This window comes from Paenibacillus sp. FSL R5-0912 (genome assembly GCF_000758605.1).
In the GTDB taxonomy this organism is placed as follows: Bacteria; Bacillota; Bacilli; order Paenibacillales; family Paenibacillaceae; genus Paenibacillus_AQ.
On the sequence record NZ_CP009282.1, the window covers coordinates 2,825,904 to 2,882,990 of the forward strand.

Annotated in this window: 57 protein-coding genes, 1 tRNA gene and 1 other RNA gene (1 of these 59 cut by a window edge); 37 read left to right on the plus strand and 22 right to left on the minus strand. The window is 51.9% G+C overall.

What is annotated here, in order from left to right; genetic code table 11:
• Positions 1–267 precede the first annotated feature (267 nt).
• Complete coding sequence (locus tag R50912_RS11775; protein ID WP_156123086.1) at positions 268–591, plus strand: hypothetical protein; 324 nt, start codon at positions 268–270, stop codon at positions 589–591.
• A 475-nt stretch (positions 592–1,066) separates the two neighbouring features.
• Here the strand turns inward: R50912_RS11775 and R50912_RS11780 are convergent, their stop codons facing one another.
• The 6 genes from R50912_RS11780 to R50912_RS11805 form a co-directional block, all read right to left on the minus strand.
• On the minus strand, positions 1,067–1,891 hold the full coding sequence (locus R50912_RS11780; protein ID WP_231637831.1) for a hypothetical protein: 825 nt from the start codon (positions 1,889–1,891) through the stop codon (positions 1,067–1,069).
• A gap of 106 nt (positions 1,892–1,997) precedes the next feature.
• Positions 1,998–3,041: a M42 family metallopeptidase gene (locus R50912_RS11785; protein WP_042235019.1), complete on the minus strand. Its 1,044-nt coding sequence runs from the start codon at positions 3,039–3,041 to the stop codon at positions 1,998–2,000.
• Positions 3,042–3,068: 27 nt separating this feature from the next.
• On the minus strand, positions 3,069–3,389 hold the full coding sequence (locus R50912_RS11790) for a LapA family protein (RefSeq protein WP_042235020.1): 321 nt from the start codon (positions 3,387–3,389) through the stop codon (positions 3,069–3,071).
• An 84-nt stretch (positions 3,390–3,473) separates the two neighbouring features.
• The gene (pepF, locus tag R50912_RS11795) at positions 3,474–5,264 is read right to left on the minus strand and encodes an oligoendopeptidase F (protein WP_042242164.1); all 1,791 of its coding nucleotides are present in this window, start codon (positions 5,262–5,264) and stop codon (positions 3,474–3,476) included.
• A gap of 214 nt (positions 5,265–5,478) precedes the next feature.
• Complete coding sequence (locus tag R50912_RS35565; RefSeq protein WP_039299681.1) at positions 5,479–5,649, minus strand: hypothetical protein; 171 nt, start codon at positions 5,647–5,649, stop codon at positions 5,479–5,481.
• 6 nt (positions 5,650–5,655) lie between these two features.
• Positions 5,656–5,889: a hypothetical protein gene (locus tag R50912_RS11805; protein WP_036702226.1), complete on the minus strand. Its 234-nt coding sequence runs from the start codon at positions 5,887–5,889 to the stop codon at positions 5,656–5,658.
• 172 nt (positions 5,890–6,061) lie between these two features.
• Between R50912_RS11805 and R50912_RS11810 the strand changes: the two genes are divergently transcribed.
• Positions 6,062–6,259 (plus strand): cold shock domain-containing protein, encoded by a 198-nt coding sequence (locus R50912_RS11810; protein ID WP_036725228.1) that lies wholly within the window; start codon positions 6,062–6,064, stop codon positions 6,257–6,259.
• Positions 6,260–6,469: 210 nt separating this feature from the next.
• Here R50912_RS11810 and R50912_RS11815 read toward each other — a convergent pair whose 3' ends face one another.
• Positions 6,470–7,714: an MFS transporter gene (locus R50912_RS11815; protein ID WP_042235023.1), complete on the minus strand. Its 1,245-nt coding sequence runs from the start codon at positions 7,712–7,714 to the stop codon at positions 6,470–6,472.
• Positions 7,715–7,939: 225 nt separating this feature from the next.
• Here R50912_RS11815 and R50912_RS11820 point away from each other — a divergent pair, with 225 nt between their 5' ends.
• The 4 genes from R50912_RS11820 to R50912_RS11835 all read left to right on the plus strand — a co-directional run bounded on the left by R50912_RS11820 (position 7,940) and on the right by R50912_RS11835 (position 13,069).
• On the plus strand, positions 7,940–9,022 hold the full coding sequence (locus tag R50912_RS11820) for a tetraprenyl-beta-curcumene synthase family protein (protein ID WP_042242166.1): 1,083 nt from the start codon (positions 7,940–7,942) through the stop codon (positions 9,020–9,022).
• Between the two features lie 73 nt (positions 9,023–9,095).
• On the plus strand, positions 9,096–10,067 hold the full coding sequence (pfkA, locus tag R50912_RS11825) for a 6-phosphofructokinase (RefSeq protein ID WP_042235025.1): 972 nt from the start codon (positions 9,096–9,098) through the stop codon (positions 10,065–10,067).
• A gap of 242 nt (positions 10,068–10,309) precedes the next feature.
• Positions 10,310–12,793 carry an FAD-dependent oxidoreductase gene (locus tag R50912_RS11830; RefSeq protein ID WP_042235027.1) on the plus strand — a complete coding sequence of 828 codons (2,484 nt, stop codon included), beginning with the start codon at positions 10,310–10,312 and terminating at the stop codon, positions 12,791–12,793.
• 15 nt (positions 12,794–12,808) lie between these two features.
• Positions 12,809–13,069 (plus strand): metal-sensitive transcriptional regulator, encoded by a 261-nt coding sequence (locus R50912_RS11835; RefSeq protein WP_042235028.1) that lies wholly within the window; start codon positions 12,809–12,811, stop codon positions 13,067–13,069.
• A gap of 70 nt (positions 13,070–13,139) precedes the next feature.
• Here the strand turns inward: R50912_RS11835 and R50912_RS11840 are convergent, their stop codons facing one another.
• The 4 genes from R50912_RS11840 to R50912_RS11855 form a co-directional block, all read right to left on the minus strand.
• Positions 13,140–14,495: an MATE family efflux transporter gene (locus tag R50912_RS11840; protein ID WP_042235030.1), complete on the minus strand. Its 1,356-nt coding sequence runs from the start codon at positions 14,493–14,495 to the stop codon at positions 13,140–13,142.
• A gap of 131 nt (positions 14,496–14,626) precedes the next feature.
• Positions 14,627–15,862 carry a putative glycoside hydrolase gene (locus tag R50912_RS11845; protein WP_042235032.1) on the minus strand — a complete coding sequence of 412 codons (1,236 nt, stop codon included), beginning with the start codon at positions 15,860–15,862 and terminating at the stop codon, positions 14,627–14,629.
• A 240-nt stretch (positions 15,863–16,102) separates the two neighbouring features.
• Entirely contained in the window at positions 16,103–16,291 is a 189-nt protein-coding gene (locus tag R50912_RS11850; protein WP_171718441.1) for a hypothetical protein, read from the minus strand.
• A 178-nt stretch (positions 16,292–16,469) separates the two neighbouring features.
• The gene (locus R50912_RS11855; RefSeq protein ID WP_039299805.1) at positions 16,470–17,294 is read right to left on the minus strand and encodes a YitT family protein; all 825 of its coding nucleotides are present in this window, start codon (positions 17,292–17,294) and stop codon (positions 16,470–16,472) included.
• A 319-nt stretch (positions 17,295–17,613) separates the two neighbouring features.
• On the opposite strand from R50912_RS11855, the gene R50912_RS11860 reads away from it, so the two are divergent.
• A complete protein-coding gene (locus R50912_RS11860; RefSeq protein WP_042235034.1) occupies positions 17,614–19,272 on the plus strand; it encodes a degradosome RNA helicase CshA in 1,659 nt (552 codons plus the stop codon).
• Positions 19,273–19,389: 117 nt separating this feature from the next.
• Here the strand turns inward: R50912_RS11860 and R50912_RS11865 are convergent, their stop codons facing one another.
• A complete protein-coding gene (locus R50912_RS11865) occupies positions 19,390–19,485 on the minus strand; it encodes a hypothetical protein (protein ID WP_039299719.1) in 96 nt (31 codons plus the stop codon).
• Between the two features lie 177 nt (positions 19,486–19,662).
• On the opposite strand from R50912_RS11865, the gene R50912_RS11870 reads away from it, so the two are divergent.
• The 3 genes from R50912_RS11870 to R50912_RS11875 all read left to right on the plus strand — a co-directional run bounded on the left by R50912_RS11870 (position 19,663) and on the right by R50912_RS11875 (position 21,340).
• Positions 19,663–20,481, plus strand: coding sequence for a YesL family protein (locus R50912_RS11870; RefSeq protein WP_042235036.1), 819 nt, complete (start codon positions 19,663–19,665; stop codon positions 20,479–20,481).
• 104 nt (positions 20,482–20,585) lie between these two features.
• Positions 20,586–20,777: non-coding RNA, 6S RNA (ssrS, locus tag R50912_RS33860), on the plus strand.
• Between the two features lie 173 nt (positions 20,778–20,950).
• Positions 20,951–21,340, plus strand: a complete 390-nt coding sequence (locus R50912_RS11875) for a DUF1499 domain-containing protein (RefSeq protein WP_039299722.1) — start codon at positions 20,951–20,953, stop codon at positions 21,338–21,340.
• Positions 21,341–21,515: 175 nt separating this feature from the next.
• Here the strand turns inward: R50912_RS11875 and tpx are convergent, their stop codons facing one another.
• Positions 21,516–22,034 (minus strand): thiol peroxidase, encoded by a 519-nt coding sequence (gene tpx / locus R50912_RS11880; RefSeq protein ID WP_042235038.1) that lies wholly within the window; start codon positions 22,032–22,034, stop codon positions 21,516–21,518.
• Between the two features lie 112 nt (positions 22,035–22,146).
• Between tpx and R50912_RS11885 the strand changes: the two genes are divergently transcribed.
• Positions 22,147–22,773 (plus strand): rhomboid family intramembrane serine protease, encoded by a 627-nt coding sequence (locus tag R50912_RS11885; RefSeq protein ID WP_042235039.1) that lies wholly within the window; start codon positions 22,147–22,149, stop codon positions 22,771–22,773.
• Between the two features lie 14 nt (positions 22,774–22,787).
• Positions 22,788–23,705, plus strand: a complete 918-nt coding sequence (locus R50912_RS11890) for a glutamate biosynthesis transcriptional regulator GltC (RefSeq protein WP_039299738.1) — start codon at positions 22,788–22,790, stop codon at positions 23,703–23,705.
• A 39-nt stretch (positions 23,706–23,744) separates the two neighbouring features.
• Here R50912_RS11890 and R50912_RS11895 read toward each other — a convergent pair whose 3' ends face one another.
• Complete coding sequence (locus tag R50912_RS11895; protein ID WP_442950510.1) at positions 23,745–24,422, minus strand: zinc metallopeptidase; 678 nt, start codon at positions 24,420–24,422, stop codon at positions 23,745–23,747.
• Positions 24,423–24,456: 34 nt separating this feature from the next.
• A complete protein-coding gene (locus R50912_RS11900) occupies positions 24,457–24,888 on the minus strand; it encodes a MerR family transcriptional regulator (RefSeq protein WP_042135737.1) in 432 nt (143 codons plus the stop codon).
• A gap of 676 nt (positions 24,889–25,564) precedes the next feature.
• On the opposite strand from R50912_RS11900, the gene R50912_RS11905 reads away from it, so the two are divergent.
• The 3 genes from R50912_RS11905 to R50912_RS11915 are packed head-to-tail and all read left to right on the plus strand — an operon-like array spanning position 25,565 to position 28,815.
• On the plus strand, positions 25,565–26,953 hold the full coding sequence (locus R50912_RS11905) for an ammonium transporter (RefSeq protein WP_042235041.1): 1,389 nt from the start codon (positions 25,565–25,567) through the stop codon (positions 26,951–26,953).
• A 42-nt stretch (positions 26,954–26,995) separates the two neighbouring features.
• Positions 26,996–28,069 (plus strand): DUF294 nucleotidyltransferase-like domain-containing protein, encoded by a 1,074-nt coding sequence (locus R50912_RS11910; protein WP_042242170.1) that lies wholly within the window; start codon positions 26,996–26,998, stop codon positions 28,067–28,069.
• A complete protein-coding gene (locus R50912_RS11915; RefSeq protein ID WP_042135741.1) occupies positions 28,066–28,815 on the plus strand; it encodes an exonuclease domain-containing protein in 750 nt (249 codons plus the stop codon). The genes R50912_RS11910 and R50912_RS11915 overlap by 4 nt, the downstream gene beginning before the upstream one ends.
• On the opposite strand, the gene R50912_RS33245 is transcribed toward R50912_RS11915, so the two are convergent.
• A complete protein-coding gene (locus R50912_RS33245) occupies positions 28,801–29,271 on the minus strand; it encodes a M67 family metallopeptidase (RefSeq protein ID WP_052416237.1) in 471 nt (156 codons plus the stop codon). The two genes, R50912_RS11915 and R50912_RS33245, sit on opposite strands and share 15 nt — an antisense overlap.
• 131 nt (positions 29,272–29,402) lie before the next feature.
• Between R50912_RS33245 and R50912_RS11925 the strand changes: the two genes are divergently transcribed.
• The gene (locus R50912_RS11925; protein ID WP_042235044.1) at positions 29,403–29,963 is read left to right on the plus strand and encodes a TlpA family protein disulfide reductase; all 561 of its coding nucleotides are present in this window, start codon (positions 29,403–29,405) and stop codon (positions 29,961–29,963) included.
• 95 nt (positions 29,964–30,058) lie between these two features.
• Here R50912_RS11925 and cimA read toward each other — a convergent pair whose 3' ends face one another.
• Positions 30,059–31,678 (minus strand): citramalate synthase, encoded by a 1,620-nt coding sequence (gene cimA, locus R50912_RS11930; protein ID WP_042235045.1) that lies wholly within the window; start codon positions 31,676–31,678, stop codon positions 30,059–30,061.
• A gap of 270 nt (positions 31,679–31,948) precedes the next feature.
• On the opposite strand from cimA, the gene R50912_RS11935 reads away from it, so the two are divergent.
• The 3 genes from R50912_RS11935 to R50912_RS11945 all read left to right on the plus strand — a co-directional run bounded on the left by R50912_RS11935 (position 31,949) and on the right by R50912_RS11945 (position 35,274).
• Positions 31,949–33,241 (plus strand): DNA polymerase IV, encoded by a 1,293-nt coding sequence (locus R50912_RS11935; protein WP_042235047.1) that lies wholly within the window; start codon positions 31,949–31,951, stop codon positions 33,239–33,241.
• Positions 33,242–33,401: 160 nt separating this feature from the next.
• Complete coding sequence (locus tag R50912_RS11940; protein ID WP_036702186.1) at positions 33,402–33,644, plus strand: ferredoxin; 243 nt, start codon at positions 33,402–33,404, stop codon at positions 33,642–33,644.
• Positions 33,645–33,834: 190 nt separating this feature from the next.
• Entirely contained in the window at positions 33,835–35,274 is a 1,440-nt protein-coding gene (locus R50912_RS11945; RefSeq protein WP_042235050.1) for a L,D-transpeptidase, read from the plus strand.
• Here R50912_RS11945 and R50912_RS35570 read toward each other — a convergent pair.
• On the minus strand, positions 35,271–35,408 hold the full coding sequence (locus tag R50912_RS35570; protein WP_167549535.1) for a hypothetical protein: 138 nt from the start codon (positions 35,406–35,408) through the stop codon (positions 35,271–35,273). The two genes, R50912_RS11945 and R50912_RS35570, sit on opposite strands and share 4 nt — an antisense overlap.
• A 208-nt stretch (positions 35,409–35,616) precedes the next feature.
• On the opposite strand from R50912_RS35570, the gene R50912_RS11950 reads away from it, so the two are divergent.
• From R50912_RS11950 to R50912_RS11975, 6 genes are all read left to right on the plus strand, one after another.
• Positions 35,617–36,711 (plus strand): quinone-dependent dihydroorotate dehydrogenase, encoded by a 1,095-nt coding sequence (locus R50912_RS11950; protein WP_042235052.1) that lies wholly within the window; start codon positions 35,617–35,619, stop codon positions 36,709–36,711.
• A gap of 27 nt (positions 36,712–36,738) precedes the next feature.
• Positions 36,739–37,551: a GTP diphosphokinase gene (locus tag R50912_RS11955; protein WP_039299775.1), complete on the plus strand. Its 813-nt coding sequence runs from the start codon at positions 36,739–36,741 to the stop codon at positions 37,549–37,551.
• The gene (locus R50912_RS11960) at positions 37,517–37,999 is read left to right on the plus strand and encodes a DUF309 domain-containing protein (RefSeq protein ID WP_331281912.1); all 483 of its coding nucleotides are present in this window, start codon (positions 37,517–37,519) and stop codon (positions 37,997–37,999) included. Before R50912_RS11955 ends, R50912_RS11960 begins: the two co-directional genes overlap by 35 nt.
• A gap of 95 nt (positions 38,000–38,094) precedes the next feature.
• Positions 38,095–39,660, plus strand: a complete 1,566-nt coding sequence (locus R50912_RS11965) for an RsmB/NOP family class I SAM-dependent RNA methyltransferase (protein WP_042235056.1) — start codon at positions 38,095–38,097, stop codon at positions 39,658–39,660.
• A gap of 3 nt (positions 39,661–39,663) precedes the next feature.
• A complete protein-coding gene (locus R50912_RS11970) occupies positions 39,664–40,428 on the plus strand; it encodes a pseudouridine synthase (protein ID WP_042235058.1) in 765 nt (254 codons plus the stop codon).
• A gap of 682 nt (positions 40,429–41,110) precedes the next feature.
• Positions 41,111–41,914 carry a Cof-type HAD-IIB family hydrolase gene (locus R50912_RS11975; protein ID WP_042235060.1) on the plus strand — a complete coding sequence of 268 codons (804 nt, stop codon included), beginning with the start codon at positions 41,111–41,113 and terminating at the stop codon, positions 41,912–41,914.
• 543 nt (positions 41,915–42,457) lie between these two features.
• On the opposite strand, the gene R50912_RS35575 is transcribed toward R50912_RS11975, so the two are convergent.
• Complete coding sequence (locus R50912_RS35575; RefSeq protein WP_197073075.1) at positions 42,458–42,547, minus strand: sporulation protein YjcZ; 90 nt, start codon at positions 42,545–42,547, stop codon at positions 42,458–42,460.
• Between the two features lie 115 nt (positions 42,548–42,662).
• Positions 42,663–44,069, minus strand: coding sequence for an RsmF rRNA methyltransferase first C-terminal domain-containing protein (locus tag R50912_RS11985; protein WP_042235064.1), 1,407 nt, complete (start codon positions 44,067–44,069; stop codon positions 42,663–42,665).
• Between the two features lie 190 nt (positions 44,070–44,259).
• On the opposite strand from R50912_RS11985, the gene R50912_RS11990 reads away from it, so the two are divergent.
• The 3 genes from R50912_RS11990 to R50912_RS12000 are packed head-to-tail and all read left to right on the plus strand — an operon-like array spanning position 44,260 to position 50,173.
• A complete protein-coding gene (locus R50912_RS11990) occupies positions 44,260–45,396 on the plus strand; it encodes a glycosyltransferase family 4 protein (protein ID WP_042135763.1) in 1,137 nt (378 codons plus the stop codon).
• 4 nt (positions 45,397–45,400) lie between these two features.
• Positions 45,401–46,870 carry a metallophosphoesterase family protein gene (locus R50912_RS11995; RefSeq protein WP_081956469.1) on the plus strand — a complete coding sequence of 490 codons (1,470 nt, stop codon included), beginning with the start codon at positions 45,401–45,403 and terminating at the stop codon, positions 46,868–46,870.
• Positions 46,871–50,173 carry an AAA family ATPase gene (locus R50912_RS12000; protein ID WP_042235067.1) on the plus strand — a complete coding sequence of 1,101 codons (3,303 nt, stop codon included), beginning with the start codon at positions 46,871–46,873 and terminating at the stop codon, positions 50,171–50,173.
• Here R50912_RS12000 and R50912_RS12005 read toward each other — a convergent pair.
• On the minus strand, positions 50,160–51,287 hold the full coding sequence (locus tag R50912_RS12005) for a YkvI family membrane protein (RefSeq protein ID WP_042235068.1): 1,128 nt from the start codon (positions 51,285–51,287) through the stop codon (positions 50,160–50,162). The two genes, R50912_RS12000 and R50912_RS12005, sit on opposite strands and share 14 nt — an antisense overlap.
• Before the next feature lie 177 nt (positions 51,288–51,464).
• Between R50912_RS12005 and R50912_RS12010 the strand changes: the two genes are divergently transcribed.
• From R50912_RS12010 to R50912_RS12030, 5 genes are all read left to right on the plus strand, one after another.
• Positions 51,465–52,034: a xanthine phosphoribosyltransferase gene (locus R50912_RS12010; RefSeq protein ID WP_042235070.1), complete on the plus strand. Its 570-nt coding sequence runs from the start codon at positions 51,465–51,467 to the stop codon at positions 52,032–52,034.
• A 108-nt stretch (positions 52,035–52,142) separates the two neighbouring features.
• Positions 52,143–52,460: a hypothetical protein gene (locus R50912_RS12015; RefSeq protein ID WP_039309077.1), complete on the plus strand. Its 318-nt coding sequence runs from the start codon at positions 52,143–52,145 to the stop codon at positions 52,458–52,460.
• Positions 52,461–52,591: 131 nt separating this feature from the next.
• Positions 52,592–52,810 carry a hypothetical protein gene (locus tag R50912_RS12020; protein ID WP_042135771.1) on the plus strand — a complete coding sequence of 73 codons (219 nt, stop codon included), beginning with the start codon at positions 52,592–52,594 and terminating at the stop codon, positions 52,808–52,810.
• A gap of 125 nt (positions 52,811–52,935) precedes the next feature.
• A complete protein-coding gene (locus R50912_RS12025; RefSeq protein ID WP_042242178.1) occupies positions 52,936–53,727 on the plus strand; it encodes an SDR family oxidoreductase in 792 nt (263 codons plus the stop codon).
• Entirely contained in the window at positions 53,724–54,401 is a 678-nt protein-coding gene (locus tag R50912_RS12030; RefSeq protein ID WP_042235072.1) for an AlkZ-related protein, read from the plus strand. The genes R50912_RS12025 and R50912_RS12030 overlap by 4 nt, the downstream gene beginning before the upstream one ends.
• A 414-nt stretch (positions 54,402–54,815) precedes the next feature.
• On the opposite strand, the gene R50912_RS12035 is transcribed toward R50912_RS12030, so the two are convergent.
• Positions 54,816–55,274, minus strand: a complete 459-nt coding sequence (locus tag R50912_RS12035; protein WP_042235075.1) for a YhjD family protein — start codon at positions 55,272–55,274, stop codon at positions 54,816–54,818.
• A gap of 187 nt (positions 55,275–55,461) precedes the next feature.
• Between R50912_RS12035 and R50912_RS12040 the strand changes: the two genes are divergently transcribed.
• The 4 genes from R50912_RS12040 to R50912_RS12055 all read left to right on the plus strand — a co-directional run.
• Positions 55,462–55,545, plus strand: a tRNA-Leu gene (locus R50912_RS12040).
• 480 nt (positions 55,546–56,025) lie between these two features.
• Positions 56,026–56,229 carry a helix-turn-helix transcriptional regulator gene (locus R50912_RS12045; RefSeq protein ID WP_042135783.1) on the plus strand — a complete coding sequence of 68 codons (204 nt, stop codon included), beginning with the start codon at positions 56,026–56,028 and terminating at the stop codon, positions 56,227–56,229.
• The gene (locus R50912_RS33250) at positions 56,226–56,648 is read left to right on the plus strand and encodes a hypothetical protein (protein ID WP_052416239.1); all 423 of its coding nucleotides are present in this window, start codon (positions 56,226–56,228) and stop codon (positions 56,646–56,648) included. Before R50912_RS12045 ends, R50912_RS33250 begins: the two co-directional genes overlap by 4 nt.
• Before the next feature lie 54 nt (positions 56,649–56,702).
• Positions 56,703–57,087, plus strand: partial view of a hypothetical protein gene (locus R50912_RS12055; protein ID WP_042235077.1) — the 5' portion only. It continues 266 nt past the right edge of the window; only the first 385 of its 651 coding nucleotides appear in the window; it begins with the start codon at positions 56,703–56,705; its stop codon lies off the right edge, out of view.

Sequence of the window (57,087 nt, forward strand, 5' to 3'; positions counted from 1 at the left end):
GACCGCGCCTGAAAGCTTTCTCCAGGAAAGCAAGCTACGGAAGCATAATCAGCCACCGGATATCTACCGCGAACAGCGGTAATCATCAAGAAATCTGGGGGGGGGGGAGCGGCCGGAAGTCCAAAGGTTCACCGCAGTGACGACTAAGCTTCAAATTCAACTCTTAAGTGCGTCTTATATAGTAAATTTATGGTAGGATGTTCTTATATATATGTGCTTAAATGTAGAAAGATTGTTTCTTCAATCTTACTGTTTGCGGAGGCGTGCATGATGAACATACGACTGAGAGATATAGGCTTAAGTGTCATGTTTGTTGCTGCTGTTTTCTTGTTCGGAAGGCCGGAAGCCCCCGATGAAGCCAATGAACACATTGAACACAATGTAGAGGCGCTCCAATACTACAATTATACCTCTGCACCAGTTATAGCTCACCCTATTTCAGCTGATAACAAGCTGTCCCGGAGGCATAAGGAAACTTCAGAACAGGATCTCACTATAGCTGTAGTTGATTCCGGCAAAAGCCCCGTGCAGCTCATTCCGGTCTATAAGAACGGGGATATACCGCGAATTGAACTTGTGCCATCCCTGTAAATTTTCAAAAACATTACATTCTACTGTTGGATCGGTTGTAAATACTCAAGCCTGAGAGTGAGGCGGACTGACAAGCCGCTTTATCTCCAAAAATACTCTTTGGGAGGGTGAAGCGGACTGAGATTCCGTTATGTTATTGATTAAGCCCGAAATGAGGCATAATCGGTCATATAAGGGCCTCTGAGTCCGCTTGGACAGCGAATCCGCTGAATCTGCTCAAATAGCGGATTTTCTGGTCCTCTTCACCCGGAAAGTATTATTCCATAGTGAAAAATAGGGATACGTCTCCCGCCGATGCTTTCCATAGTTCAGCTTATCTTATACAGTTAACAGAAAGAGTGCTGTGCCAGTTATGAATAGAACTGGCACAGCACTCTTTGGTTATTACGCTATAACATAGCTATAAGCATTGTGATCGGCATAAGCATCGTGGCGAGCAGGAAGGTCCGTGGCCGGGTAAGGCTCCGGGCCCCGGTTATTTCCCGCCCGCCACGGCAATCATCTGCACGACCGGCCGCGAATCGCCGGTCAGCACTACCTCGTCTGCGTTCATCTGCGATGAACCGTCTCCGTCGAGGAAGATCCCTTCCCGTCCCTCGCCGGGGACGGATCTCTGCACGGCGTTGCGGAACTCCGCTGCCGTGCAGAGCGAATTCGTGACGAGCAGCCACAGCTTGCCGGACTGGTCGTAGACCAGCCCGGAGCGCAGGCGCCGCTCGCCCTCAAAGGGAAGATGCTCTGCGGCCGCCGCAGCTGCCCACAGCTCTTCATGCTGCAGGTTCATGCTGATCCCGCCCTGCGCCCAGTAATGCCCGCGGTCACTCACCGCCAGGTCGCCGCCGGAGGCAACGACTTGTACGCTGAACGCTCCCGCGGCTCCATCCCACACCAGGGTTCCCCGCTCGTACTTCGCGTTGAACCAGCCGGAGCCGTAGCCCTGCGGTGCGCCGTTCACCGGCACGTCGTTCATGATGGCGATGGACAGCAGGTCATCGCCATAGAAGAAGCCGCCATTGATTCCATAGGCGGCAATCTGTCGCAGCGGCTGCCCTGCGCGCCGCAGCACCACATCCTCCGGGTTCAGCGACATCATATGCAGCTGAACCTCGCCTGAACTCTCCGCATAGATGTACCTATGAGGGAGGCCGTCAAAGACCTCTTGCTCTTCATCATCTGTCAGCCTAAGCGCAGCCAGGATGATTACAAACACTGTCAGCAACACAGCGGCAGTAACAATCCACCACCTGCGATGCCCCCGCAAACTCTGCAGCCGTCCCCCAAACTCAAATCGCGCCGACACAAGCATCCCTCCGCAAACTCCGCAGCATGGCTAATGGCCTTCATAGTCTCTATGATTCATTCCGCACAGCCTAAGCTCACCGTGAACTCGCAGCCATATCTTTAATTCAGTGCGCCCCAACATAAGCGGCAAGCAGCTTAGCTGTATTCAACACGGCCTGCTTGTGTGTGCGCTCCATGGAGTGGGAGGCATGCACGCCCGGACCGATCAGCGCGGCCCGGATGTTGTTTCCGCCACGCAGCGCCGCTGAAGCATCGGAGCCATACTGCGGATAGATATCTATCGCAAAAGGAATCGCCAGCCCGTTAGCGAGCTCAATCAGCTTGCTGGTCATGGCATAGTCATAAGGTCCGGAGGAGTCTTTGGCACAGATGGAGACATCGGTCTCCTTGCAGCTTAGATCGTCACCCATAGCGCCCATATCCACAGCGATCATCTCGTTAATCCCGCCCGGAATCCAGGCAGCACCGTGTCCGACCTCTTCGTAATTGGAGATCAATAGGGACAGGTTATGGAGCGGCTTCCAGCCTTCGCGCCGGATGCTCTCCAGGAGGCCGAAGATGGCCGCTACGCTGGCTTTGTCGTCGAGATGACGGGACTTAACATAACCGCTCGGCGTCAATACCGCACGGGCGTCAAAAGAAATAAAATCACCCACAGCAATGCCCAGCTTCAGCACATCATCTTTGGTCGAGACCACTTCATCAATACGGATTTCCATGTTCTCTTCCGCACGTTTGAAGTCGCGCGCATCCGCATACACATGCACGGAAGGGTGGCTGGTCAGGATTGTACCGGTATAAGTTAATTCGCTGCGCGTATGAATCGTGCAGTACTCATTCTCGATACTATTCATGGTGAACCCGCCGACAGAGGTCAGGCGCAGGGTACCGTTTGGTTTAATGGAGCGGACCATGGCGCCCAGCGTATCTACATGGGCACTGATGCCGATGGTGCGCGAAGGATCAAGTCCGGGAACAGTCAGGATCGCGCCGCCCTTCTCATTCCAGCTCAGCGGAATATTCAGTGCAGCCGCTTCTTCGGCCACAAGAGTCATCACCTGGGCGGTGAAACCGCTGGGACTGGGGGTGTCGAGCAGTTTTTTGAGCAGGGTAAGGATATATTCTTCATTAGGCTGAATGTTAAGCAAGGGGTGTTCCTCCTATTCGGTGTATGGTTATACTTGGGCTGATCCTTCTGAAGAGAGGACATCATTAGGGACAGACATTGAATCCATGGCATTACCTGCATCACGGAGCTTGGTCAGCTCTGCGTTCAAGCTTTTAATCTGCTTCTGCAGCTTATATTGGCGGAAAATGCCGTAAGAACCGACAACAACGCCACCGATCAGCGCACAGCCGAGAATGACAAGAATGAGCGGGATGCTGACAAAGTCGAACCCGAAATTAACGGGAACCGTATCCACATTCATTACTGCGAATACTGCAGTCAGCAGAGCGAAAAATAAACCTAATATAAGTGACCATTGAAATTTCATATAGCTACCTCCTCAGAATGGTATGACAATACAAATCCCCTGCCCGCAAGGGCAAGGGATTACTGTAATACTAAGCTTTCTGTCTTACTTGGTCAACTGCTCCATCTGTTCGATTACGCTCTCGAATACGCTCATTGCTTCACGGATCGGTTCAGGAGAGGACATGTCAACGCCGGCCTTGGTCAAGATATTGATCGAATAATCACTGCCGCCGCTCTTCAGGAAGCCGAGGTAACGGTCCACCGCCGGTTTGCCTTCCTCCAGAATCTGTTTGGCGAAGCTGGTCGCCGCCGAGAAGCCCGTAGCATACTTATAGACATAGAAGCTGTTGTAGAAATGCGGAATCCGTGCCCATTCCATCTCGATATCCTTATCCACGACCATATCCTTACCGTAATACTTCACATTCAGGTCGTAATAGATAGCAGAGAGGTCCTGAGGAGTAAGCGATTCGCCTTCTTCAGCACGCTGGTGAATGATCTTCTCGAATTCTGCGAACATCGTTTGCCGGAACACGGTAGTGCGGAACTGGTCGGCATAATAGGTGAGCAGGTACATCTTTTCCTTAGGATCGGTCGACTTGTTGAGCAGATAATCCATCAGCAGGGCTTCATTGGTGGTCGAAGCTACCTCTGCCAGGAAAATGGTGTACTGGGCATCCCGGTATTTCAGCGTCGTGTCTGAATAGTAGGAATGCAGTGCATGGCCCATTTCATGCGCCAGTGTGAACATGCTGTTGAGGTTGTCATTATGATTCAGCAGCACGTAAGGGTGGGTGCCGTAAGCTCCCCAGCTGTATGCGCCGGTGCGTTTGTTCTCATTCTCATAAACGTCAATCCAGCTTTTGTCGTAGCCTTCCTGCAGCACGCTTAGGTAGTCCTCGCCGAGCGGCTTAAGCCCTTCCTTAGTGATCTTCTTGGCTTCCTCAAAAGTAATATTCAGCTTGTATTCATCTACGAGCGGAGCGAACAAATCGTACATATGTAACTCATCTACTCCAAGCAGCTTCTGGCGCAGCTTCATATAACGGTGCATAAGCGGCAGGCTTTCATGGATGGTGTCGATCAGATTAGTGTAGACTTCCTTCGGAATATTGTCACCGTAGAGGGACATTTCCAGCACGGAAGGGTATTTGCGCACACGCGAGTAAAATACATTCTTGTTCACATTCGCACTAAGCGTAGCCGCGATGGTGTTCTTTTGCTTGCCGTAGGTCTCATAGACCGCTTTGAAGGCATTCTTGCGCACTTCACGGTCCGGGCTTTCCAGGAACTGAATATAGCTGCCATGGGTGAGCTCCACTTCCTGGCCATCTTCATTCTTGACCTTCGGGAATTTCAGATCCGCATTGTTCAGCATACCGAACACTGTCTGCGGAGCCTGGGCTAGAGTGCCCACCTGAGCGAGCAATGCTTCTTCCGCTTTGGAGAGGACATGCGCTTTCTCACGTTTCATTTCCGTTAAGGTGAAGGTATAGTCAGAGAGAGAAGGATCGGCAATGAACTGGTCCAGGGTTTCGTTTGGCAGGGCCAGAATTTCCGGTGTGACAAAAGAAAGAGCTTCCCCGGCTTCAACGCCCAGCTTCTTGGCCTTTGAGGAGAGCGCCTGATACTTTGGAGCCGCCGTATCTTCATCCTGGCGCATGTGCGCATAGACATAGAGGCGTTCGGTAAGCAGGGACAGCTTGTCGTCCAGCTCGAAGCATTTCTTAAGGGCCTGAGGAGAATCAAGCTTGCCCTGGAAGTCAGAGGCGCTTTTGATTAGCTCCTTCACTTCCTTGTATTCGGCATCCCATTGTTCCTCTGAAGCAAACATATCTTCAAGCTTCCAGCGGTTCTCGGCGGGCACTTCACTTCTTTTGGGTAATTGTTCCATAGATATAATCCTCCTCGGTTGATGGGATGCAGCAGACATAGTCTCGGCTTGCGGCACTGCTGCGGACACATTCCCCGGCAGCAGGCTGAGAACAAGCAGCAGCGGGAGGGATTTGGAAGTAAACGACATGACAGCAGCCTCCTGAATCTTAAAGTAGGCTTAGTATGTCCTGCCAAATCCTGATTATTAATTCTTATAGTTACTTACGGTGAAATTATGCGAGCATGCTGTAAATAATGAAGACAAAAGCGAGTGCAATCATGATGACTGCAGTTAAGGCCATGCCGCGTTTCAAACGCGGCGGCATCTTGTCCTTGCTCATAATGAGCACGGCACCCAGACACAGAACGACAATTACATAGATTACAAGGCTCTCATTGTTCATTCGCGCTTATACCTGTTTGAAGGCAGCGATGATATTCTTGTACTCTTCTTCATTGTCTTTGTAGGACTCTTTGTTGAAGCGGTTGTTGACCCACTGCATCATGGCCGGACGGCTCATGAAGGTATGTGTTTCTTCTCCCCATTGATCGGAAATTTCACGGAGGATAATATAACGTCCCTGAACTTCCACTGTCATCATATTCCATTTGTCTGTTTTGTATATTTCATGTTTTTTGATCATTATCATTACCACCCTGGCGATTTTTGGCTTTTGGCTCAATGATAACGCACCGGAGAAGGGAAAAGCAAATTAAATCACGAATACAGGGAAAAGATGGATTGCTTTACAAGTATAGATGGAGTATAATGTAAGCATACGCCATATATGGCGGTATTTTTAGGAGGTTGTTCATTTGAAAGGTACAGTAAAATGGTTTAACGCAGAAAAGGGTTATGGTTTCCTTCAAGTAGAAGGCGGCGAAGATGTATTCGTTCACTTCTCAGCTATTCAAGGCGACGGTTTCAAGACTTTGGATGAAGGCCAAGCGGTTGAATTCGATGTTACGGATGGTAACCGTGGTCCACAAGCAGCGAACGTAGTTAAATTATAAGATACGGTCAGGCAGAGCTTCTGCCAGCCGCAATATATATATTTGATGCAACACGCATTTGCATGAGTAGCAACAAGCAACTTAAGCAGCACACAGTTCTCTAGGGAACTGTGTTTTTTTATTTCTACTATAGAATGAGAATCCAAACAGCCATGCCACTCCCGGCTCCGGGATGGCATGGCTGTTTGGATAATTCCCACAATACAATACTCAGAGCGGAGTCCCGGCCTTTTTCCGTAACGGCCGGTCGGGGCCTCCCCCCACATCCATCAGGTGCTTGGACAGGAAGCCGATAAAAGCAAGGATTGAGAATCCGGTAGCCACCATATAAAATACAGTGCGTCCCGCATCCTGATAGATCAGGCCGCCGAAGGTGCCGCTGAGCAGACCGGCACCGCTGGACCATACAACCGTGAAGAGTGCCATTCCCGTTGCCCGGAGATGATCCGGGATCATCCGCGTGATATAGCGGACGGCGGTTACATAATAAATGCCGAAGGAGACGCTGTGCATAGCCTGAATGGCAACTACAGCTCCCGGCTCCTGAGCCAGTGACATGAACAGGAACCGCAAGGCAAACATCAGGCTTGCGAAAGCAAGCAGCGGCAGTTCCTTGAATTTGTCGCCGTATTTGCTCAGCAGGAAGAAGATAGGGATCTCACTAAGAGCGGAAGCCAGTAATGCCCAGCCGACAATCTCATCCCCGGCATTCATTCCCTTGAGGCTGATGGTCAGAAAGGCTTCATTCATGCGGTAACCCATAGCGAGCAGGAAGACACAGCTGAAGAACCACAGCACTTCTTTTTGAAATAGAATTTCTTTGAGACCGCCGCCTTTAAGCGGTTTGCTTAAAGCTTCCCCGCTTACGTGTGCGGAAACTGGCTCGCTGACTTTTACATCCTTCAGTCCGAAGGTGATAAGTAGTGCGGTCACGACAATCACAATACAAATGCCTACACTATAGTCAGGACCGAGTGCTCTCAGCACATAACCGATCGTTAGGGCGAAGAATGAATACCCGAGCGAGCCGAATACACGGATGGCAATGAAGTTCCGACCGTGACGCTGGGCTATTTTGATGGCCATGGTGTCCGCAAGCGGAAATACAGGGTAATAGAAGAAATAGAAAACGGACAAAATAAGCATAACACTCGAGAAATCTGCGGCTCTGGCCAGAATGATAGCGGTTACCAGCTGACCTCCGAGCAGGAGGGCCATGATCTTCCGGACAGTGCCCAGACGGTCACTCATCATGCTCCAGAACAGATTGGAGAGGATGGAGATCAGCGGGCCGACAGAGTAGAGCAGACCCATCTGCGGGCTGCTGAAGCCCAAATGTGAATAGAATAAAGGGAAATAGGATACAACCAGCACACTGGTGCCGTATAGGGTGAACATAAAGGATCGCAGCCAGTTTTGATCGCTATATTGGCCGCCGCTCCGTCCTGCATACATGAACCTGCACTCCTCCAGATATGAAATAAAGCCTAATCTCATACATTTAATGTCGAACGGGTAATAGTATAGCATAAAGCTGTTGAGGCATGGGTTTCGTGGAAAAACGTTTTTCTGAATCTTTCAAGGTTTTGCGAAAGTGATTTTGTTGTTTGTACAAATACGCTCTGCATATTATAATAATGATGATTTGGATAAGGAGACAACAATGTGGAGGCACTGTCATTGAATGAATTTGAGCAAGGCCGTTACCTTAGTCCGCGCGGTCCCATTGGACTGATGAACAGGGTCTACAAGTACGTGCTGCCGGAAGTGCGGGCATGCCTCGATTTCTGGCGCCAGGATGCAGAAGGGATTCCCGATCCCGAGCTCCGCAAGCAAGCGCTTGCCAGCATTGAAACGAAGCAGTTTCATTGCGAAGGCGGCGGTATTTATGCCGCCGGCAATTTGTCGATGAGACATATACTGATTCCGCTAATTGTTGCTTATCAGACGATCAGTGATTATTTGGACAACCTATGTGATCGTAGTACTTCACTTGACCCTGCCGATTTCCGGCTGCTGCATCAATCCATGCTTGATGCAATTAACCCTGAGGCAGAGCCGGGGAATTACTACGAGCTGCGCAATGAACAGAATGACGGCGGATATTTGTACAGGCTGGTCCGCAAATGCCAGGAGATGACCTCCCAGCTTCCCGGATACGCCGCCGCCGCCGCCGAGATTCGTGATCTGGCCGTATTATACACCGATCTTCAGGTCTACAAGCACATCCGTCCGGAGCTCAGGGAAGCTGCCCTGAAGGAATGGTGGGAGAGAGAGGGCCATCGTGCACCTCATCTCGGGTGGAATGAGTTTGCAGCCGCAACCGGTTCAACCCTTGGCGTCTTTATGCTTTTTTTGGCCTCATGCGATCCCAAGCTGAGCCTGGACGCATCGGCTTCGATTCGCGCTGCTTACTTTCCGCATGTGTGCGGACTGCACATTATGCTGGATTATCTGATTGACCAGGACGAAGACCGGGCAGGCGGTGACCTCAATTTCTGCAATTATTATGACAACACTGATACCATGCTGAATCGGATCGCTTCCATCGTGGAGTGGGCCCGCAAGGATGTCCGGACTCTTCCCGAGACCTCAATGCATCGTATGGTCATCGAGGGGCTCTTGGCACTTTATTTATCCGATCCGAAAGTCAGCGAACAGCGGGAGGTTCGCTCTGTATCCAAACGGCTGATGAGAAAAAGCCCGCTGACCCGGCTATTCTTCTTCGTTAACAGCCGCTGGATACGCAAACACATGTATTAGTCGCACTAGATGCTGCCGGGGCTCATTCTGATACGGAGGATATCCGGCGCAATTTTAAGGAGGAACAAACACAATGGCAAACGTAAAAAAAATCGCAGTACTAACCAGTGGAGGAGATTCACAGGGCATGAACGCCGCTGTACGTGCGGTTGTCCGCAGCGCGATCTACTTCGGAATTGAAGTGTTCGGCATTCAGCGCGGGTATCAGGGTTTGCTCAACCGTGATATTTTCCCGATGGATCTGCGCAGTGTAGGTGACATTATTCAACGCGGGGGCACCATTCTTCAATCTGCGCGCTGTCTGGAGTTCCTGAATCCGGAAGGCCAGCAAAGAGGTGCTGACATTCTTAATGAAATGGGCATCGACGGCCTAGTAGTCATTGGCGGTGACGGTTCTTACAAAGGGGCGAACAAACTCAGTAAGCTAGGAATTAACACCATGGCTTTGCCGGGAACAATTGATAATGATATTTCATTCACAGATTACACCATTGGCTTCGATACGGCTGTTGGCGTTGTAGTGGATGCGATCAATAAGCTGCGTGACACTATGTCTTCCCATGAGCGTTCTTCGATCGTGGAAGTTATGGGACGCCACTGCGGAGATATCGCGCTGCATGCGGGTCTTGCCTCCGGTGCGGAAACAATCCTTGTACCTGAAATGCCGTATGACCTGAATGAAGTAGCGGACCGGATGAAGGACAATTTTGCCCGCGGCAAACGCCACAGTATTGTAATTGTTGCTGAAGGCGTAGGCAAAGGCGAAGATGTGGCGCAGGCACTCAAGGACCGTCATGCTTCTCTGGATGCCCGCGTAACAGTTTTGGGACATATCCAGCGCGGCGGAACACCTACTCCGGGTGACCGCAACCTGGCCAGCCGTCTGGGTGACTTCGCGGTCCGCAAGCTGATTGAGGGCGAATCGGACAAAGCATGCGGAATTATCAAGGGTGAACTGACTCTTACTGATATCGATAAAGTAGTGAATACTAAGAAAGACTTTGACACGGATCTGTATGAATTGGCTTCCCGTTTGTCCCAATAGTAGGAACAGGGAATTATTATTTTCCTTTAAGACCGCCTGAAGACAGGCGGTCTTTTTCCTGTGATTCTATTTAGAAAGAGGTGCTTAACTCGACATTTCTTTGCTCTGAGCTGTATAGATAAATAGGATTCCGTTATACGGGTGCCATGACCTACAGCAAGAACATCTTTTTACTTGACTATATACCCCCACCCGTATATATTTATACCCATAGGGGTATTATTCATAAGGGGGAATTAGAAGTGGGAAGAACTATTGTCATTATTGGCGGAGTAGCAGGAGGAGCATCAGCTGCTGCACGTTTAAGAAGATTGAGTGAGGAAGACCGGATTATTATTCTGGAACGTGGAGAGCATGTTTCCTTTGCCAACTGCGGGCTGCCCTATTACATCGGAGAAACTATTGATTCCAGAGAAAAGTTGTTTCTGCAGACACCTGAGGGTATACGGGCCCGTTTCAATATCGATGTGAAAATATTCACTGAGGCGACAGAGATTGACCGCGAACACAAGCTGGTACAATGCCGCAACATCAACACTGGAGAGGTTGAAAAGATTCCATACGATATCATAGTGTTATCTCCCGGTGCGCGGCCGATAGTGCCGCCTATTCAGGGTATTTCTGCTGCAGAGAATTTGTTCACATTAAGAAATATCCCCGATACCGACCGCATCAAGGCTTATGTTGATAGCCATCAGCCCAGACATGCCACAGTGATCGGTGCAGGCTTCATCGGCCTTGAAATGGCAGAGAATCTGCGGCAGCGGGGTCTTGAAGTAACTGTAATTGACCGGGGCCAGCAGATTCTGAATCCCCTCGATCCGGAAATGGCCCGGCCTCTGGAAGACCATATGCGACTTCATGGTGTAGAGTTGCGGCTGAATGAGGGTGTAGAGGCTTTTGAACAACAAGGCAGACTGCTTCGCCTCTCCTCCGGTGAAGAGCTTCTAACTGATATGGTGATCATGGCAATTGGAGTCAGTCCTGAGAATGATCTGGCACGCAGCAGTGGCCTTGCACTTGGTATCCGGGGGGCGGTTAAAGTGAATGCCTCCCTGCAGACCAGTGACCCGGCTATCTATGCCGTCGGGGATGTCATTGAAGTGAAGGACCGCATCCAAGGTTTCGATACCATGGTATCTTTGGCCTGGGGGGCGAACCGGCAGGGCCGTCTCGCGGCAGATCATATTAATGGACGCGAAGCAGCATACAGCGGAGCCATGGGCACGGCAATAATTAAGATCTTTGATTTAACAGCTGCGCTTACCGGTAATAACGAGAAGACGCTCAGGTCTCTTGGGGTGCCCTTTGAAGCTGTGCATATACATCCTAATTCTCATGCCGGGTATTACCCCGATGCCGCTCCGATAGCGCTCAAGCTGTTGTTCAATCCGCAGACAGGAGCCGTTTACGGAGCGCAGGCAGTGGGCAGCAGCGGTGTTGATAAAAGGATTGATGTCATTGCCACAGCAATTCGCGGCAATCTTTCAGCCGGTGAGCTGGCAGATATTGAACTGGCTTATGCTCCGCCGTATTCCTCTGCTAAGGACCCGGTAAATATGGCGGGTTACGTAGCCTCTAACCTCATGGAGGGACTCGTAAGAAACCTGCAGTGGCATGAAGTGGATGAATTCTCACGCAGCGGCGGACTTATTATTGATGTCAGGGATGAAGTAGAACAGTTATCTGGCTGTATTCCCGGTTCTATAAACATTCCGCTGCCGGAGCTGAGAGACCGGCTTACAGAGATTCCGCGGGGCAAGGAAATAGCGGTATCCTGCCAGGTGGGGCTGCGCGGCTATATTGCTGCCAGAATGTTAAGCCAATCCGGATACGCTGTAAGAAATGTCGACGGAGGATATAAAACTTATGCCGCTATGGCAGGAGGCGGGTCGCAGAGTATTGAGAAGCACATGACTTCGTCCGGTTTAGCGCTTCCAGATCCATCCGACACAGGGAATAGCCCGAAAGAGGAGAAGACTGAACAGCGCCTTTTACTGGATGCTTGCGGATTGCAATGTCCGGGCCCTATACTCAAAGTATATGAAACTGTAAAGTCAATGGAAGCAGGCCAGCGTGTTGAAATAACCGCGACGGATTTTGGTTTTGCCGCTGACATTAGACAGTGGTGCAGCAAGACTTATAACACCTTGGAATCTCTGGATGTATCTGAAGGCAAAGTGAAGGCGCTGGTGCGCAAAGGATCATGGAATGCAGAAGAGGCTCTCCAGGTACAGAAACAGAACCCCAAAGTTACTGAAGGGACAACTATGGTTGTATTCAGCGGCGATCTGGACAAAACCATTGCCTCCTTCATCATCGCATCAGGTGCCGCTGCGATGGGTAAGCAGGTAACAATATTCTTTACTTTCTGGGGCCTGAATGTTCTGCGCCGTGGGCAGTCTCAGCGGGTGAAGAAGTCGGTTCTCGACAGAATGTTTGGAATGATGATGCCGCAAGGAACGCAAAAGCTGCCCTTATCAAGAATGAATATGGGCGGGCTGGGTGCGAGACTGATCCGCTACACGATGAAGCGTAAGAATGTAGATTCACTGGAGCAGCTTATGCAGGGGGCGCTTAATGCCGGTGTGAAGCTGATGGCCTGTTCTATGAGTATGGACATCATGGGTATCTCACAGGAAGAATTGATTGAAGGGGTAGAGATTGGCGGTGTTGCCAGCTATCTCGGTGCCGCAGAGGATTCGGGTGTTAATCTGTTCATTTAAAGGGGCGAAGAAACTGTGGAATATGACAAAGCAATAATAAACAGATTGAAGCGTATTGAAGGTCAGGTAAGGGGGGTTCTCAGCATGCTGGAGGAGGGCAAGGATTGCCGGGAGATTGTAACCCAGCTGACCGCGATCAGAACCGCTGTAGACCGCACTGCCGGTGCAGTTATCGGAGACAATCTGGAGCACTGCATTCAGGAGGAGCTGGCCAAGGGAAATACTCCGGATCAGGTCATCAAGGAAGCAGTACAGCTGCTTGTGAAAAGCCGCTAAAAAGAGCAGCCGCAGACAGGAGGATTCACCTCTTGCCTGCGGCTGTTTTTCGAATATAAGCTGTAAATACTCAAGCCTTCTGAAGAGCGAATCTTCGTTGCACCCTTATGAGTCGCGACAGCAGCAGAATAGCGCCTATAGCCAGACCAGTGATCAGCCCGATCCAGTAACCGTAAGCGCCCAAATCAGTATAAGTCGCGAGCAGGTATCCGACTGGAAGACCAATCACCCAGTAAGCAATGAAACAAATGATGAAGGCAGGGTTGACATCCTTATACCCCCGCAGTACACCTTGAATTGGAGTTGCGATGGCATCGGAGATTTGGAAAAAGATTGCATAGATCAGGAAATGCTGAATTAGAGATATCACTTCAGGTTCATCCGAATACAGCCCGGCGACATGGCTGCCGGCAAACAACAGCACCAGCGCGGTAAGCAGTGAGAGGACCGCTGCCGTTCCAATACCCATGATCCCGTACTGTCGGGCATCCTTAAGGCGGCCGGAGCCGCTCTCGAAGCCGACAAGTATCGTCAGACTCATACAGATGCTCAGCGGAATCATATACAGGGTAGACGCGAAGTTAATCGCTGCCTGGTGGGCTGCAATAGTAACCGTATCAAATCGGCTCATAAGCAGCGTTACGGCTGAGAAAACCGCAGTTTCAAAAAAGATTGAGAAACCGATAGGTACACCGATCTTCATCAGTTCCTTAAAGCTGCTAAGCGACATGGCATGGAATTTGCGGAAGAGCTGCAGGCCTCTGAAGGGCTCGGCTCGATAGATAAAGACCAGGGCAATCAGGAAGATTACCCAGTATGTAATGGCTGAGGCTACACCAGCACCTGCTCCGCCAAGGCGGGGGAATCCGAAGTTACCAAAGATCAGGAGGTAATTGAGGCCCACGTTAACCGGAAGAGCAATCAGTGTGATGAACATCGAGACACGGGTCTGACCCAGTGCGTCAATGCAGCTGCGGACTACGGTATAACCGAACAATGGAATAATGCCAAAAGAAATCGCCCGCAGGAACCGGAATGCAATATTGCGTACCTCTGGCTCCAGGTTCATGAAATGGAGTACCGGCGATAAGGCCAATCCGCCCAGAATGAGCACCAGCATCGATACGAGCAAGGAGAGCCACATGCCTTGCATGACCTGATAGGCGACATCTTTATTGCGGCGGCTGCCGATCAGATGAGAGACAATCGGCGTGATTCCCATTAGAATCCCGCTGAGTCCGGTCTGGATCGGAATCCACAGGCTTGTTCCTATAGCTACACCGGCGAGATCATTTGTGCCGAATTTACCGGACATATTCGTATCGAAGAAAGTGATGGCCGACAATGCAATTTGTGTAATGAGAATCGGAAGCAGGATATGCAGAAACTGTCCGGCTTTTTGTTTAAGGGAAGATGTCTGTTTCATAATAGTGGATGCCCCGTTATCTTAATAGTAGTTGTAGGATGTACATGCTTAATTCTCAGTAAAAAACCCGGCAATTGCCGGGTTCCGGTTCTTCTTATGGTGATTGGATACATCAGATAATTGCTGTAAGCTTATTGTTCGTAATCCACTTCCGAGGTATAACGGTTATTGGCGTTCCAGAGCAGGAATTCATCCACCTTCTCATCCTTCAAGGCGCGGATCTGGTCTTCAACCTGCTTCTTGCCGTATTTGACATAATGGCCACTGCCGAGCCAGCTGGCGGTGAAATCCTGAATCCATGGACGAATTACCGGCTTGTAGCTGCCGAGCGGATCAAGCTTCTTGTGTGTATCGACCATAGAGCCTTTGATTGTAGCATAAGGGTCCTTATCCGGATCTTTGACATCAAACCAGCCGGTAGAATAATGACTTGGATAGACCATCGGGCTAATGACATCTACATTCTTCGATATTTTGACGAAATCCTGACCAATACCTTCTGCTGCAGGAACTGAGGCTGCATAGCCGAAGATATCAACAGATATACGTACGCCGAGCGGCGCGAGCTCTGCTTTGGCATATTTGACAAAGTCGGCAATGATTTCTACACGCGGTCTGTCACTCTTGGTGTATTTCAGTGTATCTGCACGTTTCTCGAAGCCTTCAGGGAAGCGTACATAGTCAAATTGAATTTCCTTGAATCCGAGCTTCGCAGCTTCTTTGGCAATATCCACATTGTATTTCCACACCGCTTCATTATAAGGATTCACGAAGCTGTCTCCGCCTTTGTTAGCCCAGACTGAGCCGTCGGTATTTACAAAGGATAATTCCTTGTTCTTCTTGGCCAATACAGAGTCCTTGAAAACAACAATCCGGGCAATCGGATATACGTCATGCTCCTTCAGACGTGTCATCAGCTTGTTGATATCTCCAATGAACGGCTGGGGATGTCCCATTTGCTGGAGCTCCGTGTTATCCGTTTTGTATGTGATGTAACCGGCGTCATCCTTGATATCGATGACCATGGAATTCAGTTCCGTCTTGTCGAGCAGGGCGAGCAGGGTTTCCATGCGTTCGCCCCCGGCGCTGTAGGCTGTTACATAAATCCCCTTAACCTTTGGTGCATCCGGCTGCGGATCGGTATTAATTCCTGCTTCTGGTGTTGCACTTGGTGAAGGTTCCGGCGCTGGCGTGCTGCCAGCTCCACCCGGTGTAATCGCTGTTGTCTCTGGATTCGTAGTGTGTTCTGCGACGATGGGGGGATTCATGGCGCTCTGCAGTGCTGCTGCCACATCAGCGTCGTGGCCGTTATTCGGCACACCAACGCCTCCCAGGGCCATCATCAGTAATGCCCAGGTGATGTTCATTCGTTATTCGCTCCCTTTATGTACATTCCCTTAAAGTATAAAGTAACGGATGCACTCAAAAAGAACAGACTTGTAACAATACCCGTAATTTTTGGTGTCATAAAAAACCGCTCTTGTTGTTTATAAACGGGATGTACAGATTTTGAACCGCTGAATTAAAAAGTAAATGCCGCTCGGATCCGGACACGAAGGCCGAATCTGAAGCGGCAACTATAAAAACTTGCTCTTAGGGCAGCTTGCTCAGTGAAGATACGCAGAATTCTGATGCTCGCAAATGCTGTAATGGATGATATCCATGGCATCTGCCGGTTCCAGAATACTCAGACCGTCACGCAGAACGATTACAGAATTGAGTTCGTCCTGCTTCAGAAACGGTATCATATCGGGATACCACCTCATGACGATTGCTGACAGTTTTACCGTTTCCATTTCCACAAAAATCACCCTTTCCTTTTTCGAATCGAACTGAATTTGAATTCAGGGTCCACCCGGAAAAACGAAGTGCCTGGAAAAAAGAGGGGTAAATCACAATCTTCATGAAATTGATAAGGGTCCTGCGTGGTACTAATATATCACAATTTTAAATTATGCGCATTTTTTTCGGAGCCTATCTTTTGCGGAAAGACCCCATAACCCCGACTGTTTCAACGATGTTCACAAAAGCCTGCGGGTCGCTTGTTTTGATGATCCGTTTGAGCTCAGCGAGTTCGTAACGTGTGGTCACTGTCATTAGCATGTCCCGTTCCACATGAGAATAAGCGCCTTCCGTCTTAATCTTTGTAACACCGCGCTGAAGCCCCAACAATTGCTGCAGAAGCTCATCCGTCCGGGTTGTTACTATATAGACGGTGACTTTGATGTGGCTGACATGAATCAGATCGACGACCTTACCGCTCACATAAATGGAGACCATGGAAGCAAGTGCCAGGTTCCAGTTGTTATCGAAATAAGCTGCGGCCAGAATAACGAGCCCGTTAAGGCCGACCAGGACATTGCCAATCGGGAAATCGCGGTAACGTGTAATAATCGAGCCCAGAATATCGAATCCGCCGGACGAGCCGCCCACACGGAAGGACACTCCGGCCCCGACACCTACAAGCACCCCTCCGAAGACGGAAGCCAGCAGCATATCCGAGGAGACCTGATGCACCGGTACCAGGGTCATCAGCCAGGTTGTGGCTCCGACAGAGAGGATACTGAGGATAATGAACCTCCGTCCGAGCTGGAACCAGCCGGCGGCAAGCAGCGGTACATTGAAGAGTAAGTACAGCAGGCTGATATTAAATGGAGTGAAGTAACCGACCAGCATGGCAAGGCCCGATACTCCTCCACTGAGCAGTCTGTGCGGGATCAGGAACAGATTGAAGCCGCAGGCAATCATCGCAGAACCGAAGATTACGGCCAGATAACTCCCGAATAGTCTGAGTTTCAACAAACAAATTCACCTCTATGTTTAATGTAAGTAATGAAAGAAAGGAATGTACTGGTATTCCTGATCCGGTTTGTGATATAATGTATAGGATATTCTTGAGTAGGACGTTACAATGGTATTTTTGCATTGCTTAGAATGCGAAGTTACAGTTGTCAGGTATATGTAGTGGCCTGATCATAGGACATTTTTTTTGTCCCAATACGCGCTAAACCATGCAGGAAATACGGCATGATTGGACAGCCTATAAATGTGTTTACCGCTACTTAAGAATACAGACAAGCATGTGGAATGTCCACTGTATAGAAGGAGCATGAATAATTTGAAAACATTCGCAGAATTCGGCTTGGAGCCAAAAGTGCTACAAGCAATCACTGAACTAGGATTTGAGGAAGCAACACCCATTCAGGAGCAAGCTATTCCGCTTGCAATGGCCGGATCGGATCTGATCGGCCAGGCGCAGACGGGTACAGGTAAGACCGCTGCTTTCGGGATTCCCCTCATTTCCAAGATCGTCCGGGAAGAAGAGAAAATCGTTGCATTGATTATGACGCCTACACGCGAGCTGGCTATCCAAGTAGCGGAAGAAATCGGCAAATTGACCCGCTTCAAGGGACTTCGTTCACTGGCTATCTATGGCGGGCAGGATATCGGCCGTCAAATCCGCGGACTTAAGAAGAAACCACAGATCATTATTGGTACTCCTGGACGTCTCCTGGATCATATCAACCGCAAAACCATCCGTCTTGATGATGTACAGACCATTGTACTTGATGAAGCTGATGAAATGCTGGATATGGGATTCATGGAGGATATCCAGACGATCCTCAAGCTCGTTCCGGAAGAACGTCAGACGATGCTCTTCTCGGCTACTATGCCTCCTAACATTCAACGTCTTGCCCAGCAGTTCCTGAAGAATCCACAGCATGTATCCGTAATACCTAAGCAAATCAGCGCACCGCTAATCGATCAGGCTTATATTGAAGTTCCTGAACGCCAGAAGTTCGAAGCGCTCAGCCGTTTGATTGATATGGAGTCCCCAGATCTGGCTATCGTCTTCGGCCGTACCAAACGCCGGGTAGACGAGCTTGCTGAAGGATTGCAGAAACGCGGATATTCCGCTGATGGCCTGCATGGTGACTTGTCGCAGAATCAGCGCGATGCTGTAATGCGCAAATTCCGTGACGGCAGTATTGATGTACTGGTTGCTACAGACGTTGCAGCCCGCGGTCTGGACGTTTCGGGTGTAACTCATGTAATCAACTTCGACCTTCCACAGGATCCGGAAAGCTATGTACACCGTATCGGCCGTACCGGCCGTGCCGGTAAAGAAGGAACAGCATGGTCCTTCGTGACTCCGCGTGAAATGGATCACCTGCATCTGATCGAACGTGTTACCCGTCACCGTATTACCCGCAAACCGCTTCCTACAATGGCTGAGGCTATTGAAGGCAAACAGCGCATTACAGCTGAACGTCTGCTGGCAATGGTTGAGGATGGCGGGGAACTGAACGAATACAAAGGTATTGCCATTCAATTGCTGGAACAATATGATTCTGTACAGCTGCTATCCGCAGCTATGAAGCTTCTTACCGGCGATAACAAGGATGCTCAAATCGAGCTGACTCCTGAAGATCCGATCCGTGCGAAACGCCGCGGAGGCAAGAACGATATCCGCAGCGGACGCAAGCCTAACGGCGGCGGCTATGGCGGCAACCGTACAGGCTCCGGAACTGGCAGCAGCAGTGGCGGCGGCTATCGCGGTAACCGTGATAATGCCAGCAGCGGCGGAAGCACACGTGGCGGCTACAGCAGCGGCTATGGCAGCAACAGCGGCAGCAGCTACGGCGGCGGCTACAAAGGCAACCGTGATGCGGGAGCAGGACGCGATGGCGGTGCAAGCCGCAGCGCAGACCGTAAACCGTCGGCACGCCCAAGCAGCACAAGCACCCGTCCGGCTAAACAGGATTACGACGTTTAAGCATTCCGTTTGACATAAGAAGAAGACGAGCGACCGCGAGCGGTTCTCGTCTTCTTTTTTTTTTGCAAAGATAAGAATGATATGCTTCGAGTAATACCTTATCCTTATCATGGACGTTTAGATGAAAGTGCGGGTAATAATGACGAGCAGAATGAACAGGACGAGAATGGTACCGGTGGAAGTCCAAGGATTGCAGCAACCGGGTGCGGACATGGGGTTAACCTCCTTTAAACAGTGGTTGTTGTGGTTACGATTCTAATATATGGACGGATCACAGAGCTTGCGTAGACACTTACCTATAACTTGTAAACTTGGGCGCTGGAAAAGTCCGGGTCAAATAGGGTATAGTTAAGATACGCAGTATGCGCTAGATAGACAGGAGGAAGGGAATTGGAGTTTAAGGGAGCAATGGGCGGTTTATACCGCATCACAGAATGGATATCACGTATTGCCTTCAGTAATATTTTGTGGGCACTGTGTTCGATTCCATTTCTGTTCGCAGGAGTTATGAAGATGATTATGCTGGGTTCGGAAGCTGGCGGACCGAATGAGCAGATCATGCTCAACTGGGTACTTGGCGTATTCGCGCCATTCACTGTATTTCCCGCTACGGCGGCGTTGTTCACAGTGGTACGCAAATGGGTAATGGGCAACACAGATGTAAGCACATTCCGCACTTTTTTTCAGGGGTACAAAGAGAATTATTTCAAAAGCATGCTTGGAGGCATTATCTACACCCTGCTGTTCGTGATTATGTACGTGGATGTTACCGTATACATGACACAAATGGCCAATTTCAAAATCGTCGGTATTCTGATGCTCGTGCTGATGATTATTTTGTTCGTTTCCATGTTCAATTTCTTCTCGATCGTGGTTCATTACCAGATGACCTTCAAGGAAGTGGTGACCAACTCCATTCTGTTGACCATCGCCCGGCCGATCCGTGTATTCTCTACACTAATTGGTTCAGCGGTTCTTCTCTATATAGGTCTGCGGTATCCGGTGCTCTACGCTCTTTGTATTCCTACTTTCATTGCTATGCTTGCTTTCTTTAACTTCTATGCAACGTACAATAAGCTGCAGCTGCAGGTGGAGAAGAAGAAGCTGGCTGAAGAGCAGGCGGCGCTGGAAGCAGCCGAGAATGAAGGTATGCCTTCTGACGAGGATGAAGAGGAAGCGGAAGAGGGTATTAACCTCAAGAAGAGTTAACATTCCGATAACTGAAAGATCAATGATTTAGACGGAAAATTATTCCAGTGTTAATTAAAGCGCATACAGGTTTACTTTTTCGTTAAAACGCAATATAATATTAATAAATCCTGCGATGTACGTTATGGTTGCTCGTTGTTTTGAACCAATGATAATGTCTTGGGAGATCTACATGAAGCGCGGCTGAACAGCCCTGTCTATACGACTTGGGGAATTCAAAAACGACTTCTGCGGTCACCCACCTGCTATAGCAGGTTCAGAAGACACTGCAGCCGGACGGCATAGGCGGGTTTTCTACTGTTTTTGACAAGGCACCCTGTTACCTGCTTATCTGCAGGAGTAGGGTGCCTTTTATAGTGTGTGTTTCGGGGGTATTTACCCGGACAAAGTGCGCTATGCTCTTTTGTTCCGTGGATAAGAGTGTTACACTTAGAGTAATGAACTTGGGATTTGAAGAGGGGGAAGAATTTTGTCGTTGAAAAGAACCTTGGTCGGTTTATTTCGCAGTCATGACGGAACAAGCGACCGTGCAAAAGATCCGACACTCAAAACACGTTATTACACTCTTTCAAGAGACAAGGCGTGGGATGAAGTATCCGCAACGCTGAAGAAGATTCCTGGATTCAAAGTGCTTCACGAAGTACAGTCTGTAGGGGAGATCACCCTGGAGAAGAGAACGGCATTCGGTCGCACACTGGATATCACCGTATCTGTGCTGAGTACCTCGCCGGTACGCTGTGCCGTAGATATGTATTCTGCATCCAGAGGATCGCTTGGCGATTTGGGTGCCAATTACCGTGTCATTCAGCGTTTGTACCAGTCATTGGATAAGAAGCTGGGCAAATATAAGGCTGATTAAGAACGAATTGCACTTTTCTGTCCAGAGATTGTATGCGGTTTCTAAGCACGGTACAGGCCGTGCCGGGCAATAATAAATAGGGCTCATCATACGCAAAAAGCGGGAGAAGGATGACCTTCTTCCGCTTTTTTTCACAAAAGTAAGACTGAAAAGTATAAGTATGGTGCGCTTGAGGTTACAACAGTGCCCGAACAGCAGAAATGGCAGCTTCATAGTCCGGATGCTCTGCCATTTCGGCGAGATATTCAACATAAGCCAGCTTGTCATTCTTGTCCACGACGAAAATGGAACGCATATCCAGACGGAATTCCTTGATCAGTACACCGTAGGCTTGTCCGAAGGAGGTTTCCTTGTGGTCAGAGAGTGTAATTACACTGTCAATGCCTGCAGCGCCACACCAGCGTGCCTGAGCGAAAGGCAGGTCTGTGCTGATAGTGAGGATAACCACGTCATCGCCGAGACCGGCGGCCTCACTGTTGAAGCGGCGGGTCTGTGCATCGCATACACCGGTATCGAGGGAAGGCACAACGCTGATCAGCTTTATTTTGCCGGCATAATCACCGAGTGAAGCATCTTCCAGCAGATTCTTGCTTACCACGAATGCTGGTGCGGAATCTCCTGCCTTCAGTTCAGGTCCTACGAGAGTAATGGGATTGCCTTTAAAAGTAGCTACGCCTGTTCTTTCTTGCGTCATGTCCTTATTTCCTCCTTGGATTGCAATATTGGATTGTTACTGCCACAATAAATTATAATCTTTTTAGAAGCTGAATGTCGAGCCGGACAACATACATAAAAGGATGGGTGCTATGATTTTCATACGATACGAGAAGTGGAAAAGTTATCTCCGGTATTATCCGGTAACCTGTGTGCTGATTCTGGCCAATGTACTGATGTTCATTGTGCTGTCGCTGAATGGCGGCTCAACGAATCTGCAGACCCTCGTGAAGTTCGGGGCAACGGTAAATGTCGGACCAGAGAAAGAGGAGCTGTGGCGCTACGCTGCGGCCATGTTCCTGCATAATGGCTTTGCCCATCTGTTCTTTAACAGTTTCGCTCTGCTGGTATTTGCGCCTCCCCTGGAGCGGCTGATGGGCTGGTGGCGGTATGCGCTGTTGTATCTGGCCGGCGGGTTCCTGGCGAACCTTCTGGGGGTTGCCATCAGCGGCCGCGGAGTAGTTGAGATCGGGATTGTCTCTGTAGGCGCCTCCGGTGCCATCTACGCCGTTTATGGCGCATTCCTCTACATTGCGTTACTGCAAAGAACGATGATGGACGAGGGCTCGCGCAAGACACTGTATGGCCTCCTGGTGATGGGGATTATTATGTCGTTTGCCACACCGCATGTAGATTATATGGCCCATATCGGCGGTCTGGTAGCCGGATTCTTCATTTATGGATTAATGATCCGCGTGTTCAAACGAAACCGAAGATAAGAGAGGGTGTAGACGTGGAGCTTAGACAGCTGCAGTATTTTCTAAAGGTTGCCCAAAAAGAACATGTCACCAGAGCGGCGGAAGAACTGCATGTCGCACAATCTGCAGTAAGCCGCCAGATCCATCAGCTTGAGCAGGAGCTTGGTGTAGATCTGTTCATGCAGAAAGGGAGGAACCTGCAGCTTACTCCTGTCGGACAGCTCTTTTGCAAAAGAGTAGAGTCGCTCCTAAATGAACTGGACCGTTCGGTGGCGGAGGTTCATGAATTCCTTGATCCGGAGCGCGGGGAGATCCGCATCGGCTTCCCGCATAGCCTCGGGACCCATCTCATTCCTTCCATTGTTGCGGAATTCCGCCGTCATTATCCGCATGTTAAATTCCGCTTTAAGCAGGGGGCCTATCCGTCGTTAATTAAGGATGTGATTTCGGGTGAGGTGGACCTGGCCTTCATTTCTCCATTTCCGGAGAATGACGGGCATGTGGCCGGCGATATTGTAATGACTGAAGAGCTGTTCGCCATTCTGCCACAGAATCATCCGCTGGCCGGAGAGGAAGTGATTCGGCTTGAACAGCTGCGGGAAGAGAAATTCGTCTTATTCAGCCAAGGCTACTCGCTGCGGCCGATTGTATGGCAGGCTTGTCTGCAGGCGGGGTTCAAGCCGCAGATTGCTTTTGAAGGCGGGGAGACAGATACGATCCGCGGTCTGGTAGCTGCCGGGATGGGAGTAAGTCTGCTTCCGGAGATGGCGTTCTACCAGACCAATCCAATGCAGCCGGCTCAGGTCCGGGTCGTCGAACCCTCAGTTACAAGAACGGTGGGGCTGATTCACAGGGCGGACGGTAAGCTTCCGCTGGTGGCCCGTTCATTCCGTACCTTCCTGCTAACTTATTTCAAAGACAGACAGCAAAACAATACCCCGGTCGGCTCATAGCCTACCGGGGTATTGTTTGTGATTAACTAAGGCTAACTTTTAGTCGCGGTTGCCCAGGAACATGAGGATCAGTCGGATAAGCTCGAGCAGCGAGACTAATGCTGCTGCCACGTATGTGAGAGCTGCGGCATTCAGGACCTTGGCGACACCGCGTTCTTCTTCATTGCGGATGAATCCTTGCTGTACCATGATCTCGCGTGCACGGCTACTGGCATTGAACTCAACAGGCAGCGTGACAAGCTGGAAAGCTACTGCGGCCGAGAAGAAAATGATCCCCAGACCAATAAGATTCAACGAGCTGAAGATAAAACCGGCCAGTAACATAAAGGGTGCAACACCTGATGCGAAGTTAACGACCGGGAACATCCGGTGGCGGAGCGTAAGCATCGGATAATGTTCCTTATGCTGAATCGCATGGCCAATCTCGTGACAGGCGACGGAAACCGCTGCAATGGAGCTTTCATAATATACTGGCTCTGACAGCCGGACAACACGGTTGATCGGGTCGTAGTGGTCGGAGAGGGTACCCCGTACCGGTTCAATGGGTACATCGTACAGTCCGTTTGCATCAAGCATACGGCGTGCGGCCTCATATCCGGTCAATCCATTCAGGTTGGGCACCTGGGCCCATTTCTTGAAATTACCCTTAACCCTGAACTGGGCCCAGACAGAGAAGATAAAAGCGATAATTAATAATAGATACATTAGGGGCATCATTATGTCTCATTCCTCCACTTTAAGTTACAAGCTGTTACATTGGCGGCCCCTGCGTCAGCAGAAGCCGGATCGCTTCCATGCAGGCAACGCCTTGCGGAATTAATGCTGCTAATGCCCGGTTGGCCTGTCCGGGCTTCAAACCGCTGATCACCGGTTCAAGAGCCTTGACTTCGCGCTCAAGCTGCTGCATCTGAATCTCAAGCTGAACCAGTTTGCCCGAGACCTCGGCTTCCGGTGTAGCTGCGTTCCATTTGCCCATCAGGGATTTGATTTCTTCCAATGTATATTTCTCCTGCTTTAGCTGATTAATACGTTGTAAATTGATCAAGGTTTCATGACTGTACAGCCGGTAGTTCTTCATGCTTCTTGATTCGGGTGTAATAAGTCCAAGCTTCGTATAATAATCAATGGTACGTTCACTGGTGCCGGCCGCCTTGGCCAGCTCACCAATCCGGTAAAGGGTCATATCTCCAAGTCATCTCACCTCGCTCGAAGCGGCAGGCTGTAATACAGCGATGTGCTCTGCTTCAATTATTATTCCTATCATTTATGATACCAAATCGCAAACTATACAGTCAAACGTCACACTTACTTAAAGTATATGCAGTGATTTCTTAAAGATTCGCTGTTGTTTTATATGAGGAGATACCTTCTTTGCAGAGCGCAGAGCAAAATGTTCAGAATAGTAGGGACTCAGATTGAGAAGTGTAAGTAATATATAACATAACATGTGATGTATTTACTTAAGAACCCTGAACATCATAGATATTCTTATGAGCTGCTTAGGAAAAGTAGTTAAACTTATTTTATATTGAAGCTAAACAAGGTTGATGTCAGGAAAAATTCGGCGTGAAAAGGTATGTTTACTAACAGACATTAATAAAAATACATAATGAATAATCTTGAATACTGCACAAAGTGTATACGCTTGCATCCTTGTCAAGTATAGGAGCTGGCGGTTTCTGCGGAATATCTGCAATCTTGCGGGAGAATTGTCATATGGTGAATAAATCGAGAGCTTCCAATAATAAATTAATACATTCAAAAAAATAGTCTTGTCAATTTCCCTGACTTCTGATTATAATGACATTAAGAGTTTCACGCTTTGTTAGAAAATATAACATTGGGGAGTGGGGTAAAGTATGAAAAAAAAGATGTTGATGATGTTCCTGGCCATGGTTACACTGATGATCTATCCGGTCAGCGCATTTGCTGCTGAGGGTCCGGCAACACCGGATCTGCAAATTGGACTTGACACTGCATTTACGTTCCTGGCATTTATCCTTGTGTTCTTTATGCAAGCTGGTTTCGCAATGCTTGAAGCCGGTTCGGTCCGGATGAAGAATGCAGGTCACGTTGCCGGCAAGACGGTACTGACACTGGCCATTGCAAGCTTGTGTTTCTGGGCTCTGGGCTTTGGTCTTGGCTTCGGTAACGGCAATAGCTTCTTCGGTACTACAGGCTTCTTCTACGGTGGAGATACAACAGGTTCTTCGTTTGAATCCCTGGCATTCTCTGATGTAACCCTAAATGTTAAATTCCTGTTCCAAATGGCTTTCGCAGCAGTATCCTTGGCGATTGTATCTGGTGGTATGGCAGAACGTGCTAAGCTAAGCGTATACATCATTTTCGGAATTCTCTTCTCGGTAGTGATCTATCCGGTTGTGGCTCACTGGGTATGGGGCGGCGGCTGGTTGGCTGAGCTGGGCATGCAGGACTATGCAGGTTCCACGGTGGTCCATCTTACAGGTGCAACTGCAGCTGTTGTGGCAACAATCCTCCTTAAACCCCGTCTGGGCAAGTTCAATAAAGAAGGTAAACCGGTTATCATTCCTGGTCACAACCAGGTATTCACAGTACTCGGCGTTATCATTCTCTGGTTCGGCTGGTTTGGCTTCAACCCGGGTAGTGCATTGTCCCCTATGGGCGGATTCTTCGGCCACGTGGCACTGACAACGAACCTGGCTGCTGCGGCAGGCGGTCTGGCGGCACTGATTGCTTCCTGGCTGTACTTCGGCAAGTCGGATATTCCGGCAATGCTGAACGGTGTTCTTGCTGCACTTGTTGCTATCACTGGTGCCTGCGCATTTGTAGAGCCTTGGGCGGCTATTCTTATCGGATTTGTGGCTGGAGCATTCACCTTCATGACTTCACAGTGGCTGGAACGTGCAGGTCTTGACGATCCGATCTACGCCTTCTCTGTTCACGGTATTGCAGGGGTTTGGGGAGCCATTTCTACAGGCTTGTTCGCAACACCTGAGCTTGTTGAAACTGTTGGTGTCGGTAAAGCCGGTTTGTTCTACGGCGGAGGTGCACATCAGCTGGGAGTACAGGCGCTTGGTGTGATCGGTACCTTTGCTTTCGTAGCGGTGATGTCCTTCATTATCCTCTACGTAATGAAAATGGTTATCGGACTTCGTGTAACGGAAGAAGAAGAATTGATGGGTCTGGATATCAGTGAGCATGGTACTTACGGTTATCCTGAACAAATGAAACTGATCACAGAATCGGAATCCAAACCCTTGAAATAATTATATCTTCTACTCAATAGGGAGGCGGACCGAGTGGCTTCGATGGAGACAGCAGACTGGAACGAAGATGAAAGATACATGTCCATCGTAACGGCCGGTTCGCCGCAGGAGCTTAAGGCCAGGCGTACCGCTTGTCAAAAAGTACTTCTGGAGCAATTAAACGTTATTCCGGCCCAGGAATGGATGTGCCGGGTGAATGCAATGCATGATCAGATTGCAAAAACAGCGGTACACATATGTGAGGCGCAGATGAAGGAGGCGGGCTATGGCCTGCCTCCCTGCGCCTATTCCTTTATTGTATTCGGCAGTGCAGGCAGACAGGAAGCTACGCTGTGGAGTGATCAGGATAATGGTTTGATTGTAGAAGGTGAGCTGGATGGGCTCAAGAAAAGCTATTTCGAAGCCTTCGGCGCCATGTTGTCCGATGTGCTTGAAACTGCAGGTTACGAGAAATGCGGCGGCAAGGTGATGTGCTCCGAGCCTTTGTGGCGTAAAACGCTGTCTGAATGGGAGCATCAGCTGGAGGGCTGGATGGAGCAGCTGGAATGGGAGCCTGTCCGTTACCTGATCATAGCTTCTGATATGCGCCATGTGGCCGGCAGCGTAGAATTGTCCGCGAAGTGGAAGGAAGCTTTTCATGCCGGTTTTGCGGACAATCACAAGCTGACGATGGCTGTGCTGCGAAATACCGTTCGCCATAAGGCAACACTTAATCTGCTGGGACAGGTACTCACGGAGCGGTTTGGCGATCATGCAGGCGGTTTTGATGTCAAATACGGACTTTATATCCCGCTTGTCAATATTGTCAGACATTTGTCGCTGCTGCACGGGATAGAGGATTCTTCGACGCTGAAGAGGCTTGAGCATTTGGCTGAACTGGACAAATACCAGCATCTTGAAGAGATCCGGAGGGCATTTCTGACGGCCTTGAAGATGCGTGTGAATACGCCTTATACGGTGGAGGATGGCTTGCTTGCAAGCAGTGATTACTATGCCGAGAGTGATTTGAAGAATAAGCAGCTCAGAAGTGAGCTGCGGGAAAGTCTGCTGCTGGTCAGGCGTCTGCACAAGGCCCTGCAGCGACAGCTCCGGTCCGCGGAAAGGAGACAGCCATGAAGGAGCCGAACAAAGGCGGAGGGTTCTGGAACAACCTGAGACAAGGCGGAATGCCATCCGCCATCGCTTCCATGAGAGGCGGAGAATCGGCCCAGCAAACCGCACAGCAGATGGCTTTTATCCGTTCTCTTATGCGCGAAAAACGGCGTCCGGAAGTGCTGCACACTCCGCTCTCTGAGCTGGAGACCGTTATATTTGATCTTGAGACTACCGGCTTCTCCCATCAGGGAGGGGATGAGATTATGTCCTTCGGGGCGATCCGTGTGGTAGGGGAAGAGATTAAGGAAGACGAATGTTTCTATACGCTGGTGAATTGCGGGACGGCTATTCCTGATAATATTACCAGGCTGACCGGGATTTCAGAAGAAATGACATCCAGTGCCCCGTCTTTGATGGATGGACTGCACAATTTCATGTCCTTTGTCGGCCAGAGAGTGCTGGTAGCGCATGGAAGTGCACATGATAAATCTTTTCTGAACGCCGCCTTATGGAAAACCTCCAAGGTGCAGCTGACCCACCGGGTACTGGATACGATGATGCTGGCCCGCTGGCTGGAGCCGCACCGCAGTAATTACACGCTGGATGAGCTGCTGGCCATTCACGAGATCCCGATTGAAGGCCGTCATCATGCGCTTGAAGATGCCAAAATGACGGCGAAATTATGGGTAGCGTATCTCCGGCAGATTTCCCAAAAGAACCAGGTGGAGACACTGGGCGATCTGTACGCTTATCTAAGCAGGACTTAAGGGCACATGCTGTAGGGCAGGTGTCTGTGCAGAGCCGCTATTGTCCGTACGCTGTATTAGGAACCCGTTCAACAGCGGAGTACCGGTATGGCGGGTTCCCGGAGAGCCGATCAGGTATATCTTGAATTCAGGCCCCAGCGAAGACAAACCATTTAGATCGGCAAGAGAAGGCCAGGGCGCAGCATGCGGATGGGAGTGGAAAAATCCGACAGGTGCGGGTTCACGGTATACGGCTCTGATCCACTCTCCGGGATCAGGTACAAAAGAATGCAGCGGGTCAGGCGCTACGTTGCGTATCGGCACATAGCTGTCGATACACATGCCACCCGCTGCGGCAGCTCCCAGCAGGATTCCGCAGGCTTCCTGCGGATAACAGGACAGCAGATGCTTCCCCAGCATATGCTGTACGGAAGAGCTCAGTCGGATGGACTGGGGGATTCCCTGGCTAGCTGTCATATCTTCACCCCTCTCTCTTCATGGGATTTCGTCTTTGACGGAATCCTCTTTTTTATTGTAAATAACGTTTGAAACTGCAGCAGGTGGGGGTACAATAGAGGAAAAACCTCTAAGCAAAGGAACTGACTCCTATGAAAGCAGTCCATAAACGGAATTTGACTGTTCTGGCCCTGATTGTTTTTCTGGCCGTTCTTGCCATAGAGCATAGAAGCAAGGCTGAACCGAAAGCGGTCGCGGTCCTTCAGCAGCAGGCGGAGCCGGAGACTGGTGCTTCCGCAGGCTTGAGAGCCCCTTCATTCATGCTGCAGGAAGGCGACAAACGGTATGAAGTCGGGGGAGCCAGGGAGAAAGCGGTAATGCTGAATTTCTGGGCCTCCTGGTGTGATCCTTGCCAGCAGGAAGCTCCGGAGCTGAACAGGCTGGCAATGAAATACAGCGACGTGCTGGATATTTACGGCATCAATGTTACCAGCCAGGATTATAAACCCAACGCAGAACGGTTCGTCAAAAAGTACATGCTGGCTTTTCCGGTGATGTATGATCTGAAAGGCCAGATTTTCGATAAATATAATGGAGCCGTATTCCCGACTAATGTACTAATTGACAAGAATGGTGTCATTAGCGAGATCATTCTGGGTGTCCTGACCGCTGAGGAATTGGAGCAGAAGATTATCGCCTTAACCGGCTCCTAACGAGGCCGGCAGCAAGGTGCTGCAAAGCCCCCCGGTGCGGATGTACTTCCGCACCGGAGGGCTTTTGCTTTTGAACAACCTATGGATAAAGGCAGTTAGTGATTGACTAAGCCTCTCGGTTCACTGCTGGCCTGGGTGTCCTGATCCAGCGAAATCTGTCCGAGCAGGGCATAGCGCATAGAATCGACCAGTGCCTCCCAGCTCGCTTCAATCACGTTGCTGGATACGCCTACTGTGCTCCAGGTGTCTCCGTAGTCTTTGGATTCAATGAGTACGCGAACCTTCGCTGCGGTCTGGTCCTGCTCGTCAAGCACCCGGACCTTATAGTCGGAGAGGTGCATATCCTTAAGCTGCGGGAAATACGTCTGCAGCGCCTTGCGCAGCGCGTTATCCAGTGCATTGACCGGACCATTGCCTTCTGCCGCAGTGTACAGGCTCTCGCCGCCGACCTTCAGTTTGACGAAGGCTTCAGAGACGACGGGGCGGCCGGCAGTTTTCTCTACCAGCATCTTGAACGACTCAAAGGTGAACAGCTCGTTCATCTCTCCGGTAGCTTCCCGGAGCAGCAGTTCAAGCGAGGCATCCGCCCCTTCGAACTGATATCCCTGATGCTCCAGGTCCTTGATCTTATCAATAACCTTGCGGGCCTGTTCGCTGCTTGGATCGAGACTGAGCCCCATCTCCTGGGCTTTGGACAGCACATTGCTCTGTCCTGCGAGTTCAGAGACAAGCACACGCTGTTTGTTGCCGACCAGCTCGGGAGCGATATGCTCATAGGTGCGCGAATCGCGCAGAATGGCCGAGACATGAATGCCGCCCTTATGGGCAAAAGCCGCGGTTCCGACATAAGGCTGGTTTACCGGCATGTTCACGTTGGCGACTTCGCTGATGAACCGGGCGGTGTTGGTTAATTGGGGTAACGAATCTCCCGGGATACAGTGATACCCCATCTTCAGCTGCAGGGTTGGAATGATGGAGCACAGATTGGCGTTGCCGCAGCGCTCGCCGTAGCCGTTGATGGTTCCCTGTACCTGACGTACACCCGCACCGATTGCGCTTAAAGTGTTAGCTACCGCAAGCTCGCAATCGTTGTGTGTATGAATGCCCAGAGCAGCACCCGGAAGCTGGATGCCCATGCCGGAGACAATCTCCTGAATTTCATGCGGCAGGGTTCCGCCGTTAGTATCGCACATTACAAGCCAGTCGGCTCCGGCTTCGCGGGCACAGGCGAGTACGGCAGCAGCATATTCGGGGTTGTTCTTATACCCGTCGAAGAAATGCTCCGCATCGAAAATGACCTCCAGACCCTGGCGTTTCAGGTAGGAGATGGAGTCGCCGATCATGGCCAGGTTCTCTTCAAGGGTAGTCTGCAGCGCAGTATGAACGTGGAAGTCCCAGGACTTCCCGACCAGGGTCGCTGCCGGAACGCCGGCATCAATCATTCTTTGCAGCCCGTCGTCGTGCTCCGCTACCGAATTCTTGCGCCGGGTACTGCCGAATGCTGTGATTTTGGCATTCAGATGGAGCTCCTGGACTCTTTTGAAAAATTCGATGTCTTTGTTGTTGCTTCCAGGATTGCCGCCTTCAATATAATGGACACCCAGATCGTCGAGTTTCCTGGCAATCTTCAGCTTGTCATCCGCCGACAGACTGATCCCTTCGCCTTGAGTGCCGTCGCGCAGGGTAGTATCGAAGATGGAGATAGACTTAGACATGAGTGTCCTCCTAAAAGTGTTGTTTAGCATAACTTCCTTGAAACCGCTTCGTGCAAAACTGGCCTCGGAAGCATTAGCTTAAGTTGTAGTTGTAGTTAGCATACACATATATGAAATTAATTTTTATATTATAGCATTTTTACGCGGGAAAGTAACAAAGAACTTTTCATTTAATCGTCACAAGAGGCTCTTCTGCAAGTTGACCTCCCGCAAGGTGAAGAGGTATGCTGGAAATAACAATGGAACCCTGAAGATAAGAAGGTAGATACCATGCAGAATGTGGATCAATATTATCCGGCAAGCGGCAGGGTTATTCTCCATGTGGATATGAATGCCTTTTACTGCTCGGTGCATGAGGCGGAGGATCCGGAGCAATATAAAGGTAAAGCGACGGCCGTTGCCGGCAGCGTGGAGTCCAGACGGGGAATCATCGTCACTTGCTCGTACGCCGCACGCAGACTTGGCATCTCAACGGGGATGCAGGTTCAGAAGGCGCTGCGTATCTGTCCATCCTTAATCCTTATTAAGCCGGACTTTCATTTATACCGCAAGTACTCGAATGCATTTATGCAAATTGCTTACAGCTATACTCCGCTGCTTGAAGCGGTATCGATAGACGAATGTTATCTGGATATTACCGGTTCGCGCCAATTCGGGACCCCTCCGCAGATTGCCGAGACGCTGCAGCGGCGTATTATGGAAGAGCTGGGTCTACCCTGCTCCATCGGGATTGCCCCCAATAAGCTGCTGGCGAAGATTGCCTCTGATCTCAAAAAGCCGAATGGCATATCCGTGCTGCGGCTGCGCGATGTGCCGTCCATTCTATGGAACAAACCCTGCAACGAGATGTTCGGAATCGGCAGCAAGACGGCCGAGAAGCTGAAGAAGCTGGGTATTTACAGCATTGGACAGCTGGCGGCGGCGGATGAGGCGATGCTGGTCGGACATTTTGGCGTGATGGGCTCGTGGCTGAAGCGGGCCGGCAACGGGATCGATCACGGGGTAGTGAACCCTGAGCGGGAGCAGAGCAAGTCCATCGGGCATACGACTACGCTGCCGCGGGATGTAGTGGGGCTTGCGGAGGCGCGTCCAATCCTGCTGAATCTCAGCGATCAGGTGGCTCGGCGGCTGCGGAAGCAGGGTCTGGTCGCTGCGGGAGTGCAGCTTACGATCCGTACACCGGATATGAAGACGATTACCCGTTCGCGCCAGCTGGAGGCACCTACAGAGAGCGCTGAAGATATCTATAAGGCTGCCCTGGACCAGTTCGCGCGCCACTGGAAGGGCGATAAGCCGGTGAGGCTGCTGGGTGTGACCCTTCAGGGGCTGACGCTCAAGGAGGATTCCGCGATTCAGCTTGACTTGTTCGATTACGAACGGCAGCCGAAGAAGGAATCGCTGAATAAGGCGATGGATATGCTGCGCAACAAGTTCGGCGAGAATGCGGTGCTGACGGCAGGCATGCTCACTGACAGCCACTCTGCGCGGCTGCGCAATCACAAGGAGCGGGGAACCTCACTGCAGAAGGACAATCTTAGCGGCGCGGACCGGGATACCGACTGAGATATCGGCCCGGAATTGCAGCCTGGATGTGGCCGTTTAATAGGGCAATACTGTAAACACATTGAAAATTCATTGAAATTGTATCCTATTTATATTAATATGAGAAAAATAACAGACTGCTACTGCAGGCTGTATTGTTTAAGCGGGAGGCAGAGATAAAATGGCTAAGTACACTTGGGTCGAAAAAGATACATGCATCGCTTGTGGTGCTTGTGGCGCGACGGCCCCTGATATTTTTGATTACGATGACGAAGGTTTGGCAGAAGTGATCTACGAGAATGACGGTAACCACGGGAATGTAGTGATTCCGGACGACTTGTTCGATGACCTGCAGGATTCAGCGGATGGATGCCCTACAGACTCCATCAAGATCGCGGATGCGCCGTTCAACAAAGAAGGCTAAGTCCGGACTTCCATTCATCAGTACCTAATGTAAGGATCGGATATAGGGTGAACCTTATATTTGATCCTTACATTAACATAAAGGCATCTCCTGACCGTGATAAATGCGGCTTGAGATGTCTTTTTTTAATGTCCTGACCGATATAAAATATAAAGAAACTAAGATTGAATCATAGATCCCGGAGGCCAATGTGAAAAATTCGCAGCATCTTAAAGCATATGTGCAGATGCATCCTGATAACAAGATGGCATGGTACTTGCTCGGTAAGGAATACTATAAGAACGGTCAGCAGGGAAAAGCCAATTACTGCTTCAACCAGGCCGGCGAAGTGTATGAAGCTTTTGAGCACAGCAAGGTGCCGGCGGATATGCTGAAGCAATATGAGGATGGGCTGCTGCAATCCGCCCGGGAGCGCCAGGCAGGCAGACTGCGGAAACGCCGTGTGCTGCTGGCCTTCATGCTGCTGCTGCTGTTGCTGATCCCGGCTGGAGTGGCACCGGGGGTAAGCCAGGAAAGCTCTGAAGCACCGGACGGGGAGAATGCGGCTGTTGCCCTGGCTGAGCTGCCGGCAATAGATGATGAAGAGACTCCGGAAGTTCAGCCAAGCCTGTCCTTCACCGCTGTCGGGGCAGACGCCGTCTCCCGCGGACAGGGACTGGCGGGTATCCTGCTGAAGGCACAAACGCCTTCCGCCACGGCGATGCTAAGCATGGAGCAGGCGGGCAAGTGGCTGGTGTGGAAGAAGAAGCTTCCGCTGGCGGCTACGCTTGCCAAGAGTGGGGACGGACGCGTAGTGTACCAGTCCTATAATCCGGTTGTCTGTGACTGCCAGCCGCCTGATCCGGCGGAAATCAAGAAGCAGGCGGGGCTGTGGCAGGAGAAGCAGGAGGAGCTTGCTGTGCTCTGGAGTGCCATGCGGGCCTATAAGACGACCGAGGGGGCCCTTCCAGGTTCACTGCAGGAGCTGGTGAAGCCTTTTCCGGCCAATTGGCTGGGCGGCACGACACCGCTGATGAAGGAACAGTTCGGTCCGCTCCGCGGGGCAGCAGCGGGACTTACTGCAGCGCCAAGCCCTTCTCCGCAGCCTACCGTAACACCGGCCGCCGGTTCACCGGGGCAAGGTCAGACAAGCGGGGGCAGTCCTGAGGCGGGCAGCGGAACCGGCGGGGCAGGAACCCCCTTTTTTACAGAACCGCTCATGATTATTGTTGATAAACAAAAACACCGTCTGGCAGTAACCAGCGGCAATATTATACTGCGGAACTATGCAGTCGGATTAGGCGGGAAGAAGACGCCTGAGGGTAGCTTTGTGATCCGGGATAAAGTGGTCAACCCCAATGGACATGATAACGGTGAATTCGGCAGCCGGGGCATGCAGCTCTCGGACAGTAATTATGCAATACACGGTACGAATGAACCGGAAAGCATCGGGAAGGATGAATCACTGGGCTGTATCCGGATGAGCCGGAAGGATGTGGAGGAGCTGTTCGCGATGGTGCCGATGGGCACGAAAGTGCAGATTAGTAAAGGGGTCCTGCCTGAGGAGCTAGTCGCGCCGGAGGACCGGTTCCCTTCGGATGCGCCCCCAAATCAGACCAACCCCCATAAGGTCTACCATTGGTTGAATTAGTTCCCTGCTACGATAAACAAAACGACAATGAGAAGGACCAGCAGTACCAGACTTGCACTGATCCATAGGATTGCCTTGCGGTTAACTTCTTCTTTCTTCTGCTGCAGTGTAGGAGGTTTGCGTTTAGTTGACATATTGTCATCCTTCTTTCTCTCTTTATCTGTGATTACCCTTACATTGTAATGCGTTTACAAGAAAATTACTATACTTTGAGGGACAGGTTGGAACAATCGCTGCGGCAAAAAACTTTTCTTTTCACCCGGAAACGGATAAAATTAAGAAGAAACCTATAGATACGGGAGTCGCCCTGCGATTTGTGGTTCCCTTGAAGGAGCGAGAACGGTGCTGTATCGACATTTTGGTAAACCAATTTTCTTTAAAATGGACCCGGAGAAGGCGCACCATCTCGTCATAGGCGGACTAAATAAAGCGAATTTAGTTCCCGGCGGGAGTGCGGCGATGCGCCTCATGTATGGTGTTCCTGAGACTGCTGATCTGGCAGTGGATCTGTTTGGCGTGCATTTCCCGACACCGGTAGGCTTAGCTGCAGGACTGGATAAGAATGCTGAAGCGGTAGGAGGCTTCTCTTCAATCGGCTTCGGATTTATGGAAGTAGGCACTGTGACGCCGCTGGGCCAGCCGGGCAATGACAGCCCGCGGTTATTCCGTCTATTGCCCGACAAGGCGCTGATTAACCGGATGGGCTTCAACAATGAAGGCGCAGCGGCCATGGCTGAGCGTCTGAAGGGGATGAAGAAGCGCAGGATTCCGGTTGCGGTCAATATCGGGCGCAACAAGTCCACCCCGAATGAATTGGCGCATGAGGATTACCGCCAGTGTATCCGTACGCTATATCCGTACGGTGATTTTTTTGTGGTCAATATCAGCTCGCCAAATACGCCGGATCTCCGGAGTCTACAGCATGGCAGTGAGCTCTCGAACCTGCTGAGCCAGGTGAAGGAGGAAATGGAGCTGCAGCGGGTGAAGACTGGAGAAGCCAAAGGGCTGCTGGTGAAGATCGCTCCTGATGTCAGCGACGGCGAGCTGGAATATATGGTACATACAATCACAGAGGCTGGAATGGACGGCGTGATTGCCACCAATACAACACTTGTCCGTGAAGGTCTGAAGAGTGACAAAGCCGGTGAAACGGGAGGACTCAGCGGCCAGCCGCTGCGCGACCGCTCCACAGAGATTATCCGCAGAATCTACAGCCAGACCGGCGGCAAGCTGCCGATTATCGGCTCGGGCGGGATTTTTACAGCCCAGGATGCTTATGACAAAATCCGGGCAGGCGCAAGCCTGGTCGAAATTTATACAGCACTCATCTATGAAGGGCCGGAGGTTAACCGCAAAGTGCATGCCGGATTACGGCAGCTGCTGCGGCGGGACGGTTTCCGGGGGCTCCTAGAAGCGGTGGGCGCTGATCATCACTGAAGGATGAATGGACAGGAGGACAAGGCGATGGACGTCAGGGACTGGGGAACTTTTCTACTTCCATATGAACAGACTGTGGAGGAATTGAAGGTTAAATTTAAGACAATGCGTTCGGAACTCAAGAAAAGAGAAGAATATACACCGATTGAGTTCGTAACCGGACGTGTAAAACGGCTGTCGAGCATACTTGAAAAGGCTAAGCGGTTGAACGTGAAAATGGAGGATCTGGAAACGGGCATAGAGGATATCGCCGGCATTCGCATTATGTGCCAATTCGTCGAGGATATCCGCAGAGTGGCGGAGTACATCCGCGCCCGCAAGGACCTTGAAGTGTTATATGAGAAGGATTACATCACTAATTACAAGGAGAGCGGATACCGCAGCTTCCATATGATTATCAGATACCCGGTACAGACTGCGCTCGGGCAAAAGATTGTACTGGCCGAAATTCAGATCCGCACGCTGGCGATGAACTTCTGGGCGACCATTGAGCATTCGCTGAATTATAAATACCGGGAGAGCCTGCCGGATGAAATGCGCGTCCGCCTGAAGACTGCAGCGGAAGCGGCGTCGATCCTGGACAGTGAGATGTCCAGTATCCGTGAGGAGATTCTGGAAGCCCAGAAGACCTTCGAGGAGAACTCGAATACGACGACCCAGCTGCTCAAAGCCATCCATCAGCTGTATTTCTATCACCTCGTGAACGAAGCGATTGAGTGCCAAGAGAGGTTCAATGCCATCTGGCAGGTGCAGGATATGGATGCTATGCGTGAGCTGCTGGATCATGTACGGGAGCTGCTCTCGAATGCCAAGAAGGGCAGCCAGCCGGATGGCCTATGAGCCGCTGTACCTGGAGTATCTGATCTATTTCAACCGGGACAGGGATTACTTCGAATGTCATGAGGTACTTGAGGAGCTATGGCTGGAACAGCAGCGCGACCCGCTCTACAAAGCATTGTTGCAGGTAGCGGTCGGACTGTATCATTTCCGTAACGCCAATGTGCGCGGCGGACGGATCATGCTGAGGCAGTCCTATGAAGTACTGCGTGGATATCCGGCGGTAACCCTCGGGATTGATCTGGCGAAGCTGGTTCAGGAAGTGGGAGATTATGCCGCCCGGCTTGAAGCTTATGTAGAGCAGCCGTTTCCCTATTATGATCTGACGATCTGTATTATTGACCCTGTGCTGGAAGAAGCGGCGCGAATGACTGCGCAGTCTCTTGAGCCGCAGGTTCCCCAGCGCCGCGGGCCGCAGCGGCCGGATAGACCCAGGCATAGAGCGGATTGAATATAGCAAAGCATAGAGCAGATTGAATATAGCAAGGCAACATTAGGAGCACCCGCAGGGGTGTTCCTTGATTATTTGAGCAGGAGGACGGCATCATGGCGGCACAACTGCCCGGGCTTTTCATGGAGCGCATGAAAGAATTGCTGGGAACTGAGTACGATCAATTTGTGGATACATATAAGCAGTCTCCCTACGGAGGAATCCGCGTAAATACGCTGAAAATTACTGTGGACGAGCTGCGCGGACGATCCCCTTTCGGGCTAGAGCCTATTCCCTGGTGCCCTACCGGTTTCTATACCGGAGAGGGAGCCAGACCCGGCAAACACCCGTATTATCATGCCGGGTTATATTATATCCAGGAGCCCAGTGCCATGGCGCCCGTCGAATTGCTTGGCGTTCAGCCGGGTGACCGGGTACTGGATCTGTGTGCTGCGCCCGGCGGCAAATCCACGCAGATTGCCGCCAAGCTACAAGGCGAAGGTCTGCTGATTACCAACGACCTTCATCCGGAACGGACGAAGGCACTTGCCAAGAATCTGGAGCTGTATGGAGTGCGTAACGGAATTGTACTGAATGAGAGCCCGGAGCGGATTGCAGCCGCATTCCCCGGGTTCTTTGACCGGATACTGATTGACGCGCCTTGCTCCGGTGAAGGCATGTTCCGCAAGGACGAGGATATGGTCAAGCAGTGGGAACCGGAAACTCCGGCCAAATATGCCGGTATGCAGCGGGATATCCTTGCGGCGGCAGCGGCAGCGCTGAAGCCGGGCGGAACGGTCGTGTACTCGACATGTACCTTCGCCTTGGAGGAGAATGAAGAGATGATTGATGACTTCTTATCCGGTCATCCGCAGTTCTCGCTGGTACCGGTGGGCGGCAGCGGTTCTTTTGCTGCCGGATTAGGTCCATTGCCGGGTGCCGCGCGGCTGTGGCCGCATAAGGTCATGGGCGAAGGACACTTCATGGCTGTTCTGCGGCATGACGGAAGTCCTGATATAGCCGGAGAGGCAGGTATAGAGGCAAGAGCAGACCTCATAGAAGCAAGGGCGGACTTCAAAGAGGCGACCGTATCCGTATCTCCGCGTAACCGGGATAACAGGTCTGCTTCCCCTGTCAAAGCTTCGGCAGGTAAAGCTGAGAACGGGCGCGGAGGTAAGGGCGGACGGGGGCCTGGCAAAACTGGAGCTGCTGCCGGACGGCAGCTTCAGGGAACCGGGGAAGAAGCATCGCTTGCGGTATATGCTGATTTTATTCAGGAGCTGCTTGGGACGATGCCCGCCGGATATCCGGTATGGTTCGGAGATCACTTGTATCTCTCGCCGTTGCCGCGTAAAGCGCTGGACGGACTGAAGACGATCCGACCGGGCTGGTATGTCGGACATATGAAGAGCGGCCGATTTATTCCCGGGCATCCGCTGGCAACAGCCTTGCATCCTGCGGAGAGCAGCCGAAGTGTGTCGCTGTCCAGTGCAAGCGGTGAAGCTGTCTCCTACCTGAAGGGAGAGACCTTGTCGATTCCGCAGGAACGTCTGTCCATTAAGGCCGGTCATGCCTCCAAAGGTTACACGCTCGTCTGTATTGACGGCTTCAGCGCAGGCTGGGGCAAATGGCAGGACGGTATGCTGAAGAACGAATATCCCGCAGGCTGGAGGTGGACATAGATTATGAGTGGAGCAGGAAATACGAATAAGAAGCAGCGGATCGATAAAATATTGTCCCATATGGGTATTGGCTCACGCAGCGATATCCGCAAGCAGGCGAAGCAGGGGATGATTACGGTGAATGGCGCTGTCGTCAAAGACAGCGGATTTCATGTAGACCCCGGGCAGGACATGATCGAGGTTGGCGGTGAGCCGGTTCTTTACCGTGAATACATCTATCTGATGATGAATAAACCGCCAGGCGTCCTGTCCGCGACTGAGGACAAACGTGACCGTACCGTTCTGGATCTGCTTAAAGCTGAGCATGCGCTGTTCGAGCCGTTCCCGGTGGGACGGCTGGATAAGGATACTGTGGGCCTCTTGCTGCTTACGAACGACGGCAAGCTGGCTCATGAGCTGCTGTCCCCGCGTAAGCATGTACCCAAAACCTACGAAGCTACGGTCGAAGGTGAGGTCGATGCGGCGGATGTGGCCGCTTTTGCAGCCGGGGTGGAGCTGGAGGATGGGTATGTGACGCTGCCAGCAAGCCTAAGGATTCTGAGCAGAGAAAGAGGCAGCAAGGTGCTGTCGTATATCTCGCTCACGATCACGGAGGGCAAATTCCATCAGGTGAAGCGGATGTTCGTGGCGGTCGGGAAGAAGGTCGTTTTCCTGAAGCGCGTATCGATGGGTGAGCTGAAGCTGGATGAGAGCCTGCCGCTCGGCGCCTGCCGGGAACTGACTGCTGAAGACCTGGAGCTTCTGCGCCGGGGCGGAGCGGAGGAATAAGCTAGCGGATATAAGTGATGGAGCAGCATATCCAGCAAATGAAGAGCAGACCTGGCAGATTGCCAGATCCTAAAGGGTGCAAGGCTAATACAACTTCGGCGGACCGCCGGGGCTTGCATGTAATAAAGGTGAAACGACTGTACGCCGGACCGTAGCGGATGTTAGCTAGCTAGTACAACTTCAGAACTGAAAAAGCGAGTGTATTCAACAATGCTGCTTTTGATATGCTTCGTCCAAATGGAAATTCAGTGATAGTTGTATAATGTACAATTAAAAACAGCGAAAAGGGATGCTTACGTCTTATAACTGTATTCTGTACAACTAAATCTGCCCAAATGGGTGACAACCAAGGTACAATGGCCCTTTAATTGTACGAAATAGTGGAGGTGCGTGCTAGCGTTAAGGTCTGTTAGCACGAAAATACATTCTTGTTGGAGAAATACAGGCGTTGCCTTGTAAGGACAGGAACAGTCACGTGGAATGAGTACAGGAGTTTTAAACTTACGTATGGCTCACTTACAGTACCTCCGAGACTCACGCACTATTCAGCCGATTTTGGGCAGCTGTGCGGGTGAAGGATTTACACAACCTTTGATATAAACGGAATCTTAGTTGATGGGGGTTAGGTAAGCTTTTGAGACAGAGTGAGGTATATTATACAGAGAAATAAGGATGGTGGAGTATGAAATACAAGCTGATAGCACTTGATGTGGATGGAACGCTGCTGAACGATGATCATCACTTAAGTGACGAGAATAAAGCGGCCATTGCCGAGGTTACCCGCCAGGGCGGCCAGATCGTATTGTGTACAGGGCGCAGCCCGCAGAATTCGATTCCGTTCATGGAAGAGATGGACTTGTCGGGGTATGTGCTGGGGCATAACGGAGCAGTGACGGTGAGTGTGAAGGACCGCAAAGTACTGCACCAGTATGGAATGGACGCTAGGGGACTCGATCCGTATATCGCGTATTGCCGCGAACATGATATCCATTTCGATGTTAACACTGCATTCGATATGTATGTCGATAATGTCGAGAACTTGACCAAAGAAGCCAACTTCATGTACGAGCATTTCCGCATAATGCCTGCATCTCTGCCTGCTTGGGAGGATTTCCGCGAACCGATTGTGAAATTCACCGTGTTCACGCAGTCTGATATTCTGGATGAAGCACAGCGTGAATGGGCTACCTGGGGAGAACAGTACAATATTCTGCGCAGCGGAGAGTTCTTCGTGGACTTCATGCACCCGGAAGCCTCCAAAGGCAATGCCCTGAAGAACCTGGCCGCAGAGCTGGGCATTCCCCAGGAGCAGGTCCTGTCGATCGGCAATTATTATAATGATATTTCTATGCTGACGTATGCCGGCCTGGGTGTTGCTATGGACAACTCACCGCTTGAGGTCAAAGCAGCAGCAGATGCGGTTACCGGAACGAATAATGACAATGGTGTACGCGATGCGCTGGTGAAATACTGCCTGTCTTCTTGACTTCTGTCTTGGTAAAATTCTGGTTCTCCGGTAAATGCTCCGCTTAGATATTCTTTGAGTTACTCGGCGTAGGCGTTTTGTTGCGCGGTAGAATGATTGGCCCGGCGGTGTGCTAAGTAGAAAAACGTCATCTAATTATGCGGAAATCTGCAGTTACAGGGCAGCAGTTGGAAAAAAGACACTTAATTTCACTCCCTCTGTAGAAAATCGGGAATCTGGGCGAAATTAGTGACGGAAATCCACTTATTATTGGCAAAGCAGCAGAGACAGAATGATTAAGTGTTGAAAATCCAACTATTCCCACAGCCCGGGCTGCTTCACAGCATTCAGGATCAGTGAAGCTTGCAGAAGACGAAGACTTACATAAAGCATGGTTCAGTGCCTTGGGGGCTCTGTGCTGTGCTTTTTTTGTGGAGTTCCGTTCGGATAATAAGAAAAAAGTATATAAAAAGCGCAAATAAAAAACGCAAAAAAGCAGCCTTGCCGCTCCTGAAAGGAACGGCCGGGCCGCTTGTGTCTATACGCTATGCTGCTAAAGCGGAATTAGACAAACAACGAACGGGAAATGATAACGAGCAATATGAAGAGCACCAAAATCGCACCGGTCGATGTGAAGCCTGGAACTGCACCCATGTCTGATTCCTCCCTTGACTCATGTCTGTTCCCATTGCCGCGTTAGTAGTTCAGCGGAGCTCCATGGGATAATGACATCATATGCGTGAGGAGGCTTCCTGAACTGGTCAGCAGCCTAAACCTCATCAACATGGGCTTTCAGAATCCGCAGGCCCTTGGGCAGGTGATTCTTCAGCTGGCCGGAGCTGGCTTTGCCCCAGCCTACAGACAAGCCATCCACGCTGACCAGCGTCCAGCCATGCAGGCTGGCCGGAACGGGCAGACTCTCCCCGCGCAGCCAGGCCTGAATTTCCGGCCCGGCGGATGGCATATCATAGCTCCGCGCCGCCTGATCCGGTCTCAGCGCCATGGCCAGAGCGTGGGCGGGTTCAATCCGGTTTTTCTTCAAGTGGGCAATATGCAGTCCGGCACGCGGAACCTTAAGGCCGTCGAGCAGGCCGGTGTGCAGCCGGTCATTGAATGCTTCGGGCAGCAGATACAGGGAATCACCGAAGAGAAGCGGTACGCCGCTCCCGGCAAACCCGGGCAGTTCTACCGACGACCAGCTCATAAACTGCTGATAGGCATCCCGGAGCGAGGCGTTTACTTTCGGACTGTTCTTGCCGCGGTCTCCGCGTTTGCTGCGGCCTTGGCGCTGTGAGGCTTCGGTATCTTGCTCTACAACTGCCTTGCGAAGCAGGGCTACGAAATGCCCTTCGCCTTTTTCCAAATGAGGCCACAGCCGTTTCGTAACGATCAGCTCCATATCGGGATAGCTCTGTATGAAGTGTTCGATCGTCTCTTCGTTTTCTTTGCGGTTAAAGGTGCAGGTCGAGTAAGCCATACTGCCGCCCGGCTTCAGCATGAGGTAGGCATCCTGCAATATATCCCACTGTCTGGCAACACACATCTCCACATGCTTCGGTGACCATTCGCTTACGGCAGCAGGATCTTTGCGGAACATTCCTTCACCCGAGCAAGGCGCATCAAGCATAATCCGGTCAAAGACTTCAGGGAACCGCTTGGAGAGTTCCCCCGGGGTTGCCGAGGTGACAAGCACGCTCCCTATCCCAAGCCGCTCTACATTTTCTGCGAGTATTTTGGCCCGCTCCGGATGTATTTCATTGGATATCAGCAAGCCTTGTTCCTGCATCAGCGCGGCAATATGGGTGGTTTTGCCGCCGGGAGCGGCAGCAAGATCGAGCACAGTCTCCCCGGGAAGAGGTCCAAGCAGCTCAGCTGCGGACATTGCCGAGGGCTCCTGAATATAATATAGTCCGGCGGTATGATAAGGATGTCTCCCCGGCCGTGCAGGCTCTTCATAATAAAATCCTGCCGGACACCAAGGTACCGGCGACAGACTAAATTGGGATATTGCTTGCTCCGCTGCGGCGCGGCCCGGATCTGAAATGCTTTTTAAACCATTGAACCGCAGACCTTGAGTCCGCCGTGCCTGATAGCTCTCCAGAAAAGCGTCTGCCGTATCCCCCAGCATCTCTCTAATGTCAGCGGTGTAAGCGGCAGGCAGCCGTTCTTCATTCATACTTCATTCTCCTCTAGTCAAAATCCAAGATAAGTAAAGCTGTCATCTTAGTTGCTGTTTCAGGTAGATACCGATAAAATCAAAGTATGGACTTTAGCGTACCTGTAATTGTACTTCTACATATACACAACTATATCATAATTGCCGGGTCTCACCGTAATCAGGGCAATTGTAAAGGGAGATGTACCTTATGAACTTGCTGCAAGCGCTATTCTTCCCGCCGGAGCAGCCCGGTGGTGTATCTTCTATGATCCCTTATCTGCAGGAACGCTTCCGTTCCAGCCGCTGGGAGATGGATTTGTTCTGGCTGCCCAAACGGATCCGGGGCAAGGGACGCGAAGAAATTGTTTTTGAAACCTTTGACTGGACGCAATATGGCGAAAGTCCGGTTGTGCAAAAATATATCCAAACCTACCGCGATTATATTTGGTGGACGAAGCTGCGGATGAGCAAAAGCTATGATCTGATCCATGCCCATCACCCGATTGCCGGGCTGGCGATGAAAAGAATATATCCGGAAATTCCTTTAATTCAAACGCTGCACTCCAGCTATGAGCGCGAGCTGATTCTGAACGGAGCCATCCAGGAGGGCGGCCTGGAGCATCAGTTTCTGGTCTCGATTTACCGGGAGCTGGAGCATGTCAGCGACAGGCTGATGACGGTTTCGCGCGCTTTTGCCGAATATTTAACTCCTTATATAGATCAGCCCGGCAGCATCGGCGTCATTCCGAACGGATTCGACGAGAAGAGATTCAAGCCTGTGCCCCATGACAATGATATTCCGCAGCTGGTCACTGTTACCCGTCTGGTACCGGCCAAAGGAATAGATACACTGTTCAAGGCTTGTGCCGAGCTCAAAAAGCGGGGCCATGAATATGTGCTGCATATTATCGGGGATGGACCGAGCCGGGCGGAGCTGGAGCAGCTGGCGCAGGATCTGGGAATTTATAATGAAACGATCTTTTACGGCTATACGCTGCATCCGGAGGAATTCATGCCGTTCTTTGATATTTTTGTCCTCCCTTCGCGGGCGGAAGCGTTCGGGTCAGTCTTTGCGGAAGCTGCACTCAGCTGCCTCGCACTTGTCGGGACGAATGTCGGCGGGATTCCCGAGCAGATTGAAGATGGCGTCAACGGGCTGCTGGTGAATCCGGATGATGAGCTGGGACTGGCGGATGCCCTTGAGAAAGTGATCAGTGATCCCGGCTACCGTTATGAGCTGTCCCGTTCGGCCTGGGATAAGGCCAAGAGCCTCTATTCCCTGACCCGGGTAGCCAATGAACTGAAGAAGACATACCTGCAGTATCAGCCGGGAATGAAGGGGTGAGGGTATGATTCCTTTTCGATTCCTGCATGCTGCGGATCTGCACCTGGACAGCCGGTTTGCAGGGCTGTCCCATCTGCCGCAGGCTATACGCTCCTATCTCCGGGAGTCCACCTTCGCCGCCCTCGGGCGGCTTGTTGGCGTAGCTATAGAGCAAAGGGTAGATTTCGTAGTCATCAGCGGGGATGTCTATGATGTCTCCGATGCCTCTCTCCAGGGTCAGCTCCGGTTCCGGGAAGCCCTGGAGGAACTCGGGCAGCACGGGATTCAGGTGTTCCTGATTCACGGAAATCATGATCCGCTGGACGGGCCGCGTCTTGCAGCGGCACCTCCTGATCACGTTACAGTGTTCGGCGGCAGCGAACCGGAACAGGCCATCGCCCGCCGCAGAGAGGACGGCAGGGAGGTAGCCGTGATCAGCGGGATCTCCTATCCGACTGCCAAAGTGACTGAGAATACGGCGCTGCGGTTTAACCGTCAACCGGGCAGCAACCTGTTCCACATTGCGCTGCTGCACGGCAATGTGGACGGGGATCTCCAGCATGAGACGTACTCTCCCTGCAGCCGCAAGGATCTGATCGGGAGAGGCTACGACTATTGGGCGCTGGGGCATATTCATAAACGCAGTATTCTGCATGATCGTCCGCCCATTGTCTATCCGGGAAATATTCAGGGACGGAGCATCAAGGAAACCGGCCCTAAAGGCTGCTACACCGTCCAGGTGGATGCAGAAGGTGCTGCGTCACTGACCTTCCATGAACTGGACAGTGTGCGCTGGCAGGTCCGTGAGATCCCGGTGGAGGGTCTGGCGGATGAGGCTTCGTTAACGCGAGCCGTTGAGAATGCGGTTGAAGACATCCGGGAAGAAACACCGCAGCTGATGTCTGTCGTAAGGTTCCGTCTGACCGGGCGGGGTGCTATACATAAGGTGCTGACGGAGAAGGGGGCTGCGGAGGATCTGCTCGCTGAGCTGCAGCGGAGGGAAACAGTCCGTGCGGAACGTAAGGAGTATGCAGGTCTCGTATGGACCGAAGGCTTCGCTATGGAAACGGGACTGGCGATTGACCGGGGCCGTCTGCTGCTGGAGGACAGCTTCCTCGGCGAAATGCTGCGGCTTGCCGGACGGAGCGGCGGGAACGACCAGGAGCTGGAGGAGCTGATCTCCACTGCGCTAAGGCCGCTAATGGAGAATCAGGAGCTGCGCAAGCTGCTCATGTCCACAGGGAGCGAAGAGAAGCGGGACTGGCTAAGCAGGGCTGCGGAGCTGGGCACTGTGCTGCTCAGCGGAGTGGAGGAGCAAGCCGGTGTACCGCAGGGTCCTGCGGCAGGAGAAGAGCTTCTGTCTGCCCGGGCCAGCGGGTCCTTGGAAAGAGACGGAGCCGGCGGATCAGCGGTGAGTAAGGCGATGCCGGAGGAAGAGGGCAGTGACGGGGAAGCGGCGGACCTGACTGTATGGCGAGAGCGGGGGGGATGCTGAATGAAAATTGAGTCTTTGCGGATTGACGGCTATGGCCGTCTGGCCCGGCGGGAGATGAAGCTGAATGAGGGGGTCACTGTGCTCTTCGGGCGTAATGAAGCCGGCAAAAGCACTACCCTGCAGTTTATCCGCGCGATGCTGTACGGCATCCCCGGCCGGGCGTATCCTGCCGAGCGGTATGAGCCGCTGCAAGGCGGAATACATGGCGGGGTGCTGAATGCGCGTGACGACACAGGCGCCCTCTGGACGATCCGGCGGTTTGCTTCCGGCGGTGAAGGACCGGGAAGAGGCGAGAAGCTGCAGATTACACTTAGCCATCCGGATGGAACCACTGAGGAGCTGCAGCAGGCTGAGCTGGAGCGCCGCCTGCTGGGCGGCATCTCGCGGAGTATGTTCCGCCAGCTGTTCGCCGTCTCGCTGGACGAGCTGCAGGAGCTTGGCGCGCTGCAGTCCGGTGAGATGAGCAGCTACCTGTTCCATGCCGGGATGGGCGGCGGCGGCGAGATTATGCGGGCGGAGAAACGCCTGGTCCAGGATGCCGAGAAGCTCTACAAGCCACGGGGCAAGGTGCAGGATGCCGCCAAGATTCTGCAGTCTATTGAGAAGCTGGAACGGGAGGTAGCGGAGAGCCGCTCCTATCTGCCCAGATATAATGAGAATACGCTGGCTCTGGAAGCGGTAGAGCAGAAGCTGTTACAGATGAAAGATAGCCGGGAAACCGCGGCAGACCGGCTGCTTAAGCTGCGGAAGGCACAGGAGATCCGCGAGCTGTGGCTGAAATGGTCTGAAGCCCGTCTTGAGCTGGCAGAGCTTCCGCAGATTGATGCGTTCCCTGAAGCTGGGGTGGACCGCTGGAAGTCACTGGAGGGCGATCAGCGGGGATTGGAGGGTGCGGCGTTCCGCCTGGAACGGCTGAAGGCAGACCTTGCGGCTGAGCTTGCCGCGAAGCCGCCTGATCCCCTGCTGGAGCAGCAGGGGCCGGCTCTCGAAGCGCTGGACCGCAGACGGGGCAGCTATGAGGACAAGCGCACGGAGCGGCAGCGGCTGACGGGCGAGCTTGCCGCGCTGGGCGAACAGCTCCAGCGTACCCTGCGCAGCATTGGCGCGGGCTGGAGCGCCGCTGAGCTGGGGGGCTTCGCAGCCAGCGCGGCGGACCGGGAAGCCGCGCGGCGCTACGCTGCGTCCTTTGCCGGGTACGACCGGCAAATGGAGACCAGGGGCGCGGAGCTGCTGAGCCTCCGCGCCAGAACGGCCGCCGCCGGCGCTGCGCTGCAGGCGGCCGAGCGTCAGCTTGCGCAGGGGTACGCAAGCGGCGCAGCGGACTTCGCGGGCATTGCGAAGCGCAGCCCGCGTGAACTGCTGCAGCTGTGGGACGAGCTGCAGCAGGCCGCCGAGCGCTGGCGCGAAGCGCTGCTCGGCGGCTCTGCAGGCGGCGCGGAGGTCCCGCGCCGCAGAGGCACTGCCGCCGGGGACAGCCGCCCCGGCGGGAACGGGCGCCGGGCGCAGCGCTACCGGCGCCTCCTGCAGGCGGGCGCAGCGCTTACGCTGCTGCTGCCGCCTGCGCTGCTCTTGACCGGCGCGCCGCCGGTCAGCGCATGGTCCGCGCTCGGCCTGCTGGCCGCAGCGGACCTGGGGCTGTGGGCCGCCCTGCGCGCAGCGGCGGCCGTTAATCCGCCGCCTGCGCCGGGCGGCGGGGAGGCAGGCAAGGCCGCAGCGGAGATGCTGCGGCTGCGCGGGCTTTTGCTCTCCGGGGCGAAGCCGGAGAGCGGCATACAAGATGCCGGCGGGCTGGAGGCCGGGATGAAGGAGCTGCGCCGCCTGATGGAGGCGTGGAACGCCTGGCGCCAGCGCGTCGAACGGCAGACCGCTGAAGTCGAGGCCTGCCGCACGGAGCTCGCGGTGCTGGCCGGACAGGAGCGGGTACTGGCAGAGGAGCTGGACCATGCCGAAGCCAGCTTCACGGAGCTGGCCGCTCGTTATGAAGAATGGCTGCGCCAGCGGGGGCTGCCGGAAGGGCTCTCACCGGACGGCCTGCCGGATATCTTCGCCCTGGCGGAGCAAGGCAATGAACTGCTGCGCCAGCAGGGCAAATTATCCCTCCGGCTCAGCGGACTGGAGTCAGAGTGCGCTGCTTATGAGCAGGAAGGGATGATTCTGCTTAGAGATACTGAGGCTGCTGCCGAGGCCCGCAGGGATCACTCCTCTGTTACTTTGAGCTCTCCAGTACATCCCAACTCACAATCAGGCCCGCAGCCGGAGCCCCAAGCTGAACCTCCTGCCGGAGCCCGGGCTTCAACTCAAGCTTCACCGGACTCTCTTTCACTGCTAACCTGGCTGGAGCTGCGGAAGCGGGAATGGGAGGCGCTGAAGACAGAGCTGCTGCGCAGGGAGAGTATAGAGGCGCGGCTTACCCAAGTTCATGAGGAACTGGCTGCGAACCGGAGAGAGCAGAAGGAGCTGAACGGGCGGAGCAGCAGGCTCCTTCAGGAAGGCGGCGCTGAGAACGGCGAACAATTCCTGCGCCGTTCATCGGCCTGGATGAGGCATAGTGAGCTGACGCGGTCGGTACGGCAGTGGGAGCTGGCTATGTTTGGCGGATGGGAGCAGGAAGGCAAGGCAGAACTGCTCTTGCTGCTGGAGCATCGGGATGCCCGGGTGCTTGAACAGGAACGTATGGCGGCGGAAGAAGCGGTGTTGAGCCTGGAGGAAGAACGCAGTTCCCTGCTCCAGCAGCGCGGCAAGCTGCTGCAGGAACGGGAGGACCTGAGGGGGCGGTGCATGGAGGACTCGGCGCTTCAGCAGCTGGAAGAACAGCGGGCGGCGCTGCATAATCTGGCCGGGCAATATGCGGTAACGGCGCTGGCGGCCGAGCTTATGGGACGGACGCGGCGGATCTATGAACAGGAGAAGCAGCCGCAGGTGCTGCAGCTTGCCTCTGTATATTTCTCTAAGCTGACGCATGGGGAGTACCGCCGGATCGTAATGACTCTGGGGCACAAGGAGCTGAAAGCGGAGCATAAGGATGCCGGGCTGATGGACAGCGGACTGCTTAGCCGGGGGACGGCGGAACAGCTGTATCTGGCGATCCGGCTGGCCCTTTCGGAGACCATGAGCAGTCAGGTGAACCTGCCGCTGTTCTTCGACGATTTGTTTGTCAATTTCGATGAACACCGCTTACATGCGGCTCTCGGATTACTGGGCGAATTGTCGGTATCCCGGCAGATTGTGATGATGACCTGCCACCGGCATGTGGCCGAAGCGGTGGCGGGGATCATACCTGCTGCTGCGGTTATTTCCGTGTAGTCCGGATCACCGGCTTAACCGCCACAATGGTGATGCCCTTACCTCCGGTTCCAGAGGCAGGCGGACCGCTTGGCCGCGGCGGCTGTGACATGGGAGCACGCATCAGCATGACCGCCCACACCAGGCACAGGGCGCCGAAGATCGGGTAGAATACCCTGAGCAGGGAACTGAAGCCGAATTGGCTGAACACATAACAGACCAGCATAAGCAGCGGGGTTACCAGGGCTGGAGCGACCGGCAGGCGCTGCTGCAGTTGAACGCTAACCCCGTAGATGTCAGCGACGAAGGTACTGAAGATTTCCATGAAGATCAGCAGCAGAAAAATCGTCTGCACGATGGGACCCAGCCGGAAGGCGATGCTGCCCATCGGGATCTCGAACTGCAGAATTCCCGGCATTTGTGAACTCATGGCAAAGTGGGCTGCCAGAAGCATGAACCCGATTCCGGCTCCGCCCAGAATCCCTCCGCGTACAAGCGCCTGCTCGTCCTCGGTATGCCGGGCCAGCGGAACAAGCACGGCCTGGGCCATGCCTAGGTTAAAGGCGGTATACAGGAGCGGAGACATCCAGGCACTGAAGAAGCTATGGTCTGTCGGCAGGAACAGGAATCGGTCTGCACCGGGAACACCCAGCGTATTAAATACAATAATTAGCGACAGAGTAAGCATCAAAGGAACCACCAGGCTATTGATTTGCAGGATTCCGGAAATGCCCCGCTTCAGCAGCAGATAGGACCCGAGAATCGTGAGCAGCAGCCCCGCCTGATAGGGCATTCCGAGATGCTCCTTAAAAATAGCCCCGGCACCCGCCAGCATAATGCTGTTCACGCCAATCAGAATAATCATGGTGAACAGGCTGATGCTGGAGCCGACCTTTTCTCCAAACAGATGGCGGTTGAAATCTTCATAGGAGTCTGCCTCAATCCGCCGGGCGATAATCATCATTTTGGTGCCAAGCCAAATAAATATCGCGGTGGAGAACAGGATGGTCAGCAAGGCCCAGTGGCCGTATCTTGTGAAGAAACGGAGAATCTCCTGGCCGGTGGCGAAGCCGGCACCCACAATGGTGCCAATATAGGTAAAAGCGATCTGCAATGTGCGGACTCGGGACTTCATGGTTCTCCTCCTCTGAATGCTGCGAAGATTTAAATAGCGGTGCGGGCAGGATTGCCTTGTGCAGTCCGCATAGTACAGGTTATGATGAGGAACAGAAGGACATGACTTCCGCCTAGTGAATAAGCTGTTATTACAGTGGAACGTCTGGAATTATAAAGGTAATGGAGGTTCAAAGTCATGGAATTATTGAAACAGCGGATTTTGGAGGAAGGGGTCGTCATTTCGGATCAGGTGCTGAAGCTGGACGGTCTGCTTAACCACCAGGTTGATCCGATGCTGACGATGGAAATGGGACGGGAGTTTGCCCGCAGATTTGCTGAGGCTGGAGTGACACGCGTAGTTACCGTGGAGTCTTCGGGTATTGCCGTGGCATTTGCCACCGCTTATGAGATGAAGGTGCCACTGGTCTTTGCCCGGCGCAAAAAAACGCTGCTCGCTGATCCCGATGCCCTATGCGAACGGGTGCCGTCTTTTACCAAAGGGATCGTCACGGATATCATGCTGTCCCGCCAATACATCTCGGAGCATGACAAAATCCTCTTTATCGACGATATCATCGCCAACGGAGACGCCGCGCGCGGCCTGATCAAGATCATCCAGCGTTCCGGCGCCGAGCTTGTGGGTCTGGGCGTAGTGGTCGAGAAAAGCTTCCAGGCTGGCGCCCGTACAATCCGGGAACAGGGTATTCGTCTGGAGTCGCTTGTCGATATTACCTCTCTTAGTGAGGGAACGATTACTTTCGGGTAGGATTTAAGTGACAAATACAGGAACATAGCCTATTTTTGAAACAACTGCTTTTCACCCTATAAGTTTTCCTTTATAATAAAAATTAGACATGAGAGAGGAGGCGTCACAATGGGGAAAGAACCGGTGACAGAGCAATTTTTTATTGATAAACTAACCGAGGCTAAGGATCACTTCGAACGTGCGCTGGATTGCAAACACACGGAGTTCGACGATTTGTACCCCTATATGATCGAACATCCTCAGTTTTTCTGGTACAAACGCTACGTAGCTTGGTCGGAGCTTCTGACAATCACAAGTTTATGTGAAGAGCTGTCCTTCAACTGGAGACAGAAATTCACGGATCATCAGGTAGAATATCTGGAACAACGGGTGATGTCCGCTAAAGTTCTTGACTTCTGGTTTGAGAAGAATGAAGCGCTGATATAAGAACTTCATAAGACATACAGACTTACTTAGTTCATAACTAGACCCGGATGATTTATCATTTGGGTCTTTTTCATGATTCGATTTAGGCAAATATTGGACAAGCTAAGGATAGAGAGGGGAGTAGAACAATTATGATTAGTGATGAACAGCTCGATGCCTACCGGATTTCCGGTGAAAAGATACGTGTGGTGCGCGATGGACTGGAGAGCAATGATGTGAAGGGGATTGTGCTGGCCTGGGATGAGTCCCAGGTAATGATCCGGCGTCCGAATAAGCGGGTAGTGAAGCTGGACCGGAACTATCTGTATCAGCCGTTCAGCGAGCCGAGACCGGAAGCAGATACCTTATAAACAGCAAACGGAATACGCTGAATGCCCTTTATTAATTACAGCTTTACAATCAGCAGAGTGCGCTCCAGAGCGTACTTTTGCTGATTATGCGGGACCCTTATATTGAACTGCCTGAGGAGGAGCATATGAACCATCAGAATAAAATCTCTGTCATCACCGGCGGCGCTAACGGAATTGGACGCTGTCTAACGGAGGAGCTGCTGAAGGCGGGAGCGGTGGTTGCCTGCATAGATACCGATCTTGCGGCCGGACGCTGGCTGGAGGAGCAGTATGGAGCGGAGCGGCTGTTGTTCTATCCGGGAGATATTGCGGAGCGTTCGGTCATTGAGGATTTCACCGCACAGGTTATCAGCAAATTCGGACATGTGGATTACCTGATTAACAATGCCTGCATTAGCAAAAAAGGCCTGCTGTCGGAGTGCAGCTACGAGGATTTCGAATATGTGCAGCGGATCGGGGTAACTGCGCCATATTATTTGACACTGCGGCTTAAGGAATATTTCGCTCCGGGAGCGTCCATCGTGAATATCTCTTCAAGCCGGGAGCGAATGTCCCAGCCGGATACGGAGAGCTATACTGCCGCCAAAGGCGGCATTGGTGCGTTGACCCACGGCCTTAGTGTAAGTCTGGCCGGTAAAGTGCGGGTGAATGCGATCAGCCCCGGTTGGATTGATACCACTGCCTATCAGGGTACGGGAGAAGCAGCGGACCCGGTTCATTCGGAGCCGGACCTGCTGCAGCATCCGGCTGGACGGGTAGGCACACCGCCGGATATCGCGGCTATGGTGCTTTTCCTGTGCAGTGATGCTGCAGGGTTCATCACCGGGGAGAATATAAAGATCGATGGCGGAATGTCCAAGCTGATGATCTATCACGGGGACGAAGGCTGGACTTATAGTCCGGGAGGGCAGGCATGAAGCTGCCAGTAATTAAGAATGCGCGGGAGTTAGCCGGTCTGGTGCGTGAGATAGGTTTCCTTCCTTTATTCCGCTGTGAGATTGATGGTTTCTCCCTGCAGGAATGCACGCCTGCGGGCTACTGGTTCGTGAAGGATGTGGAGGGGCCGTGGGAGTGGCGTGAGGAAGTTGCCGCAGGGGGCGAGATCGCTTATGCGAAGCTTTTTAACAAAAAAGCCGGGTTTATCAGCAAAGCATGGTACCCTGACTTCGCCAATTACCGCCGGGACGGATACGACTTCGACGCCAGATATGATGATGGACTAGCCTCCATGCCCAGCAAACAAATTATGGATGTGCTAATGGAACACAGTGAGGGACTACTCTCCAATGAGCTTAAGCAGCTGGCCGGCTTCGGGAAAAACGGGGCTAAGGGCTTCGACACCGCAATGACGCATCTGCAGATGCAGACCTATATTACAGCCAGCAGATTTGAATACAAGCAGGATAAAGAGGGGCGTCCGTACGGCTGGGGAGTCGGGCGGTATGCGATGAGTGAGCATGTATACGGGGAAGAATGGGTTACCTCGCGTTACGCTGATAAGCCCGCGGAATCGAAGTCACGGATTGCTGAGCATGTGGCGAAGCTGTTCCCGGATGCAGAGATGAAGGAAATTGAAAAGGTCATTAAGTAGGGGAGCGCCGCGCCCGATACAGATTGAACTTTTATCACATTTCTTATTAAATCCTGCACAGGATACAACATTTTCCTCCGGAATTCGGCCCTAATCCGAAGTTGGTGTATAAAAGGCAACATCTCTCTTTGTTCTAGCGGTTTGGTGGAGGAATTATTGTATTTCATACAACAATCTGTCCGAATGCCCAAGTATCGAGGAATCAAAGTTGCAATACGTACAACAATTATGCCTATGTAGTGTTAATTTAACAATCTCAGGCTCGCTCTGCGGACAACGGGACAGGTATGAGGAATGGAATGGTTCCGCTTTTGTTGAAATTCAAACTATATGGAACCTCTAGGAAGTGTAGGTACACAAAGAGCCTCGTCCAGTAAATAGGACGAGGCTCTTTGTGGATTAACCAGTAACGGCCTAGAAAGATAAGGCCATCTGCTCGACACGTTCTTCACGGGGAAGAACGGAGGCAAGCTCGGCACCCAGCCCGAGATAAGCGCGCATGCGCAGCATCATCTCGTTGCGGAAGCCGGGCCATAGGATATGGATATCCCCGGAGTATCCCCGGCAGGTATACTCGGCCGTAACTCCGCGCTGATCCTGGCGGATGGTATTGATCTTCAGCTGATGCGACGTAAGCTCACGGGTAACCTCCTGCAGCATCAGCGAAGTCTTCTTCGTGGCGCTGGAGACCAGCTCCATGTAGAGCTGTGGATTCTTGAAGAGACCGCTCTTACCAATAACTCGGCAATCGCGCTCAAACACTTTATGGATAAACGTTAGCAGCAGATAGCTTCTGACAAGGGACAATTCGTCTTTGGTTATATCTTCAGGAAGTGTTGGTGTGATTAGGGTGTTTCTCTTGGTAGTCGCCATATAAATCACCTCATTTATAGTATGCGAACCTTTGTTCTCATTATACATCTTTTGGGTAAGTAAATGCAATATTCATCTTGAAAATTATTGGAAATAAACAAAATTAAAAAAATATAAAAAGGTTGACTCTGAAATCCCAGCATGATAAGATCTATCTTGTGACTGCGTAAGCAAGTCAACCGAATATGCGGTCATGGCGGAATTGGCAGACGCGCTGGCTTCAGGTGCCAGTGATAGCAATATCGTGGAGGTTCGAGTCCTCTTGACCGCATCATATTTATCAAATACAGGTTCTGAATCGGCTTTGTATAGCCGGGTTAGAACCTGTTTTTTTGTGGGCAGATAGTTGAGGCCGTTGCTCATCCCTTGGGCCAATGATACTTATGCCATTCCCGAAAGCTCCCCCCTCATCCGAGAGGCTCCCCCCCAATGCAATGACGCTGCCCTTCAAATTCAACATTTCCCATAGTTCTATCTCATGTTGGCCGGATAATCCAATTACCATTTGAATACCGGCTGTTTGCCGAATAGATCGCTCAGCGTGCTCGAAATATTCTGCGAATCATCTACTTCATCAATACCGACTCCATTTGCTACAGCAAATAAAACTCCGGCATAATTACCCGTTAGGGTGATTTTATGCTTTTCTTTTTGTGTGAGTAAACACAGAGTGATGGAAAGTACGCTTTACATAACAGAGAGTGAGTGATATTATTATGGAAAGTTAACTTTACATATGCGAGGTGAAGGTATGGATAACAGGCTGGAACAGCTTCGGAAGGAGCGGGGAATTAAACAAGAAGAGCTGGCCGAGGCGCTCGAGGTCTCCAGACAGACCATCGGTTCGCTTGAGAACGGGAGGTATAACCCGTCCATCATTCTAGCCTTCAAAATCGCCCGCTATTTCAAACTGGCCATTGAGGATATTTTTATCTATGAGGAGGAATCCGAATGAAGATGAACAAGAAGATCTGGCTGTTTTCTTTTCTGCTGCTGCTTGGGGGGATTCTGGCTGCTGCCGGGCTTCTGACGATGAATGAAAGTACTGAGAGACTAGCCGGGTTAGGTCTTGGTATAGGCTCGGGGCTGTTCAGTATGAGTGCCGCCCAGCTTATCATTCAGTGTTATTATGCCAAACACCCTAAGCTAAGGAAGCAGGCTGTCATTGAACTGCGCGACGAACGCCACACGGCCATCCGGATGAAAGCGAAGGCCAAAGCCTTCGATGTAATGATTGTGGTTATGATTGCGCTGTCGTTTCTGTTTATATTCGGCGGGACCGCTCTGTGGGTAGTGCTGTCGACCATCGGACTATATGTTCTCGGCTGTTTCCTGCAGCTGTTCTACATCCGTAAGTACAGTAAGCAGATGTAACCGGACTAGTGGAAGAGTAAGACGATGTTCTATATTTGACTGGAGGGATTTCTGATGGATGCGCCCGTTAAGAACAGGATGCATTGGGAGCTGACCTATATTTTCCTGCTTACTGGCCTCATCGTACTGCTGGCAGCTGCCGTTCGCGGATGTTCAGAGCAGGTGGCTGTTGCAGGATTTGCAGCAGCCTTAGCGCTTAATTGTTGGGTCTGGAAGCATGCTGTCAGCCGGAATGTTATCTATTTGCATAATGGCTTGAACATCATCTGTGCAGTTCTGCTGGCGTATCTGCTGTCAGCCTACGTATTCGTCTCGGAGAGTACGGTGATTGGCGCTGCCTTCGGAATGGTGATCATGGATGTGTTCAGCTTCACCAAAAGAGGACGTTTCACGCTCAACGCCCGGTTAATGGAGCATACGAATACAGCCGCCCGTCTAT

What these genes read in the sequence shown, in the direction of transcription:
- R50912_RS12005 (WP_042235068.1), bottom strand. Translation starts at nt 51,287, where the DNA reads ATGAAGTCCCGAGTCCGCACATTGCAGATCGCTTTTACCTATATTGGC.
- R50912_RS12000 (WP_042235067.1), top strand. Translation starts at nt 46,871, where the DNA reads ATGAAAATTGAGTCTTTGCGGATTGACGGCTATGGCCGTCTGGCCCGG.
- R50912_RS11900 (WP_042135737.1), bottom strand. Translation starts at nt 24,888, where the DNA reads ATGACCCTTTACCGGATTGGTGAGCTGGCCAAGGCGGCCGGCACCAGT.
- R50912_RS35565 (WP_039299681.1), bottom strand. Translation starts at nt 5,649, where the DNA reads ATGAACAATGAGAGCCTTGTAATCTATGTAATTGTCGTTCTGTGTCTG.
- R50912_RS12045 (WP_042135783.1), top strand. Translation starts at nt 56,026, where the DNA reads ATGGATAACAGGCTGGAACAGCTTCGGAAGGAGCGGGGAATTAAACAA.
- pepF (WP_042242164.1), bottom strand. Translation starts at nt 5,264, where the DNA reads ATGGAACAATTACCCAAAAGAAGTGAAGTGCCCGCCGAGAACCGCTGG.
- R50912_RS11865 (WP_039299719.1), bottom strand. Translation starts at nt 19,485, where the DNA reads ATGTCCGCACCCGGTTGCTGCAATCCTTGGACTTCCACCGGTACCATT.
- R50912_RS11995 (WP_081956469.1), top strand. Translation starts at nt 45,401, where the DNA reads ATGATTCCTTTTCGATTCCTGCATGCTGCGGATCTGCACCTGGACAGC.
- R50912_RS11975 (WP_042235060.1), top strand. Translation starts at nt 41,111, where the DNA reads ATGAAATACAAGCTGATAGCACTTGATGTGGATGGAACGCTGCTGAAC.
- R50912_RS35570 (WP_167549535.1), bottom strand. Translation starts at nt 35,408, where the DNA reads ATGTCAACTAAACGCAAACCTCCTACACTGCAGCAGAAGAAAGAAGAA.
- R50912_RS12025 (WP_042242178.1), top strand. Translation starts at nt 52,936, where the DNA reads ATGAACCATCAGAATAAAATCTCTGTCATCACCGGCGGCGCTAACGGA.
- R50912_RS11775 (WP_156123086.1), top strand. Translation starts at nt 268, where the DNA reads ATGATGAACATACGACTGAGAGATATAGGCTTAAGTGTCATGTTTGTT.
- R50912_RS12035 (WP_042235075.1), bottom strand. Translation starts at nt 55,274, where the DNA reads ATGGCGACTACCAAGAGAAACACCCTAATCACACCAACACTTCCTGAA.
- R50912_RS11840 (WP_042235030.1), bottom strand. Translation starts at nt 14,495, where the DNA reads ATGAAACAGACATCTTCCCTTAAACAAAAAGCCGGACAGTTTCTGCAT.
- R50912_RS11815 (WP_042235023.1), bottom strand. Translation starts at nt 7,714, where the DNA reads ATGTATGCAGGACGGAGCGGCGGCCAATATAGCGATCAAAACTGGCTG.
- R50912_RS33245 (WP_052416237.1), bottom strand. Translation starts at nt 29,271, where the DNA reads ATGACAGCTAGCCAGGGAATCCCCCAGTCCATCCGACTGAGCTCTTCC.
- R50912_RS11965 (WP_042235056.1), top strand. Translation starts at nt 38,095, where the DNA reads ATGGCGGCACAACTGCCCGGGCTTTTCATGGAGCGCATGAAAGAATTG.
- R50912_RS12030 (WP_042235072.1), top strand. Translation starts at nt 53,724, where the DNA reads ATGAAGCTGCCAGTAATTAAGAATGCGCGGGAGTTAGCCGGTCTGGTG.
- R50912_RS33250 (WP_052416239.1), top strand. Translation starts at nt 56,226, where the DNA reads ATGAAGATGAACAAGAAGATCTGGCTGTTTTCTTTTCTGCTGCTGCTT.
- R50912_RS11990 (WP_042135763.1), top strand. Translation starts at nt 44,260, where the DNA reads ATGAACTTGCTGCAAGCGCTATTCTTCCCGCCGGAGCAGCCCGGTGGT.
- R50912_RS12015 (WP_039309077.1), top strand. Translation starts at nt 52,143, where the DNA reads ATGGGGAAAGAACCGGTGACAGAGCAATTTTTTATTGATAAACTAACC.
- R50912_RS11895 (WP_442950510.1), bottom strand. Translation starts at nt 24,422, where the DNA reads ATGATGCCCCTAATGTATCTATTATTAATTATCGCTTTTATCTTCTCT.
- R50912_RS11885 (WP_042235039.1), top strand. Translation starts at nt 22,147, where the DNA reads ATGATTTTCATACGATACGAGAAGTGGAAAAGTTATCTCCGGTATTAT.
- R50912_RS11955 (WP_039299775.1), top strand. Translation starts at nt 36,739, where the DNA reads ATGGACGTCAGGGACTGGGGAACTTTTCTACTTCCATATGAACAGACT.
- R50912_RS12010 (WP_042235070.1), top strand. Translation starts at nt 51,465, where the DNA reads ATGGAATTATTGAAACAGCGGATTTTGGAGGAAGGGGTCGTCATTTCG.
- pfkA (WP_042235025.1), top strand. Translation starts at nt 9,096, where the DNA reads ATGGCAAACGTAAAAAAAATCGCAGTACTAACCAGTGGAGGAGATTCA.
- R50912_RS11915 (WP_042135741.1), top strand. Translation starts at nt 28,066, where the DNA reads ATGAAGGAGCCGAACAAAGGCGGAGGGTTCTGGAACAACCTGAGACAA.
- R50912_RS11805 (WP_036702226.1), bottom strand. Translation starts at nt 5,889, where the DNA reads ATGATCAAAAAACATGAAATATACAAAACAGACAAATGGAATATGATG.
- R50912_RS11940 (WP_036702186.1), top strand. Translation starts at nt 33,402, where the DNA reads ATGGCTAAGTACACTTGGGTCGAAAAAGATACATGCATCGCTTGTGGT.
- R50912_RS11910 (WP_042242170.1), top strand. Translation starts at nt 26,996, where the DNA reads ATGGAGACAGCAGACTGGAACGAAGATGAAAGATACATGTCCATCGTA.
- R50912_RS11845 (WP_042235032.1), bottom strand. Translation starts at nt 15,862, where the DNA reads ATGAACATCACCTGGGCATTACTGATGATGGCCCTGGGAGGCGTTGGT.
- tpx (WP_042235038.1), bottom strand. Translation starts at nt 22,034, where the DNA reads ATGACGCAAGAAAGAACAGGCGTAGCTACTTTTAAAGGCAATCCCATT.
- R50912_RS11925 (WP_042235044.1), top strand. Translation starts at nt 29,403, where the DNA reads ATGAAAGCAGTCCATAAACGGAATTTGACTGTTCTGGCCCTGATTGTT.
- R50912_RS11985 (WP_042235064.1), bottom strand. Translation starts at nt 44,069, where the DNA reads ATGAATGAAGAACGGCTGCCTGCCGCTTACACCGCTGACATTAGAGAG.
- R50912_RS11790 (WP_042235020.1), bottom strand. Translation starts at nt 3,389, where the DNA reads ATGAAATTTCAATGGTCACTTATATTAGGTTTATTTTTCGCTCTGCTG.
- R50912_RS11970 (WP_042235058.1), top strand. Translation starts at nt 39,664, where the DNA reads ATGAGTGGAGCAGGAAATACGAATAAGAAGCAGCGGATCGATAAAATA.
- R50912_RS35575 (WP_197073075.1), bottom strand. Translation starts at nt 42,547, where the DNA reads ATGGGTGCAGTTCCAGGCTTCACATCGACCGGTGCGATTTTGGTGCTC.
- R50912_RS11850 (WP_171718441.1), bottom strand. Translation starts at nt 16,291, where the DNA reads ATGGAAACGGTAAAACTGTCAGCAATCGTCATGAGGTGGTATCCCGAT.
- R50912_RS11905 (WP_042235041.1), top strand. Translation starts at nt 25,565, where the DNA reads ATGAAAAAAAAGATGTTGATGATGTTCCTGGCCATGGTTACACTGATG.
- R50912_RS11960 (WP_331281912.1), top strand. Translation starts at nt 37,517, where the DNA reads ATGCCAAGAAGGGCAGCCAGCCGGATGGCCTATGAGCCGCTGTACCTG.
- R50912_RS12020 (WP_042135771.1), top strand. Translation starts at nt 52,592, where the DNA reads ATGATTAGTGATGAACAGCTCGATGCCTACCGGATTTCCGGTGAAAAG.
- R50912_RS11935 (WP_042235047.1), top strand. Translation starts at nt 31,949, where the DNA reads ATGCAGAATGTGGATCAATATTATCCGGCAAGCGGCAGGGTTATTCTC.
- cimA (WP_042235045.1), bottom strand. Translation starts at nt 31,678, where the DNA reads ATGTCTAAGTCTATCTCCATCTTCGATACTACCCTGCGCGACGGCACT.